Annotated in this window: 46 protein-coding genes and 1 pseudogene; 30 read left to right on the top strand and 17 right to left on the bottom strand. The window is 74.7% G+C overall.

Translation table 11 applies throughout. From position 1 onward, the window contains the following. Positions 1-89: 89 nt before the first annotated feature. A complete protein-coding gene (locus AMPC_RS13965) occupies positions 90-2,672 on the bottom strand; it encodes a DUF5916 domain-containing protein (protein ID WP_248341892.1) in 2,583 nt (860 codons plus the stop codon). A 110-nt stretch (positions 2,673-2,782) separates the two neighbouring features. On the opposite strand from AMPC_RS13965, the gene AMPC_RS13960 reads away from it, so the two are divergent. From AMPC_RS13960 to AMPC_RS13950, 3 genes are read left to right on the top strand one after another with little or no spacing between them, the layout of a single operon-like run. Further along, positions 2,783-4,222, top strand: a complete 1,440-nt coding sequence (locus AMPC_RS13960; protein ID WP_248341891.1) for a M16 family metallopeptidase — start codon at positions 2,783-2,785, stop codon at positions 4,220-4,222. Beyond that, positions 4,223-5,761, top strand: coding sequence for a M16 family metallopeptidase (locus AMPC_RS13955; protein ID WP_248341890.1), 1,539 nt, complete (start codon positions 4,223-4,225; stop codon positions 5,759-5,761). Between the two features lie 57 nt (positions 5,762-5,818). After that, positions 5,819-6,736: a PD-(D/E)XK nuclease family protein gene (locus tag AMPC_RS13950; protein WP_248341889.1), complete on the top strand. Its 918-nt coding sequence runs from the start codon at positions 5,819-5,821 to the stop codon at positions 6,734-6,736. 181 nt (positions 6,737-6,917) lie between these two features. Here the strand turns inward: AMPC_RS13950 and AMPC_RS13945 are convergent, their stop codons facing one another. Next, on the bottom strand, positions 6,918-8,141 hold the full coding sequence (locus AMPC_RS13945) for a metallopeptidase family protein (RefSeq protein WP_248341888.1): 1,224 nt from the start codon (positions 8,139-8,141) through the stop codon (positions 6,918-6,920). A 93-nt stretch (positions 8,142-8,234) separates the two neighbouring features. Beyond that, positions 8,235-8,624: a hypothetical protein gene (locus AMPC_RS13940; RefSeq protein ID WP_248341887.1), complete on the bottom strand. Its 390-nt coding sequence runs from the start codon at positions 8,622-8,624 to the stop codon at positions 8,235-8,237. Positions 8,625-8,708: 84 nt separating this feature from the next. On the opposite strand from AMPC_RS13940, the gene AMPC_RS13935 reads away from it, so the two are divergent. Next, a complete protein-coding gene (locus AMPC_RS13935) occupies positions 8,709-9,788 on the top strand; it encodes a TolB family protein (RefSeq protein ID WP_248341886.1) in 1,080 nt (359 codons plus the stop codon). Here the strand turns inward: AMPC_RS13935 and AMPC_RS13930 are convergent. The 3 genes from AMPC_RS13930 to AMPC_RS13920 all read right to left on the bottom strand — a co-directional run bounded on the left by AMPC_RS13930 (position 9,766) and on the right by AMPC_RS13920 (position 12,722). Continuing rightward, complete coding sequence (locus AMPC_RS13930) at positions 9,766-10,692, bottom strand: SIR2 family protein (RefSeq protein ID WP_248341885.1); 927 nt, start codon at positions 10,690-10,692, stop codon at positions 9,766-9,768. The two genes, AMPC_RS13935 and AMPC_RS13930, sit on opposite strands and share 23 nt — an antisense overlap. Before the next feature lie 221 nt (positions 10,693-10,913). Continuing rightward, complete coding sequence (thiO, locus tag AMPC_RS13925) at positions 10,914-12,023, bottom strand: glycine oxidase ThiO (protein ID WP_248341884.1); 1,110 nt, start codon at positions 12,021-12,023, stop codon at positions 10,914-10,916. Positions 12,024-12,095: 72 nt separating this feature from the next. Beyond that, positions 12,096-12,722 (bottom strand): TetR/AcrR family transcriptional regulator, encoded by a 627-nt coding sequence (locus AMPC_RS13920; RefSeq protein WP_248341883.1) that lies wholly within the window; start codon positions 12,720-12,722, stop codon positions 12,096-12,098. Positions 12,723-12,857: 135 nt separating this feature from the next. Between AMPC_RS13920 and AMPC_RS13915 the strand changes: the two genes are divergently transcribed. The 4 genes from AMPC_RS13915 to AMPC_RS13900 all read left to right on the top strand — a co-directional run bounded on the left by AMPC_RS13915 (position 12,858) and on the right by AMPC_RS13900 (position 16,383). Beyond that, complete coding sequence (locus AMPC_RS13915) at positions 12,858-14,042, top strand: DNA polymerase IV (RefSeq protein WP_248341882.1); 1,185 nt, start codon at positions 12,858-12,860, stop codon at positions 14,040-14,042. A 65-nt stretch (positions 14,043-14,107) separates the two neighbouring features. Next, the gene (locus AMPC_RS13910; protein WP_248341881.1) at positions 14,108-14,944 is read left to right on the top strand and encodes a nucleotidyltransferase family protein; all 837 of its coding nucleotides are present in this window, start codon (positions 14,108-14,110) and stop codon (positions 14,942-14,944) included. Then, positions 14,904-15,677 (top strand): metallophosphoesterase family protein, encoded by a 774-nt coding sequence (locus tag AMPC_RS13905; RefSeq protein ID WP_248341880.1) that lies wholly within the window; start codon positions 14,904-14,906, stop codon positions 15,675-15,677. The genes AMPC_RS13910 and AMPC_RS13905 overlap by 41 nt, the downstream gene beginning before the upstream one ends. Before the next feature lie 40 nt (positions 15,678-15,717). Continuing rightward, positions 15,718-16,383, top strand: a complete 666-nt coding sequence (locus tag AMPC_RS13900) for an NADPH-dependent F420 reductase (protein ID WP_248341879.1) — start codon at positions 15,718-15,720, stop codon at positions 16,381-16,383. A 142-nt stretch (positions 16,384-16,525) separates the two neighbouring features. Here the strand turns inward: AMPC_RS13900 and AMPC_RS13895 are convergent, their stop codons facing one another. Then, on the bottom strand, positions 16,526-16,906 hold the full coding sequence (locus tag AMPC_RS13895; protein WP_248341878.1) for a response regulator: 381 nt from the start codon (positions 16,904-16,906) through the stop codon (positions 16,526-16,528). After that, positions 16,903-17,877 (bottom strand): DHH family phosphoesterase, encoded by a 975-nt coding sequence (locus AMPC_RS13890; RefSeq protein ID WP_248341877.1) that lies wholly within the window; start codon positions 17,875-17,877, stop codon positions 16,903-16,905. The genes AMPC_RS13895 and AMPC_RS13890 overlap by 4 nt, the downstream gene beginning before the upstream one ends. 109 nt (positions 17,878-17,986) lie before the next feature. On the opposite strand from AMPC_RS13890, the gene hprK reads away from it, so the two are divergent. The 20 genes from hprK to ahcY all read left to right on the top strand — a co-directional run bounded on the left by hprK (position 17,987) and on the right by ahcY (position 41,701). Further along, positions 17,987-18,952, top strand: a complete 966-nt coding sequence (gene hprK, locus AMPC_RS13885) for an HPr(Ser) kinase/phosphatase (protein ID WP_248341876.1) — start codon at positions 17,987-17,989, stop codon at positions 18,950-18,952. Continuing rightward, the gene (rapZ, locus tag AMPC_RS13880) at positions 18,949-19,836 is read left to right on the top strand and encodes an RNase adapter RapZ (protein WP_248341875.1); all 888 of its coding nucleotides are present in this window, start codon (positions 18,949-18,951) and stop codon (positions 19,834-19,836) included. The genes hprK and rapZ overlap by 4 nt, the downstream gene beginning before the upstream one ends. 37 nt (positions 19,837-19,873) lie before the next feature. Continuing rightward, complete coding sequence (locus tag AMPC_RS13875) at positions 19,874-20,296, top strand: PTS sugar transporter subunit IIA (RefSeq protein WP_248341874.1); 423 nt, start codon at positions 19,874-19,876, stop codon at positions 20,294-20,296. Beyond that, positions 20,293-20,793, top strand: a complete 501-nt coding sequence (locus tag AMPC_RS13870) for a PTS sugar transporter subunit IIB (protein WP_248341873.1) — start codon at positions 20,293-20,295, stop codon at positions 20,791-20,793. Before AMPC_RS13875 ends, AMPC_RS13870 begins: the two co-directional genes overlap by 4 nt. Before the next feature lie 14 nt (positions 20,794-20,807). Next, complete coding sequence (locus AMPC_RS13865) at positions 20,808-21,506, top strand: PTS sugar transporter subunit IIC (RefSeq protein ID WP_248341872.1); 699 nt, start codon at positions 20,808-20,810, stop codon at positions 21,504-21,506. A gap of 8 nt (positions 21,507-21,514) precedes the next feature. After that, positions 21,515-22,270 (top strand): PTS system mannose/fructose/sorbose family transporter subunit IID, encoded by a 756-nt coding sequence (locus tag AMPC_RS13860; RefSeq protein ID WP_248341871.1) that lies wholly within the window; start codon positions 21,515-21,517, stop codon positions 22,268-22,270. 4 nt (positions 22,271-22,274) lie between these two features. Beyond that, positions 22,275-22,547 (top strand): HPr family phosphocarrier protein, encoded by a 273-nt coding sequence (locus AMPC_RS13855; RefSeq protein WP_248341870.1) that lies wholly within the window; start codon positions 22,275-22,277, stop codon positions 22,545-22,547. Then, positions 22,547-24,325: a phosphoenolpyruvate--protein phosphotransferase gene (gene ptsP / locus AMPC_RS13850; RefSeq protein WP_248341869.1), complete on the top strand. Its 1,779-nt coding sequence runs from the start codon at positions 22,547-22,549 to the stop codon at positions 24,323-24,325. The genes AMPC_RS13855 and ptsP overlap by 1 nt, the downstream gene beginning before the upstream one ends. Positions 24,326-24,499: 174 nt before the next feature. Then, positions 24,500-25,690, top strand: a complete 1,191-nt coding sequence (metK, locus tag AMPC_RS13845) for a methionine adenosyltransferase (RefSeq protein WP_248341868.1) — start codon at positions 24,500-24,502, stop codon at positions 25,688-25,690. A gap of 96 nt (positions 25,691-25,786) precedes the next feature. Further along, positions 25,787-26,665 carry an undecaprenyl-diphosphate phosphatase gene (locus tag AMPC_RS13840; RefSeq protein ID WP_248341867.1) on the top strand — a complete coding sequence of 293 codons (879 nt, stop codon included), beginning with the start codon at positions 25,787-25,789 and terminating at the stop codon, positions 26,663-26,665. Further along, positions 26,662-27,255, top strand: a complete 594-nt coding sequence (locus AMPC_RS13835) for an NUDIX hydrolase (RefSeq protein ID WP_248341866.1) — start codon at positions 26,662-26,664, stop codon at positions 27,253-27,255. Before AMPC_RS13840 ends, AMPC_RS13835 begins: the two co-directional genes overlap by 4 nt. Further along, complete coding sequence (locus AMPC_RS13830) at positions 27,252-28,334, top strand: mannose-1-phosphate guanylyltransferase (protein ID WP_248341865.1); 1,083 nt, start codon at positions 27,252-27,254, stop codon at positions 28,332-28,334. The genes AMPC_RS13835 and AMPC_RS13830 overlap by 4 nt, the downstream gene beginning before the upstream one ends. Before the next feature lie 28 nt (positions 28,335-28,362). Continuing rightward, positions 28,363-29,748 carry a phosphomannomutase/phosphoglucomutase gene (locus AMPC_RS13825; RefSeq protein ID WP_248341864.1) on the top strand — a complete coding sequence of 462 codons (1,386 nt, stop codon included), beginning with the start codon at positions 28,363-28,365 and terminating at the stop codon, positions 29,746-29,748. 19 nt (positions 29,749-29,767) lie between these two features. Further along, positions 29,768-30,730, top strand: a complete 963-nt coding sequence (locus AMPC_RS13820) for an ROK family protein (RefSeq protein ID WP_248341863.1) — start codon at positions 29,768-29,770, stop codon at positions 30,728-30,730. A 146-nt stretch (positions 30,731-30,876) separates the two neighbouring features. After that, complete coding sequence (locus tag AMPC_RS20440; protein WP_256466064.1) at positions 30,877-31,005, top strand: hypothetical protein; 129 nt, start codon at positions 30,877-30,879, stop codon at positions 31,003-31,005. Positions 31,006-31,077: 72 nt separating this feature from the next. Then, positions 31,078-32,562, top strand: a complete 1,485-nt coding sequence (locus AMPC_RS13815; RefSeq protein WP_248341862.1) for an NFACT RNA binding domain-containing protein — start codon at positions 31,078-31,080, stop codon at positions 32,560-32,562. Positions 32,563-32,634: 72 nt separating this feature from the next. Further along, entirely contained in the window at positions 32,635-33,384 is a 750-nt protein-coding gene (locus tag AMPC_RS13810; RefSeq protein WP_248341861.1) for a SprT-like domain-containing protein, read from the top strand. Between the two features lie 66 nt (positions 33,385-33,450). Continuing rightward, positions 33,451-35,496, top strand: coding sequence for a BamA/OMP85 family outer membrane protein (locus tag AMPC_RS13805; protein WP_248341860.1), 2,046 nt, complete (start codon positions 33,451-33,453; stop codon positions 35,494-35,496). A gap of 23 nt (positions 35,497-35,519) precedes the next feature. Beyond that, the gene (locus AMPC_RS13800) at positions 35,520-40,025 is read left to right on the top strand and encodes a translocation/assembly module TamB domain-containing protein (RefSeq protein ID WP_248341859.1); all 4,506 of its coding nucleotides are present in this window, start codon (positions 35,520-35,522) and stop codon (positions 40,023-40,025) included. 203 nt (positions 40,026-40,228) lie between these two features. After that, positions 40,229-41,701, top strand: a complete 1,473-nt coding sequence (ahcY, locus tag AMPC_RS13795) for an adenosylhomocysteinase (RefSeq protein WP_248341858.1) — start codon at positions 40,229-40,231, stop codon at positions 41,699-41,701. Between the two features lie 387 nt (positions 41,702-42,088). Here ahcY and AMPC_RS13790 read toward each other — a convergent pair whose 3' ends face one another. Genes AMPC_RS13790 through AMPC_RS13775 form a run of 4 tightly spaced genes read right to left on the bottom strand, consistent with a single transcriptional unit; the run spans position 42,089 to position 47,848 of the window. Further along, a complete protein-coding gene (locus AMPC_RS13790) occupies positions 42,089-42,739 on the bottom strand; it encodes a glutathione S-transferase family protein (RefSeq protein ID WP_248341857.1) in 651 nt (216 codons plus the stop codon). 29 nt (positions 42,740-42,768) lie between these two features. Further along, positions 42,769-44,415, bottom strand: coding sequence for a hypothetical protein (locus tag AMPC_RS13785; protein ID WP_248341856.1), 1,647 nt, complete (start codon positions 44,413-44,415; stop codon positions 42,769-42,771). Next, on the bottom strand, positions 44,412-46,685 hold the full coding sequence (locus AMPC_RS13780; RefSeq protein WP_248341855.1) for a YfhO family protein: 2,274 nt from the start codon (positions 46,683-46,685) through the stop codon (positions 44,412-44,414). Before AMPC_RS13780 ends, AMPC_RS13785 begins: the two co-directional genes overlap by 4 nt. Next, entirely contained in the window at positions 46,682-47,848 is a 1,167-nt protein-coding gene (locus AMPC_RS13775) for a glycosyltransferase 87 family protein (protein WP_248341854.1), read from the bottom strand. Before AMPC_RS13775 ends, AMPC_RS13780 begins: the two co-directional genes overlap by 4 nt. A gap of 120 nt (positions 47,849-47,968) precedes the next feature. On the opposite strand from AMPC_RS13775, the gene AMPC_RS13770 reads away from it, so the two are divergent. Beyond that, positions 47,969-48,124 carry a lmo0937 family membrane protein gene (locus tag AMPC_RS13770; RefSeq protein WP_248341853.1) on the top strand — a complete coding sequence of 52 codons (156 nt, stop codon included), beginning with the start codon at positions 47,969-47,971 and terminating at the stop codon, positions 48,122-48,124. 78 nt (positions 48,125-48,202) lie between these two features. Here AMPC_RS13770 and AMPC_RS13765 read toward each other — a convergent pair. The 4 genes and pseudogenes from AMPC_RS13765 to AMPC_RS13750 form a co-directional block, all read right to left on the bottom strand. Next, a pseudogene (locus AMPC_RS13765) lies at positions 48,203-48,526 on the bottom strand (universal stress protein); the annotation flags it as partial. 50 nt (positions 48,527-48,576) lie between these two features. Beyond that, a complete protein-coding gene (locus AMPC_RS13760) occupies positions 48,577-51,750 on the bottom strand; it encodes an efflux RND transporter permease subunit (RefSeq protein ID WP_248341852.1) in 3,174 nt (1,057 codons plus the stop codon). Between the two features lie 18 nt (positions 51,751-51,768). Further along, positions 51,769-53,010, bottom strand: coding sequence for an efflux RND transporter periplasmic adaptor subunit (locus AMPC_RS13755; protein WP_248341851.1), 1,242 nt, complete (start codon positions 53,008-53,010; stop codon positions 51,769-51,771). A 28-nt stretch (positions 53,011-53,038) separates the two neighbouring features. Beyond that, positions 53,039-54,325 carry a TolC family protein gene (locus AMPC_RS13750; protein WP_248341850.1) on the bottom strand — a complete coding sequence of 429 codons (1,287 nt, stop codon included), beginning with the start codon at positions 54,323-54,325 and terminating at the stop codon, positions 53,039-53,041. Between the two features lie 142 nt (positions 54,326-54,467). Here AMPC_RS13750 and AMPC_RS13745 point away from each other — a divergent pair, with 142 nt between their 5' ends. Further along, on the top strand, positions 54,468-55,091 hold the full coding sequence (locus AMPC_RS13745) for a TetR/AcrR family transcriptional regulator (RefSeq protein ID WP_248341849.1): 624 nt from the start codon (positions 54,468-54,470) through the stop codon (positions 55,089-55,091). Between the two features lie 3 nt (positions 55,092-55,094). On the opposite strand, the gene AMPC_RS13740 is transcribed toward AMPC_RS13745, so the two are convergent. Continuing rightward, on the bottom strand, positions 55,095-56,672 hold the full coding sequence (locus AMPC_RS13740) for a PAS domain-containing sensor histidine kinase (protein ID WP_248341848.1): 1,578 nt from the start codon (positions 56,670-56,672) through the stop codon (positions 55,095-55,097). Positions 56,673-56,835: the final 163 nt, after the last annotated feature.

Genomic DNA, 56,835 nt, shown 5'->3' with positions numbered 1-56,835 from the left:
CTGCCGCCTCGCCGGCGTGCTGGTCGCGGGCGGCGTGAAGCGATGCATCGCGGCGCCTCGCGGCCAGGTGGCGCTCGCGCCTCGCTGCCTCACTGCCGCCACCAGTACGCCAGCTTGAGCAGGAACACGTCGGTGGTGGGCCCGATGGCGAGGCCGCGGGGGCCGAGGGTGGTGCTCACCCGGACGCCGCCGGGGGTGGGCAGCTCGGTCTGGGAGCGGCTGTAGACGGCGTAGAAGGTGGATCCGAGCCGCCACTCCCAGCGGAGGACCAGGTTCACGTTGAGGGTGGTGTCGCGGTAGTCGGGGTCGGTCGCGAGCGCGCCGGCGGCGACCGGGCGGAGGTCCTCGGGGCGTATCGCGCCGTGGTCCGCCGAGCGGGCCTGGTAGAACGGCCCGTACCGCCCGTAGTCGGTGAAGACCTGCGCGTAGAGCTGCAGCGTGAGCCGCGGCGTGAGCACGAGCTGCTCCCGCAGGGTCACCGAGACGTCGGGCGAGTCGAGGTCGCCGAAGGTGTAGAGGCCGCCGACCGCGTCCTCCACGAAGCGGGCCCGGTAGCGGTTGCGCTCCGCGGTGACGCCGAGCCGCGTCTCGAGCCGCGAGGTGGGCCGCCAGGTGACGTTCACCGAGGCGCCGTAGTAGCTCGTGCTCGCGAGCGGTCCGGCCGGCAGCGTCAGGCCGGCCCCGCCGCCGCCGTCCACCGCGACGATCGCGGCCGGGTCGCTCGAGCCGCCGCACTGGAGCCAGAGCGACATGGGCCGCCGGTAGGGCACGCCCGCCTGCGCGATCTCCCGCACGTCCCAGCGCGGGTCGTCGAGCCCCGCGTCGCACCAGAGCCCGACGTAGCTGCGGAGCTGCACCGAGCCGCCCAGCGAGAGGCCGTTACCGCGGTCCAGGCGGCGGCCGTCGGTGGTGAAGGCCGCGCTCGCGGCGGCGTGCAGCTCCCAGCCGTGGAAGGCGCCCCCGCCGGTCGGGCGCACGTACGAGAGCGTCCCGCGCAGGAGCTGCTCGTTCTGGGTGCGCTGGTAGCCGGCGGCGTTGAGGTCGAGCCGCGGCGTGGCGTGGTCGTAGTGGAGCGAGAAGCGCCAGGGCTCGCCGCCGAGCTTCCCCGCCGTGACGTAGCCGCCGGCGCCCGCGTCGCCGGCCCGGAGCGCGGTGCCGTCGCGCAGCAGGAGCGCCGGCGGGCCGCCCTCCGACACCGACCCGTCGAGCTGCCCGAAGGCGGCCCACTCCGCGCTGGCGGAGCGGAGGTCGAAGTCGAGCGCGGCGGCGTGCCCGGCGCGCGCGTCGCAGCGGGCCGGGCGCCCGGGGAGGTCGAGCGCGGCCTCCGCGGCGGTGCAGGCCGGCGCGAGCGGGAGCACGGAGGTGGCCGTGGCCCCCACGCTCGCGAGCCGCGAGGCCTGCCAGCGCAGCGCGCCCACGAGGAAGTTCCGCGCCGCGGGGGCCACCAGCGGCCGGGCGTCGGCCGGCCCGAAGTGGAGCGGGCGCGAGGGGCTCCAGCCGAGGCCGCGGTCCGGGCGCGACTCGTCGTACCCCTCGGGCTGGCCCGGCCCGGTGACGAGCGCCTCGAGGAGCCCCACCCGCACCTCGCGCGAGAGCTGCCCGGTGACCTTGGCGGCGCCGAGGATGGGCGCGTCGATCCCGACGCGGCGCGAGTAGAAGAGCTGCTGCGGGATCCGGTCCGGCCCGCTCGTGCCGACCGGCTGGAACACGTCCGTCCCCTGCAGGAAGAAGGGGCGCTTCTCCGGGAAGAAGGTCTCGTAGTTGGAGAGGTTCAGCACCACCTGGTCCGCCTCCACCTGCCCGAAGTCGGGGTTGAGCGCGCCGTTCAGGACGAGCCCGCGCCCGAGCGTCGCCCGCAGGTCGAGCCCGACGTCGGCCTCGGGGTCGAGGAGCCGCGGCCGGGGGCGCGAGAGGTCGGCGTACTGCGGCCGGAGCGTCAGCCGGGTCGCGAGGTAGGGCGCGAGCTCGACGTCGGCGCGCGGGCGCAGGCCCTCGAGCCCGGTGAGCCGGCCCAGGCGCGACACGTAGCCGCGCGCGTTCCTGGCGATGAGGACCGAGCCGTCCACCTCGTGCGTCCGCGCGATCTCGCGCCGGACGCCGAAGCCCCAGGTCTGCGCCTGCGCCGCGTCGAACCGGAGCGCGCCGAGGGGGATGCGCAGCTCCGCGCTCCAGCCCTCCGCGTCCACCGACGCCGCCCCCTCCCAGACCGCGTCCCAGTCGCCGGTGAAGCTGTCGTCGTCGTAGAAGAGGCCGTCCGACTGGACCCCGGCCACCGTGATCGCGAACTGGTAGCCGGTGCGCCGGTCGCGGGCCGAGTCGATCGTGACCGCGACGCTGTCCGAGTACGGGGGCGCGTCGCGCCGGCCGAGCGGCCGCGCGAGCCGGGGCGCGTCCGGGTCGGAGCAGCGGATCCCCACCCAGAGGTCGTCGTCGTCGTAGAGCACCCGCACCTCCGTCCGGCGCGACGGCGGGCGGCCCTGATCGGGGAAGAGCTGGACGAAGCTCGCGTAGGGCACGGCCGCGCGCCAGGCCGCGTCGTCGAGCCGCCCGTCGAGCCGGATCGGCCCCTCCCGTCGCACCGCCTCGAGGCGCCCCGACGGCCGGAGCGCCGCCTCCTGCGCCATGGCGAGGTGCGGGAGGGTCACCCAGAGTGCGAGCGCGAGCGGGCGCATCGGGACCCGGCAGGTACGCGACGGGGGTGGGCGTTTCACCCTCGGGGGAGGTCCCCCCGCCGCCGTTCTCGATGACGCGGCCTCGCCCTTGACCTATAAGGACCGGCGTCATGACGAGCCCCCTGGTCCTGCTCCTCGGCGCCGCTCTCGCGGCGACCGCGCCGGCCGCCTCGCCGCCGGCCGCGCCCTCCGCGCCCACCCCCGAGATCCCCTTCACCACCTTCAAGCTCTCCAACGGGCTGAACGTGATCCTCTCCGAGGACCACACCGCGCCGGTGGTGGGGGTGGACGTGCTGTACGACGTCGGCTCCAAGGACGAGAGGCCCGGCCGCACCGGCTTCGCGCACCTCTTCGAGCACCTCATGTTCCAGGGCTCGGCCCACGTCGAGAAGGGCGAGGGCGACCGGCTCATCGAGGCCGCCGGCGGCTCCTCCAACGGCGGCACGCGCCAGGACTCGACGCAGTACTGGGAGCAGGTCCCGAAGAACGCGCTCGAGCAGATGCTCTACCTCGAGTCGGACCGGATGGGCTTCCTCCTGCCCACGCTCGACCAGGCCAAGCTCGACAACCAGCGCGACGTGGTCCGCAACGAGCGCCGGCAGAACTACGAGATGCGGCCCTACGGCCTCGCGATGAAGTCGCTGCTCGAGAACCTGTGGGACCCGCAGTTCCCGTACCACTGGGAGCCGATCGGCGAGCACGCCGACCTCGCCGCCGCCACGCTCGACGACGTGAAGGAGTTCTTCCAGCGCTACTACGGCCCGAACGACGCCACCCTCGCCATCGCCGGCGACTTCGACCCGCGCCTCGCGCGCGCGATGATCGAGAAGTGGTTCGGCGACATCCCCGCCGGCCCCAGGGTGGCGCGCACCTACCCCACGCCGAAGCCGCTCACCGGCGAGAAGCGGGTGACCCTCCAGGACAACGTGCAGCTCCCGAAGCTCTACATCGCCTGGCAGTCGCCCAGGCTCTTCGCGGAGGGGGACGCGGCGCTCGACCTGCTCGGCCAGGTGCTCGCCGACGGCAAGAGCGCGCGGCTCGTGAAGCGGATGGTGATGGACGAGCGGATCGCGCAGTCGGTGATGGCCGGGCAGCAGAGCCAGACCCTCGCCGGCACCTTCATGCTGGTGGCGACCCCCAAGCCGGGCCAGAGCCTGGAGCGGCTCGAGCAGGAGATCGACGAGGAGATCGCCAAGGTGGCGCGCGAGGCGCCCACCCAGGGCGAGCTCGACCGGGCCCGCAACAAGACCGAGTCGGAGGCGATCTTCGCGCTCGAGCCGGTGGGCGGCTTCTCCGGCCGCGCCGCCGTGCTCAACAGCTACTGGCTCCACACCGGCGACCCCGGCTACTTCGGGAAGGACCTCGCCCGGTACCGCAAGCTCACCCCCGAGGACCTGCGCGCCGCCGCGGCGACGTACCTGCGCAAGGACGCGCGGGTGGTGCTCACGGTGACGCCGAAGGCGAAGGCGCCCGAGGCGAAGCCGGCGCCGGCGAAGAAGCCCGGCCCGAAGGGCCAGACCCAGTCCCAGAAGAAGAAGGGGAGCAAGTAGATGCGCGCGCCGTCCCGTCACCTGTTCCTCCCCCTGGCCCTCGCCGCCGCCTGCGCCACCGCGCCGGCGCGCCCGCCCGAGAGCGCCGCCGGCCAGCCCGCCGCCGGCCAGCCGCTCGGCCTCTCCATCGCGCCGCCCGACCGGGCCGCCGTCCCGCCCAAGGGGCCGACGCCGGTCCTGAAGGTGCCGCCGCAGCAGCACTTCACGCTCTCCAACGGCCTCAAGGTGCGGCTGGTCGAGTACCACCGCCTGCCGATCGTCTCGCTCGACCTGGCGCTCGACGCCGGGGCGGTGCACGACCCGGCCGGGCAGCCGGGGCTCGCCAGCTTCACCGCCTCGATGCTGACCGAGGGCACCGCCACCCGCAGCGCCACCCAGATCTCCGACGACCTCGGCTTCATCGGGGCGAGCGTCTCGGCGGGCGCCGGCTTCGACCAGGCCTCGGTGTCGGGCAGCGCGCTCGTCCGCCACCTCGACAAGCTCCTCGAGATCTTCTCCGACGTGGCGCTCCACCCGGCCTTCCCGCAGGGCGACTTCGCCCGCGTGCAGGACGCGCGGCTCGTCTCGCTCCTGCAGCAGCGCGACCAGCCGGGCGTGGTGGCGGCGAAGGCCTTCGGCCGGCTCTTCTGGAACGGCCACCCGTACGGCCACTGGATCGCCGGGACCGAGGCCTCCACCCGCGCGGTGACGCGCGAGGCGCTGGCCCGCTTCCACGCCAGCCACTACGTCCCGAACGCGGCCGAGCTGGTGGTGGTGGGCGACGTCACGCGCGCCGAGCTCGAGCCCCGCCTCGAGAAGGCGTTCGGCGCCTGGAAGCCGGGCGCGGCGCCGCCGGCCCCCGAGGTCAAGGTCCCGCAGCGCCCGCTGCGCACGCTCCTCGTGGACAAGCCCGACGCGCCGCAGACGCTGGTGATGTTCGGCACGCCCGGCCTCGACCGGAAGAGCGACGACTACTACGCCGCCGAGGTGGCCTTCCAGATCCTCGGCGGCGGCTCGGCCTCGCGCCTCTTCCGCGAGCTGCGCGAGAAGCAGGGCTACACCTACGGCATCTACGCCCGCGAGGAGGCGCGCAAGTTCGGGGGCACGAGCTACGTCGCCGGCAACGTGAAGGCCGACGTGACCGGCGCGGCGCTCAAGGGGCTGCTCGAGGAGATCCGCCGGATGCGCGAGACCGCGGTGTCCGAGGCGGAGCTCAAGGACGCGCGCAACGCGCTCGCGCTCTCGCTGCCGGCCGACTTCGCCACCGCCGGCGGCATCGCCGGCAAGCTCGCCGAGGAGGTGGTGTACGGCCTCCCCGACGACTACTGGGATCGCTACGTCGAGCGGGTGAACCAGGTGTCGGCCGCCGACGTGCAGGCGGCGATGCGCAGGTACCTCGACCCGGAGCAGCTGACGCTGGTGCTGGTGGGCACCGCCGCCGAGGTGCGGCCGCAGCTCCAGGGGCTGCCGCTCGGCCCCGTCACCGTGGAGCCCATGGCCACCGCCGCGCAGGGCGGCGGCTCCGGGCCGGTGGTGGACGACGAGGACGACGACGGGTAGGTCTCCGCGCGCGAGCCGGTAGGCCCTGTCCCCCCCGCGCGGTAGACTGCCGGGCGGATGGCAGAGCTCACCAACGACTTCAGCTGGTCAAAGTCCCGGCACGAGAAGTTCCAGGAGTGCCGGCGCGCCTATTACTACGCCTACTACGGCGCCTGGGGCGGGTGGGAGGCGCCGGCCGGCTCGGAGGTGCGCGAGCTCTACGTGCTGAAGCAGCTCAGCTCGCGCTGGCAGTGGGCCGGCTCGCTCGTGCACGAGGCCCTGAAGCAGCTGCTCCGGCGCGCCCAGGTGACCGGCCAGTACCTGCCGGCCGACGACCTCGTGGCCCGCACGCGGCAGCGCGCCCGCGCCCTCTGGTCGGTGTCGCGCGAGAAGAGCTACTGGCGCGACCGGAAGCCGGTGGGCGCGCTCGTGGAGCACGAGTACGGCGACCCGGTCACCGGCGAGGAGTGGAAGCGGCTCTTCGAGGAGGTGGTGGAGGGGTCGCTCCGCGGCTTCTACGCCAGCCCCGCCTTCGCCGAGATCAAGGAGACGCCGCGGAGCCAGTGGCTCACGGTGGACGAGCTCGACAGCTTCCAGTTCGAGGGCACGAAGATCTGGGTGGCCATCGACTTCGGCTACCGCGGCAACGACGGCCTGGTGCACGTGCTCGACTGGAAGACCGGCCGCGAGCGCGGCGTCGATCAGACGCAGGTCGGCATCTACACCCTCTACGCCCAGGGCAAGTGGAAGCTCGCGCCGGGCGAGGTGGTGGGCGGCCTCGTCTACCTCGGGCAGGGCGGGGAGACCACCGACGTGCGGGCCGACCCGGAGGCGCTCGCCGGCTGCGAGCAGAAGATGCGCGACAGCATCGCCGGCATGCGGGCGCTCCTCGACGACGCCCCCCGCAACCGCGCCAGCCTCGGCCGCTTCCCCCAGGCCGAGGACCCCGCCGCCTGCCGCCGCTGCCCCTTCCGGCGGCCGTGCGGGAGGCTGTAGCGGCTCCGGTCGCACCCCTCCCTATCCCTCCCCCGCTCACGCGGGAGAGGGGATCTGCAGCGCGATTCCTCAGGGTCGCACGCCCTCCCCATCCTCCGCCGCCCACGCGGGAGAGGGGATCTGAAGCACTCCCTCCCCACTGCGTGGGGAGGGCTGGCGAGGGGCGGCCAGCGGTGCCGCGCTACTCCAGCCCGCGCGCCCGCAGGTCGTCGTCGTTCTCGCCGCGCAGGTGGCCGATCTCGTGGAGCAGGGTGACCTTCACCTGCTCGGCGAGCTCCTCCCGGGTGCGGGCGAAGCGGGCCAGGTTCTTGCGGTAGAGGACGATGCTGCGGCAGTTGGGCCCGTCGCTCTTCTGGCAGGGCTCCTGCTCCGCCGGCCCGCGGAAGAGCCCCAGGATCGAGGGCGAGAGCGGCGGCTCGACCGCGGTGAGGTCGTCGAGGGCCGGGAGGTCGGCCACCTCCACCGGCACGTTGCGGATGGCGCGCCGGTCCTCGTCCGGCAGGGCGGCCAGCGCGGAGGCCACCTCGCGCCGGAAGTCGGCCTCGCCCACCTCCACCGGGTTGCGGAAGTCGCTCGGCGAGAGGGTGCGCGCCTTGCGCTGGTACTCGTCGGCGTGCCCGCCGTCGCCGCTCCGCTCGGCGAGGAGGCCGAGGTAGTGGAGGGCCCACGGGTCGTCGGGGATCTTCTTCAGCATCCGGTCGAAGGCGCCGCGGGCGTCGTCGAACCGGCAGAGCTCGTAGAGCGCCACGCCGCGCTCGTAGAGCGCGTCGGCGTCGCCCGGCAGCACGCGCAAGGCCTCGTCGGCGTGGCCGAGCGCGGCCCGGCTCTCGCCCAGGTCGTTCTCGGCCATGGCCGCGAGCGAGGCGAGGCCGCCCACCAGGTCGCGATCGGGCTTCGCCGCCTTTCGCGCCGCGGCGAGCCCGCGGACCGCGTAGGCCCGCCCCAGCTCGAGCAGCTCGCGGTCGGAGCCGAGCCGCGAGACGTAGAGGTCGGCCGCCCCCTGGAGCACCTCGGCGTCGTCGGGCGCGGCGGCGAGCGCGCGGGCGTAGGCCACCTTCGCCTCGTCGAGCCGGCCGAGGGCCACCAGCGCCGCGGCGCGCGCGTGCAGCGCCGGGAGGTGGTCGGGCTCGAGCTGGAGCGCTTCCTCGCTGCAGGCGAGCGCCTTCTCGCCCTGGCTCCGGTCGAGGGCGTCGAGCGCCTTGTCGGTGAGCGCGTCGGGCGTGCCGCGGCCGCGGGCTCCCAGGCAGGGCGCGCGGGGCGGACGGACGTGCGCGAGCTGGCCGCCGTCCGTGCGGGCGGCCGCCTCCTGGGCCGGCGCCGGGCGGGCCGGGTGGTTCGCGGGGGCCCGGTTGCAGGCGGCGAGGAGGAAGGCGAGCAGGGTGGCGCAGCGCAGCCGGTCGATCATCGCGCGGCAGCTTGCCACAGGCCCGCCGGGGAGAAAAAGGGTCGGGGGGCCGCTCGCCGCGCCGCCCAGCGGGCGCCGGCGCCGCGAGGGGCCTCAGGGCGTCGGCAGCCGGAGGCTCAGGAACCAGCGGTTGTTCCGGACGTCCACGCGGATCCGGTCGGTCCCGAGCCAGATCGCCGCCTGCGTGAGGAGCGGGTCGCGCGTGAGGTGGCGGGTGAGGTCGGCGACCATCTGCTCCGGCCGGGGGTAGGCGTAGCCGCGCGGCCCCCAGCGCAGCGGCTCCGACCGGGGCGGACCGCAGGGGCGGAGCAGGCAGGTCGCGAGCGGGCTGTCCGGGTCGGGGCGGAGCCGCGGCGGCCCCGGCCGGAGCAGCCGGAGCAGCCGGACGCCGGGGTAGGCGACCCGCGCGTGGGCCGCGACCGGGGCGGCCGCCAGCGCGGCGCCCTGGACCGAACCGACCAGCGCGAGCACGAGGAAGGTCATCCCCGGACCGAAGATGGGGACCCGGCGCCCGGGGTGCAACCGGCGGCACGGCAGACGGCCCGTCGTCCCGCTACAGAACGGGCCATGCGCCCGTACCCGCTCGCCGTCCTCGCCGCAGCGCTCGCCTGCACGCACGCCACCTCGCCGGGGCCGGGCCCGAGCGCCGCGCCCGCCCCCGCCGCGTCCGCGTCGGCCCAGGGGCTCGAGCTGCCCGGCGAGCGCCACCTGCGCAACGTGCGCCAGCTCACCTTCGGCGGCGAGAACGCCGAGGCCTACTTCAGCTTCGACGGCAAGCAGCTCATCTTCCAGTCCACGCGCGAAGGGCGGGCCTGCGATCAGGAGTACGTGATGGACGCCGACGGGAGGAACGTCCGCCGCGTCTCCAACGGCGAGGGGCGCACCACCTGCGGCTACTTCTTCCCGGACGGCTCGCGCCTGCTCTACTCGAGCACGTTCGCGCAGGGCCCCGCCTGCCCGCCGCCGCCCGACCGCTCCAAGGGCTACGTCTGGCCGCTCGAGGAGCTCACCATCTACTCGGCGAAGCCCGACGGCTCCGACCTGCGCCCCCTCGCGCCGGCGCCCGGCTACAACGCCGAGGCCACCATCTCGAAGGACGGCTGGATCGTCTTCACCTCCACCCGCGACGGCGACCTCGAGCTCTACAAGATGCGGCTCGACGGCTCGGGGCTCACGCGGCTCACGCACGCGCCGGGCTACGACGGCGGCGCCTTCTTCTCGGCCGACGGCAAGCGGATCGTGTACCGCGCGAGCCGGCCGCGCACCCCGCAGGAGCTCGCCGACTACCGCGACCTCCTGGCGCGGCACCTGGTGCGCCCGACGGTGCTCGAGATCTGGGTGATGGACGCCGACGGCAACGACCAGCACCAGGTGACGAGCCTCGGCGCGGCGAGCTTCGCCCCCTTCTTCCACCCCGACGGCAGGCGGATCGTCTTCGCCTCCAACGTGGGCGATCCGCGCGGGCGGAACTTCGACCTCTACCTCGTGAACGACGACGGCACCGGCCTCGAGCGGATCACCACCTACGACGGGTTCGACGGCTTCCCCATGTTCTCGCCCGACGGCAAGCAGCTCGTCTTCGCCTCGAACCGGAACGGCTCGCGGCCCGGCGAGACCAACGTCTTCATCGCCGACTGGGTGGAGTGAGCGGGCGCTCGCGCAGGGCGGCCAGGAACTCGACCAGCTCGGCCGGGTGGGTCCGGTCCGTGGCGCGCAGGTCCAGGCGCCGGATCCGGTGCTCGAGGTGCCAGGCCACGTCGAGGTCCGACGACTCGCCGAGCTCGAGGAACCAGGCCTTGGGCTGCACCCCGAGGTCGCCGAGCCGGCTCCAGATCCAGCGCACGTTCGGGTCGGAGAAGCTGTAGCCCACGAAGAGGACGTCGCGGCCGATCACGTCGGAGGCGAAGCGCAGGTCGATGGGGTGGGCGGCGAGCGAGAGCCGGCGCTGGTAGTCGGCCTCGCCGAGGACGACGGTCTCGGGGCGGTCGAGCGTGCCGTGCAGCTTGTAGATCGGGAAGAGCGGCGTGAACGCCCCGCCCCGCTCCGCGAACTTCCAGTCGTCGAGGTCCCGCGCGTCCGCCACCACCTGCACCGGCTCCCCGGCCTCCCGGAAGGCCCGCTCCAGGAGGTCGTCGAAGTTGGTGGTGTAGAGGGCCGGGAGGGCGCGGGAGAGCCGGACCAGCTCGCGGTGGAGCGGCAGCGCCGCCGCGTCCACGCCGGCGGTGGCGAAGACCTCGGCGAGCTTCCGGCGCAGCCGGTCCTCGCCGCAGAGCCGCCGGTAGGTCTCGCCGATCCGGAGCCAGCTCTCGGTGGGCAGGGGATCGTCGGGACCGGGCGGACGGAAGCGGACCGCCGCGTCGGGCACCGCGGCCCGGAGCGCCGGCGCGAGCTCGGCCGCGAGCGCGCACGCGAGCTCCTTCCAGCCGGGCAGCCCGGCCCACCGCGACGCGCCGGCGCCGACCAGCAGCAGGAGCTGGCCGCGCGCCAGCCGGCCGCGCAGGTGGTCGAGCGCCGGCCGCAGGGAGGCGTCGAGGGAGGCGTCGAGGGACATCGCTCCCGAAAGGTGGGGCCGGCCGAGGGAGAGCGGGACGCGAGGCACCGCTGGCCGCCCCTCCCCAGCCCTCCCCGCCCGAGCGGGGAGGGAGCGGCCGCCCGCTGTGCTCCCAGCTGGCGGGAGATGCGCGCCGGGGTGGCGGGAGCGGCTCGCCGCGAGCCCCTCTTCCCCTCTCCCGCGGAGCGGGGGAGGGACAGGGAGGGGGTGAGTCCCGCGGCTCAGCGCGAGACGATGCGGGACGGCGAGAACGGCGCGAGGTCCACCGGCGGCGCCTTCCCGAGCACCAGCGCCGCCACGCTGTCGGCGGAGATGGGGGTGAGGAGGATGCCGTTGCGGGTGTGGCCGGCCGCGTAGAAGAGGCCGGGCACCGCGCCGGCGCCGAGGATGGGCGAGCCGTCCGGCGAGGCCGGCCGGAAGTTGCTCCAGCACTCGAGGAAGGGGGCGCGGGCGAGGTCCGGCGCGAGCTCCACGGCCATCTCGAGGATGTGGCGCATGCCGCCCGCCGTGACCGCCTTCTCGAACCCGGCGTCCTCCATGGTGGAGCCGCAGAGCACGCGGCCGTCGGCGCGGGGCACGAGGTAGCCCTTGTCGCTGAAGCAGACGCGCGAGAGGAGCGGGGGCCGGGTGTCGAGGAGCATCATCTGCCCGCGCACCGGGTGGACCGCGTTCGGCGGGAGCCCGTTCCCCTCCACCAGCATCGACCAGGCGCCGGCGGCGAGCACCACCGCGCCCGCGGAGATGCGGCCGGTCTCGTGGTCCACGCCCGCGGCGCGCCCGCCCTCCAGGGCGATGCGCCGCACGATGCCGGTCACGAAGCGCGCGCCGGCGCGGGCGGCGGCCACCGAGAGGGCCTTCGCGAGGAGCCGCGGGTCGAGCGACGCCTCGTCCACGAACCAGAGGGCGCCGCGGGTCTCGGCCGACACGCCCGGCTCGAGCCGCCGCACCTCGTCGCCGTCGATCACCTCGACGCGCGCGCCGATGCGGGCCAGCGCCGGGGCGCGCGCCGCGAGCACGCGGGCGTGGGCGTCGTCGAGCGCGACCTCGAGCGTGCCGCCGCCGCGGTAGCCGACCGACATCCCGGAGAGCCGCTCCACCTCCGCGGCGAACGCGGGGTAGCGCGCCAGCGAGGCGGCGCAGAGGTCGTAGAACGGGGAGGGCTCCTGCGCCTCGACGCCCGGCGAGAGGATCCCGCCGGCGGCGCTGGAGGCCTCGGCGCCGGGGATGCTGCGCTCGAGGACCGTGACCTTGAGGCCCGCCTGCGCGAGCCGGAGCGCCGCGGCGCACCCCTGCACGCCCGCGCCGACGACGACGACGTCCGTGGTCTGCATGGCGGGCGACCTTAGCGCCGCGCGGCCGCGGCGGGAAGCGGAGTTCCGCCTCGCCGCCGCGCGCCGGCCCGCCTAGCGGGCGCGGGGGGCGAGCATCCCGTGCAGCAGGATGTCGGTGAGGTGCTCCTTGCGCCGCTCGATGGGCGTGGGCGCCTCGAGGAACGGCTGCGCCGAGGTCTCCGACGCCGACACGAGCGAGGAGAGCCCGAAGATGGTGATGAGCGCCAGGCGCGGGTTGAGCTCGGCGCGGAGCCGCTGGTCCTCGGGCCCGACGGTGAGGGCCGCCGAGTAGCGCGCCAGCGTGTTCCCGAGCGCCGGGTCGTCCACGATGAGCTGCAGCAGGAAGGGGCCGCCGTCGAGGTACTCGCGGATGAGGATCTGCGCCCCCTCGCCGTCGGCGCTCATCGCCTCGAGGTAGGCGCGGACCATGCCCACCGCCCCCTCCCGGCGCTCCGCCGCCTGGTCGAGCAGGCGGTTCGTCGCGAGGCAGATCTCGCGGAGCACCTCGAGGTAGAGCCCCTTCTTGGACGCCCAGTGCCGGTACAGCAGGGCGACGTTGCAGCCGGCGCGCCGCGCGATCCCCTGCACGCGCGCCCCGTGGTAGCCGCGGAGCGCGAACTCGCCGCGGGCGGCGTTCCAGAGCCGGTCGGCGATGCTGCCGGGGGGACGGGTCGGGGCGGCGCTCGAGGGGGAGGGCACGTTGCGTAAATATCAAGACCGCACGGGGTAGGGAAGGCGGTGTGGGGCGGGGTGGGCCCTTGCCGCCCCGCGTCAAGGCCCCGCCCGGGGAATCGGTCTCCGGCGGCCGTCGCCCCGGTCTGGTAGACAGGGGCCGTGGAGCGCGCCCGGGCCATCCTGCACCTCGACCTCGACGCCTTCTACGCGTCGGTGGAGCAGCTCGACGACCCGGCCCTGCGCGGCCGCCCGGTCATCGTCGCCGGCGCCTCGAACCGGGGGGTGGTCTGCGCGGCCAGCTACGAGGCCCGGCGCTTCGGCGTCCGCTCGGCCATGCCCACCGTCCGGGCGCGCCAGCTCTGCCCCGCGGGCGTCTTCCTGCCGCCGCGCTTCGACCGGTACGGCGCGCTCTCGGACCAGGTCTTCGGCGTCTACCGGCGCGTCACCCCGCTCGTCGAGCCGCTCTCGCTCGACGAGGCCTTCCTCGACGTCACCGCGAGCCGGGCCCTCTTCGGCGAGGCCGAGGAGATCGCGCGGCGGCTCCGGCGCGAGGTGAAGGCGGAGACCGGCCTCACGGTGTCGGCCGGGGTGGCCGACGTGAAGTTCGCCGCCAAGATCGCGAGCGACCTCGGCAAGCCCGACGGGCTCACGGTGGTGCCGCCCGGCGGGACCGCGGCCTTCCTGGCGCCGCTGCCGGTGGGGCGGCTCTGGGGCGTGGGCCAGGTGACCGAGGCGGCGCTCACGCGCCTGCGGATCGCCACCATCGGCGACCTGGCGCGCGCCGGGGCGGCGCGGATCGAGCCGGCGGTCGGCGCGTCGAGCGCCGCCTGGCTGGTGGCGCTGGCGCGCGGCGAGGATCCGCGGGAGGTGGTGCCCGACGAGGCGGCGAAGAGCGTGGGGGCGGAGGAGACCTTCGAGGAGGACCTCCTCGGCGACGAGGCGCTGCTGCCCTGGCTGCGCGGCCAGGCGGAGCGGGTGGCGCGGCGGCTCCGGGCGGCCGGGCTCGCGGGACGGGTGGTGACGCTCAAGGTGAAGCACGCCGACTTCTCGCTCGTGACCCGCCGGGTGACGCTCCCCGCGCCGCAGGACGACGGCCACGCCATCTACGAGGCGGCGGCGGCCCAGCTCGCCCGCGTGGACCTCTCGCGCCGGGTGCGGCTCACCGGCATCTCGGTGAGCGGGTTCGAGGCCGAGGACGGCGCGCGCCAGCAGCTCGGGCTCTTCGCGCCCGCCGCCCCGCCCGGCCAGGAGAAGCGCAGCCGGCTCAACGCGGCCCTCGATCGGCTGGCCGACAAGTACGGCGACGGCGCGGTGGTGCCCGCCTCGACGCGTCGCGGGCGCTGATCCGCCCGGCTGCCGGGCGCCTCGCGGCGCTCCCCTCGGGGCCGCGGCGTCCCTAGGTTGCTCTCATGGTCCCCACCGACCGAGCCGGCGAGGAGCTCGCCACCAACGGCCGGAGCCGGGAAGAGCTGGACGCCCGGGCGCTCGCCCTGCGCGCGCTCCGCGACGCCGGCGTGCCGTTCGTGGTGGCGGGGGCCTACGCGTTCTTCGAGTACACCGGCCAGTTCCGCGACACCAAGGACCTCGACGTCTTCCTCGACCGCGGGGCGCTCGAGCAGGCGTTCGAGGTGCTGGAGCGCGCCGGGTTCCGCACCGAGCTCACCGACCCGGGCTGGATCGGCAAGGCCTGGGCCGGCGACTACTTCGTGGACCTCATCTTCTCCTCCGGGAACGGCGTGGCCGAGGTGGACGACCTCTGGTTCACCCACGCGCGCGAGGGGGTGGTGATGGGCGTGCCGGTGCTCCTCGCGCCGCCCGAGGAGATCATCTGGTCGAAGGCCTTCGTCTGCGAGCGCGAGCGCTTCGACGGCGCCGACGTCGCCAACCTCCTGCGCGCCGTGGGGGACGAGCTCGACTGGCGCCGGCTCCTGGCCCGCTTCGACCGGCACTGGCAGGTGCTCTTCGCGCACGTCACGAGCTTCATGTACGCCTACCCGAGCGACCGCTCGAAGGTGCCGGGGTGGGTCGTGACCGAGCTGTGCCGGCGCACGCTCGACGAGCACCGCGCCGGCGACTGGGACCGGCCGGTCTGCCGCGGCAACCTCCTCAGCCGCGTGCAGTACCAGCACGCGCTCGAGCAGCTCGGGTACGAGGACGGCCGCCGCTTCGAGGAGCGGCTCAGGCGGGCAGAGGGCGAGGGACGGCATGGCGAGACCGCAGAGCTTCCGGCTGGCGGCGGCCGCTGACCTGCACTGCCGCGAGGACCAGCACGGCCGGTTCCGCGACTTCGTCCGGGCGGTGAACGGCGAGGCGGAGGGGCTCGTCCTCTGCGGCGACCTCACCGACCGCGGCCTGCCCGAGGAGGCGCAGACGCTCGCCGAGGCGCTCTCCGGCCTGCGGGTGCCCTGCGCCGCGGTGCTCGGCAACCACGACTTCGACGCCGGCAAGGTGAAGGAGCTCTGCGCCATCCTCCACGACGCGGGCGTTCAGCTCCTCGACGGCGACCACGCGATCCTCGACCGGCGGCTCGGGGTGGCGGGCGTGAAGGGGTTCGGCGGCGGCTTCGAGGGCTCGACGCTGCAGGCCTTCGGGGAGCCGGCGGTGAAGGCCTTCGTGCAGGAGGGGGTCTCGGAGTCGCTGAAGCTCGAGGCGGCGCTGGCGCAGCTCGACACGCCGCTGCGGGTGGTCATCCTCCACTACGCGCCGGTGGCGGCCACCTGCGAGGGCGAGGCCTCCGGCCTCTACCCGTTCCTCGGCACGAGCCGGCTCGTGGCGCCCGTGGACGCCTTCGGCGCGCAGGCGGTGTTCCACGGCCACGCCCACCACGGCCGGCTCGAGGCGCGGACCCCCAAGGGCGTGCCGGTCTACAACGTGGCCGTCCCGGTGCTGAAGAGCGCGCTCGACCGGAAGTTCCGGGTGGTGGACCTCTCGGCCGACGCCGCGCCCGCGTTCGCCGAGGAGGCGCCCTCGGTGCACTGATCGAAAGGAGCCCCGGCGGTGGTTGCGCCGCGGCCGGCCGGTGGGTACCCATCGCGCCATGAAGACCATCGGCCTCATCGGGGCAGGACACATCGGCAGCCAGCTCGCGCGGCTGGCGGTGGCGAACGGCTACGACGTGGTGCTGAGCAACTCGCGCGGTCCCCAGACGCTCGCCCCCCTGGTGAAGGAGCTCGGTCCGCGGGCCCGCGCCGCCACGCCCGAGGAGGCGGCCCAGGCCGGCGACCTCGTGGTGGTCACCGTTCCCCTCAAGGCCTACCGGGCGGTGCCGGTCGAGCCGCTGGCCGGCAAGGTGGTGATCGACACCGACAACTACTACCCCGAGCGCGACGGCCACCTCCGGGAGCTCGACGAGGAGACCACCACCACCTCCGAGCTGCTCCAGGCCCACCTCCCCCGGTCGAAGGTGGTGAAGGCCTTCAACCACATCTACGCGGCGGAGCTCACCACCCACGGCCAGCCGAAGGGCACCCCGAACCGCCGGGCGCTGGTGATCGCCGGCGACGACGACGCGGCCAAGGCCGTGGTGGGCCGGCTCATCGATCAGTTCGGGTTCGACGTGGTGGACGCCGGGCCCTTGCGGGAAGGGTGGCGCATCCAGCGGGACACCCCCGGCTACGGACCGCGCCGGAACGCGGAGGAGCTCCGGCGCGACCTGGCGGCCGCCAAGCGCTACGCCGAGACGTAGCCGCGGGGTCTTCCCCTCTCTCGCGGAGCGGGGGAGGGACAGGGAGGGGGTGAGACGCGAGGCACCGCTGGCCGCCCCTCCCCAACCCTCCCCGCCCGAGCGGGGAGGGAGTGCAGCGGGGGTACTCTGGGTGAGGTGCAGCTCAGTGGCGCATCGGCGGCGGCCCCGCCGCCTTGCGCACCCGCTCCAGGATCTCGTCCATCCCGACGCTCTTCGGGATGTAGCCCTGCGCGCCGAGCAGCTCCGCCTCCCACTCGAACCCGTAGGCCGAGAGGATGAGGATGGGCACCGCCGCGCTGCGGGCGTCGCCGCGCATCCGCTCCATCACGCCCCAGCCGTCGAGCACCGGCATCTTGAGGTCGAGGAGCACCATGCCCGGCGCCTCCTCCTTGACCCGCTTGAGCGCGACCTCGCCGTTCTCGGCCTGCTGCACCGGGTACCCGGCCACGCTCAGGACCTCGCCGAGCGCCTCACGGAAGTCGTCGTCGTCGTCCACCACGAGGATGTACTGGCCTGGGGTCATGGGCGCGGCTCCGAGCCGTCCTGCAGCTCACGGGTGATCTCCGCGGCGACGCGGCGGGCCTCGTCGAGCCGGTCGGGCGGCAGCGAGACCGCGCCGACCACCGGGTGCCCGCCGCCGCCGTACCGCTCGCAGATCTTCGAGATGTCGTGCGTCCTCGGCACCTGGGACCAGGGGTTCGAGCCCACCGAGACCTTCGTCCGCTTGGGATCGCGCGACACCACCACAGTGTAACGGGCTTCCGGGAAGAGATCGTAGGCGATGAACTTGTTGGCCGCCTCCAGCCCCGTTTCGGACAGGTCGGCGAACACCACCCCCCGCTCCATCCGGGCCTGACGGCGCACCGTGTCGATGGAGCGGACGTGACGCTCGAGGATCGGGGCGAGCGGGCCGGCCACCCAGGGCTCCGCGACGATCGCGGCGAGCGGCTGCCGCTGCATCGCCTCGATGATCCGGGGCTGCAGGGCCGGGTCCTTGCTCGCTTCGAGCAGCGTCATGACCCGGAGCGCCGGCTCCTCGAGGCGGACCGCCATCGCGGCCGAGGGGAAGCGCGCGGCGTCGATCACGTCGGCCCAGCGCACCAGCTCGTCGAGCTCCGGCGCCCGCCAGCCGAAGCGGCCGGAGAGGGTGCGGGCGATGAAGCCGGTGCAGGAGGGGGCCTTCGGGTCCCAGAACTTCTGCCCGCTCCGGTCGGCCTCGAACGCGGCGCGGTCGGCGGGGGTTGGGAAGCCGCTCGCGTGGTGGTCGAACCACCAGTCGAGGCGGGGCGAGGGCGAGAAGCGGAAGTCCACCACCGCGTTCACGTCGGCGCGGAAGGCGTCGACGGGGAAGACCTCGCCGTGGCCGTGCTGCACCGGCCGGTAGGTCACCCCCTCGAGCCTGTCGTTTTCGCGCTCCGTGAACCAGCGGCCGAACAGGGCCGCCGAGGCGCATCCGTCGAAGCAGTTGGCGTGGTGGAGGATCTCGAGGCGCATCGGCGGCGCAATCTAGTGATCGGGGGTGGGGCGGTCAACGAATGCGCGCGGACCCGGCCGGGACCCGTTTGGTCGACGCCCGCTCACCGCAAGGTTAGACTCCGCCCCGATGGACGCCATCCGGGTCGGCGCACTGCTCGACGACAAGAAGTTCGACCTCCGCCTCTCGCTCATCGCCGGGCGGCAGGGGCTGTCGCGCCGCATCAGCTCCTCGCGCATCCAGAAGCCGGGCCTCGTGCTCGCGGGCTTCATGGAGTACCTGCACCAGGAGCGGCTCCAGGTGTTCGGCAACACCGAGGTGAGCTACCTGCGGACCATGCCGCGCGAGCGCGCGGTGGAGGTGCTGCGGGCCTTCTTCGCGCAGGGGATCGCCTGCCTGGTGGTCACGAAGGGGCTCGAGCCCACGCCCGAGCTGGTGGCGGCCGCCGAGGAGGCGGGCGTCCCGCTGCTCCGGACCACCCACCTCTCCAGCACCTTCATCGAGAGCGTCCAGAACTGCCTCGAGGAGATCCTCACCGCCTCCACCTCCATGCACGGCGTGCTGCTCGACGTCTTCGGCGTCGGCATCCTGCTCCTCGGCAAGAGCGGCATCGGCAAGAGCGAGATCGCGCTCGACCTCATCATGCGCGGCCACCGGCTCGTGGCCGACGACATCGTGGACGTGAAGCGGCGCACGCCCGACTCGGTCTACGGCTCCGGCAGCGAGATCATCAAGCACCACATGGAGATCCGCGGCCTCGGCATCATCAACATCAAGGACCTCTTCGGCGTCGCCTCCATCCGCGAGCGGAAGAAGATCGAGATCGTGCTCGAGCTCGTGGAGTGGGACCCGTCGGTCGAGTACGACCGGCTCGGCCTCGAGGAGAAGAAGTTCCGCATCCTCGACGTCGAGGTCCCGCTGCTCATGGTCCCGGTCCGGCCGGGCCGCAACATGACCACCATCGTCGAGGTGGCCGCCCGCAACCACCTGCTCAAGCTCCAGGGCCACCACTCGGCGAAGGAGTTCCAGGAGCGGCTCAACCGCGCCATCGCCCTCGCCCCGGGCGGCAGCGCCGGCGGGATGGACGTCGAATGAGCGCCTCCCGCCTGCCCCACCACGCCGCCCACGTGGTGATCCTCACCGGCGTGGCCGGGTCGGGGAAGAGCACCGCCCTGCGGGCGCTCGAGGACGCCGGCTTCTACTGCATCGACAACCTGCCCATCGTCTTCCTCGAGAAGCTGCTCGAGCTCTCGGCGCACACGGCCGGCGAGGTCTCGCGCATCGCCCTCGTGGTGGACGCGCGCGAGGGGCGCTTCCTGCCCGACGCGCCGCGCGTCATCGAGGAGGTGCGCCGCACCGGCGCCCGGGTGGACGTCATCTACCTCGACGCCGGCGACGAGGCCCTCTTTCGCCGCTTCTCCGAGACCCGCCGCCGCCACCCGCTCGCCGGCGAGAGCCGCACGGTGCCGGAGGCGGTGGCGGCCGAGCGGACCACCCTCGCCTCGCTCAAGGCCCTGGCGGGCGAGGTGGTGGACACCTCGCAGCTCAACGTCCACCAGCTGAAGCAGCTCATCCACCACCGCTTCGTGGAGGGGGCCGCCTCGGGCATGGGCGCGACGGTGGTGTCGTTCGGCTTCCGCTACGGCCTCCCCACCCACGCCGACCTGGTGCTCGACGTCCGGTTCCTGCCCAACCCCTACTTCGTGCCCGAGCTGAAGCACCTGCCGGGCACCGACCGCCGGGTCTCCGACTTCGTCCTGTCGCAGCCGGACGCGCGCGCCTTCCTCGACAAGACGGCCGATCTCTGCGCCTTCCTGCTGCCCCGCTTCCGCGCCGAGGGGAAGAGCTACCTCACCCTCGCGGTGGGCTGCACCGGCGGGCGCCACCGCTCGGTGGCCATCTCCGAGGAGCTGGCGCGGCGGCTCGAGCAGGGCGGCAACGAGGTGCGCGTCTGGCACCGCGACGTGGAGAAGGATTAGGGCTGCCCGCCGCCGGCGAAGGGGCTATGTTCGCGCCATGGTCGGTCTGGTCGTCGCGACGCACGGGGGACTGGCGGACGAGCTCGTCCGCACCGCCGAGGGCATCGTCGGCAAGCTCGAGGCGTGCCGCACCGTGTCGATCGGCTCCGGCACCGACATGGCCGTGGCGCGCGAGCAGCTCTCGGGCGCGATCCAGGCGGTGAACGGCGGCGATGGCGTGCTGGTCCTCACCGACATGTTCGGCGGCTCGCCCGCGAACCTCGCCCTCACCTTCCTCGACGAGGGCATCGAGGTCCTCACCGGCGTGAACCTGCCGATGCTGCTCAAGCTCTCCACCTGCCGCACCGAGAAGCTGACGCTCCCGGCGACGGCGCAGCTGCTCACCGCGTACGGGCAGAAGAACATCACCCTCGCGAGCGAGCTCCTGCGCACGCGGAGCCGGGGCGAGCGCAAGGCGTGATCCCGCTCGTCCGCATCGACAACCGGCTGCTGCACGGGCAGATCCTCGAGACCTGGGCCCCGCGGCTCGGCGCGCGCGCGGTGGTGGTCGCCGACGACGAGGCCGCGGGGAGCCCCCTCGCCCAGGCCGCCATGACCCTCGCGCTCCCTCCCGACCTGCCGGCCACCATCTCGCCGGTGGCCGCGGTGGACTGGGCCGCGCTCGCGGCGCGCCCCGACCCGGTGCTGGTGCTCCTCCGCGAGGTGGCGGCGCTCGACCAGGCTCGCCGGGCCGGGCTCACGCCGGCGCTGGCGCCGCGCGTCAACCTGGGCAACGTCCACTACGCGCCGGGCCGGCGGCCGGTGACGCCGTCGGTCTTCCTCTCGGGGGCGGAGCTCGCGTCGGTGCTCGACGCCGCCCGCGCCGGCTTCGAGGTCGAGGCGCGGGCCGTCCCCTCCGACCCCCCGGCCGGGCCCGGCGAGCTGGAGGCGCGGTACAACGCCTCCGGGCGCGGTTAGACTCCAGGGGACGCGTGAGCTACCTCCTCCTCGCCATCCTCGCCGGGCTGGCCGCCATCGAGCGCAAGGGCTTCCTCCAGGCCATGCTGGCGCGCCCCATCGCGCTCGCCACCCTCACCGGGCTCGCCCTCGGCGACGTGCGCGGCGGCGTGCTGGTGGGGGCGCCGCTCGAGCTCTTCTGGCTCGGGGCGGTGAACCTGGGGGCGGCGCTGCCGGTGCACGAGGCGCTCGGGACCGCGGCGGTGGCCGGCGGCGCCGTGCTGGCCGGCCGCGCCCTCGGCGGCGTGACGCCCGACGTGGCGGTGCTCGCGCTGCTCGTGGGGGCGCCGCTCGCCGTCCTCGGCCGGCGGGCTGAACGATTCACCGAGGTCGCGAACGAGCGGCTGGCGGCGCGGGCCGAGGCGGCGCTCCTGCGCGGCGACGCCGCCGCCGCGGTGAACGTCAACCTGCTCGGCCTGGGCGCGCCCTTCCTCATCTCGGCGGTGCTCGCCCCGCTCGGCGCGGCGGCGGCCGAGGCGCTCGTGCCCTGGCTCCTGCTCGGGCCGCTCTCGCGGCTGCCGGTGGCGGCCGGGTGGTTCGCCTTCTGCGGCCTCGCCTGCGCCTCGGGCGCGAAGGCCATGCGCGCGCCCCGGGCCCGGGTCGTCTACTACGCCGCGCTCGCCGCCGGCGCCGCCGCCGTGCTCACGGTGATGTGGCGGGGGGCGCGGGCGTGAGCGCGCGCGTGCCCCGGCGCACCCTCCTGCGGGTGTTCTGGCGGAGCCTGTTCCTGCAGGCCGCCTGGAACCGGCGCGGCATGCAGAACCTCGGCTTCGCCTACGCCATCGCCCCGGCGCTCGCGGCCCTCTACCCCGAGCCGGAGCGGCGGCGCGAGGCGGTGGGGCGCCACCTCGGCTTCTTCAACTGCCACCCGTACACCGCCGCGGCCATCCTCGGCGGGGCGATCCACCACGAGGAGCGGGTGGCGGCCGGCGCCGAGCCGCCGGGCGGGCCCACGCTCTACAAGTCCACGCTGCAGGGGCCGCTGGCCGCCATCGGCGACGGCTTCTTCTGGACTGCGCTCCGGCCCTTCTTCGGCGCGCTGGCGGCGCTCGGGGCGCTCGCGGTGGGCTGGCCGGCGGTGGTGTTCGCGCTCGCGCTCTACAACGTGGTCCACCTCGCGCTGCGGTTCGGGCTGTTCCGCGCCGGCTACCGGAAGGGCGACGGCATCGTCGCCGAGGTGGCGCGCCTCTCCCTGCCCACGCTGGCCGAGCGGCTCCGGCTCGGCGGGGCCTTCCTCTGCGGCCTCACCGCGGCGCTGCTCCTCTGGCGCGGCGCCGTGCAGGCCGGGTTCCTCTCCGGGGCGGTCGCGCTGGCGGCGGCCGCCTTCGGCTACCTCGCACTCGTGGGCGGCGCGCGCCTGTTGCCGGCCGCCTACGCCATCGTCGTCGCCGGGATCGGCGCGGCCCTCGTGGCCGCCCGCTGGCACGGGAGCTCATAGTCGGATGCCCAGGCAAGAACGCACCTTCCTCATCATCAACGTGCTCGGCCTCCACGCCCGGGCCGCGGCCCAGCTCGTCCAGGCCGCCAACCGCTACAAGAGCGAGATCCACGTCGAGAAGGATGGACTCAGCGTCAACGGAAAGAGCATCATGGGGGTGCTCACCCTCGCCGCCGCCAAGGGGACGGAGATCACCGTCTCCTGCGAGGGGGACGACGCCGAGAGCGCCATGATGGCGCTCGCGACCGTCATCGAGGCCGGCTTCGGAGAGAAGTAGTGCCCGTCGGGACCACCTTCATCGGCCTCGCCGCCTCCCCCGGGATCGCCGTGGGGAAGGCCTGGCCGATCGATCGGCGCAAGCTCAAGACCCCCCGGGCCCGGCTCGAGCCCGAGCAGGTGCCGGCGGAGGTGGCCCGCTTCAAGGCGGCCATCGAGGCCGCCGACGCGCAGCTCGCCGAGGTGCGCGAGAAGGTGGCCAGGCTCGAGGGCTCGGAGCACCTCGCCATCATCGACATGCACCGGCTGATGCTGAAGGACGAGATGCTGGTGGCCGAGGCCCAGCGGCTCATCCAGTCGGATCGCGTGAACGCCGAGTGGGCGGTCCGCCGGGCCATCCGCAAGATCAAGGCCTCCTTCAGCGAGCTCGCCGACGAGTACTTCAAGGAGCGGCGCGCCGACATCGACTACGTCGGCGAGCGCATCGTGAAGAACCTCATGGGCGAGGGCACCGAGGTGGAGGAGCCCCCGCCCGACGGCGCCATCGTCATCTCGCACGACCTCTCCCCGGCCGACACCGCGCTGCTCCTGCACGAGCGCAAGGTGGGGGCCTTCGTCACCGACGCCGGCACGGCCACCAGCCACACCGCCATCGTGGCCCGGGCGCTGGAGGTGCCGGCGGTGGTCGGCACCGGCCGGCTCGCCTCGATCGTGGCGCGCGGCGACTGGGTGGTGGTGGACGGCTCCCGCGGCATGGTGCTGCTCCACCCGAGCGCCGCCGAGCGGGCCGACTACGAGGAGGCGCGGCAGCGCCTGGCGGAGCGGGAGAAGGAGCTGCTCGCCACCCGCGACCTGCCGGCGGAGACCCACGACGGGGTCCGGCTGCAGCTCGTCGGCAACATCGAGTTCGCCGAGGAGATCCCGAACCTGCTCGCCCACGGCGGCGAGGGGGTGGGGCTCTACCGCACCGAGTTCCTCTTCCTGGCGCGCCAGGACCTGCCCGACGAGGAGGAGCACTACCAGACCTACCGGCGCGTGCTCGAGGCGATGGCGCCGCGGCCGGTCACCATCCGCACCTTCGACCTCGGCGGCGACAAGCTGCCGGTGGGCACGCGCGTCGAGGCGGAGAACCCGGCCATGGGGCTGCGGGGCCTGCGCTACTGCCTGCGCCACCTCGACATCTTCAAGCCGCAGCTGCGCGGGCTCCTGCGCGCCAGCGTCCACGGCCACCTCAAGATCATGTTCCCGATGGTGAGCGGCGCCGCCGAGGTGCGCGCCGCCAAGCGGCTCGTCGCCGAGCTGCGCGACGAGCTGCGCCGCGAGGGGATCGAGACCCGGCTCCCGCCCATGGGGATCATGATCGAGGTCCCCGCCGCGGCGCAGGTGGCCGACCGGCTCGCCCGCGAGTGCGACTTCTTCTCCATCGGGACCAACGACCTCATCCAGTACACGATGGCCATCGACCGGCAGAACAAGGACGTGGCCTACCTGTACCGGCCGCTCCACCTGTCGGTGCTCCGCACGCTCCGCTTCGTCTGCGACGCGGCGCGCGCGGCCGGGATCCCGGTCTCGATGTGCGGCGAGATGGCCGGCGACCCGCTCTACGTCCTCGTGCTCCTGGGGCTCGGCATCCACGAGCTCTCGATGAACGGCCCGGCCATCCCGCTCGTGAAGCGGGTGGTGCGCGCCGCCAGCGCGGGCGACGGGCAGGCGCTCGTGGCCCAGATCCTCGAGCTCACCACCGCCGGCGAGATCGAGGACGTGGTGAAGCTCGAGATGGCGCGCCGCTTCCACGGGCTGCTCGAGGGCGACGCCGCCATCGGGCCGGCGGGCGGGTAGGGGCGCGGGGGGAGCATCCGGCCGGGCGACCGGCCGCCCGCCCGCGAGCCCAATCCCGCGCGCTTGCGCGGCTGCTGCGGCAAGCGGACATTTCCGTTATGACGGACGGGTCGCTACCTTGACAGACCTCTCCGGGGCCGTCTACCTTTGCCACCCTTTTCCCAGGGATCCCTCATGCCCCACACCGACTACCTCTTCACCTCCGAGTCCGTCACCGAGGGCCATCCGGACAAGATGGCCGACCAGATCTCCGACGCCGTCCTCGACGCGGTGCTGGCGGAGGATCCGACGGGGCGGGTGGCCTGCGAGACCCTGCTCAAGACCGGCTACGTCATGATCGCCGGCGAGATCACCACCAAGGCCCGGCTCGACTTCCCCAAGATCGCCCGGCGGGTGGTGAAGAAGATCGGCTACACCGACGCGGCCATGGGCTTCGACGCCGGCACCTGCGCGGTGCTGGTGGCGGTGGACGAGCAGAGCCCCGACATCGCCATGGGCGTGGACACCGGCAAGAAGGGCAAGAAGGAGCAGGGCGCCGGCGACCAGGGGATGATGTTCGGCTACGCCTGCGACGAGACGCCGGAGCTGATGCCGGCGCCGATCCACTACGCGCACGCGGTGACCCGCCAGCTCGCCAAGGTCCGCAAGGCCGGCCGCGACTTCCTCCGGCCCGACGGCAAGAGCCAGGTGACGGTGCAGTACGCCGGCGGCAAGGTGGCCCGCATCGACACGGTGGTGGTCTCCACGCAGCACTCGGCCGAGATCTCGCCGAAGGCGCTGCACGAGGCGGTCCTCGAGGAGGTCATCAAGAAGGCCCTCCCGAAGAAGCTCATGGACGCGAAGACCAAGGTCTTCATCAACCCGACCGGCCGGTTCGTGGTCGGCGGCCCCATGGGCGACACCGGCCTCACCGGCCGCAAGATCATCGTGGACACCTACGGCGGCATGGGCCGCCACGGCGGCGGCGCCTTCAGCGGCAAGGACCCCTCCAAGGTGGACCGCTCCGCGGCGTACATGGGGCGCTACATCGCCAAGAACGTGGTCGCCGCCGGGCTCGCCAGCCGCTGCGAGGTGCAGGTGGCCTACGCCATCGGCGTCGCCGAGCCGGTCTCGGTGATGGTGGAGACCTTCGGCACCGGGCTCGTGGACGAGAAGAAGATCGCCCGCGCCATCCGCGCCGTCTTCGGGCTCAAGCCGGCCGAGATCACCCGCGACCTCGACCTGCTGCGGCCCATCTACGAGAAGACCGCCGCGTACGGCCACTTCGGGCGCTCCGAGAAGGAGTTCACCTGGGAGCGGGCCGACAAGAAGGCCGAGCTGCGCGAGGCCGCCGGCCTCGGCGCGCTCCAGGTCGTCGGCGCGTAGCTCCTTCGGGCAGCTCTCGCGGGGGCCGGGCCATGCGTCCGGCCCCCGCCATTTTTTCGCGCCGCCCCTGTGCGCGGCGCTTATTCTCCCGGCCCCATGTCCCTCCTCACCGCGGCGTTCCTGGGGCTCGTCCAGGCCGCCACCGAGTTCCTCCCGGTCAGCTCGACCGCGCACCTCCTCGTCTTCGGCGAGCTCTTCGGCCAGAGCCTGGGGGACCCCGGCTTCCGCGCCTTCACCACCATCATCCAGATGGGCACCACCCTCGCGGTGATCGGCTACTTCCGCGCGGAGCTGTACGGGCTCACCGCGGCCGGCCTGCGCTCGCTCGCGCACGGCGCGCCCTTCGAGACCCCGGAGTCGCGCCTCGCGTGGCTCATCGTGCTCGGCACCATCCCGGCGGCGGTGCTCGGCAAGCTCTTCGAGAAGCGGATCGAGGCGCTCGGCAACGGCGTCATCGCCGGCTCGCTGGTGGTGCTCGGGCTGGTGCTCCTCGGCGCCGAGCTGAAGGCGCGCCACGTCCGGACGGTCGGCGACGTGGGCGTGCTCGACGCGCTCCTCATCGGCTGCGGCCAGGCGGTGGCGCTCGTCCCCGGCAGCTCCCGCTCCGGCTGCACCATCACCACCGGCATGCTCCTCGGCCTGAAGCGCGAGGACGCGGCGCGCTTCAGCTTCCTGCTCTCGGTCCCCATCATCCTGGGCGCCGGCCTCTACAAGCTGAAGAAGGAGCTGCCCGTCCTCTCCGCCCACCCGGAGTGGCGCAGCGCGACCCTGCTCGGCACGGTCGTCTCGGCGGTCTTCGGCTACCTCGTCATCGGCTGGCTGCTCCGGTACCTGCGCACCCGCTCCACCTTCCTCTTCGTGGCCTGGCGGATCGCGGCCGGGCTCCTCATCGCGCTGCTCATCTGGAAGGGCGTGCTCCCGTCCGGCGCGGAGGAGCGGCCGCCGGTGCCGGCCCCGTCGAGCGAGGCGCGATGAGCTTCGAGCGGCTCGCCGAGCTCCTGTCCCACCGGGAGCCGCGCCCGCTCTCGCTGGAGGGGATCTCCCCGGAGCTCATCCCCGGCGGCGCGCTCGCCGAGGCCGCGGTGCTGGTCCCGCTCTTCCTGAAGGACGGCGAGCCGCACGTCCTCCTCACCAAGCGCCCCGCCACCCTGTCGCGGCACGCCGGACAGGTGAGCTTCCCCGGGGGGCGCGTCGAGCCCGCCGACGAGGGCACGCTGCGGGCGGCGCTGCGCGAGGCCGAGGAGGAGGTGGGGCTCGATCCCGCGCGGGTCGAGGTGCTCGGGCGGCTCTCCGAGGTGCTGGTGCTGGTCTCGGCGTTCCGCTTGACGCCGTGGGTGGCAAGTGTGCCATACCCCTACCCGTACCGGCCCAGTCCGGGAGAGGTGGAGGCGATCCTGCACGTGCCACTGTCCGCGCTGTCGCGACCCGGGGCGTGGCGCGTCGAGGAGCGCGAGGCCTACGGGCTCCGGCACGAGGTGCACCACCTCGACTTCGGCGGCGAGACGATCTGGGGCGCCACCGCGCGCGTCCTGCGCGAGCTCGTCGCCGTCTGGAGCGAACCTTGAAGATCTTCCCCGTGGTGATGGCCGGCGGGTCGGGCACCCGCTTCTGGCCGCTCTCGCGCAAGGCCTGGCCCAAGCAGTTCCTGGCCCTCGCCGGCGAGCGGCCGCTCCTCGCCGAGACGGTGGCCCGCCTCTCGCCGCTGGCGCGGCCGGAGGACACGCTCGTGGTCCTCGGCCCGGCGCACGAGAAGGCGGCGCGCCGGATGCTGCCGCAGGTGCCGCGCCGGAACGTGCTCGTCGAGCCGTGCGCGCGCAACACCGCCCCCTGCGTCGGCCTCGCGGCGCTGCACGTGCGCCGCCGCGATCCGGAGGGCGTGCTCCTCATGCTCCCCGCCGACCACCACGTGGCCCGGCCGGCGAAGCTCCGGGCCGCCTTCGCCGCGGCGGCGCGGCTCGCCGCGCGGGGGCGCATCGCCACCATCGGCGTCCGCCCCTCCCGCCCCGAGACCGGCTACGGCTACCTCGAGGTCGGCGCGCCGCTCCCGCCCGCGAAGGGCCGGGCGCGCGCCGAGGGGTTCGCGGTGAGGCGCTTCGTCGAGAAGCCCGACCTCGCCACCGCGGAGCGCTACCTCGCCGGGGGCGGCTACCTCTGGAACAGCGGCGTCTTCGCCTTCCGGGCCGACGTCATCCTCGACGAGATCGCCCGGCGCATGCCGGAGCTCTCGGCGCTCCTCGCCGGCATCGACCGCGACCTCGGCACCCGCAAGGAGAAGGCGACCCTGGCGCGCCTCTTCCCGAGGTGCCCCGCCACCTCCATCGACTACGGCGTGATGGAGCGGAGCGACCGGATCGCGGTGGTGCCCGCCGACTTCGGCTGGAGCGACGTGGGCAGCTTCGCCGCCCTGCCGGAGGTGCGTCCGGCCGACCGGGCCGGCAACGTGACCGAGGGCGACGCGCTGGTGCTCGGCAGGGGGAACGTGGTGGTGGCGCGCGGCGGCCGGACGGTGGCGGTGGTCGGCGTGGACGACCTCGTGGTGGTGGACGCGGGCGACGCCGTGCTGGTCTGCCCGCGGGCCAGGGCCCAGGACGTCCGGCAGGCGGTGGACGAGCTGAAGCGCCGCGGCCGCGAGGACCTGATCTAACTTCAATCGGAACGAGGCACGGAACCCCATGTCCAACGCGGTCTCCCCCACCATCTTTCGCGAGTACGACATCCGCGGCATCGTCGACCGGGACCTGACCGAGGAGGCGGTCGAGCTGGTGGGCAAGGCGCTCGGCTCGCAGCTCGCCATCGGCCGGCCGGACGACGAGCCCCGCGCGGTGGCCGTGGGGCGGGACTGCCGCCTCTCCGGCCCGCGCTTCTTCGACCGGATGGTGGCCGGCCTGACCTCCACCGGCTGCGACGTGGTGGACCTGGGCGTGGTCCCGACGCCGCTCACCTACTTCGCGGCCGCCACCCTGCCGGTGCAGGGGCTCTGCATGATCACCGGCTCCCACAACCCGCCGGAGTACAACGGGCTCAAGGTCGGGATCGGCAAGAGCACGCTGCACGGCGGCGAGATCCAGGCGCTGCGGCAGCGGATCGAGGCGGGGCGCTTCGTCCGCGGGCGGGGCCGGGTGACGTCGCACGACATCGTCGCCCCCTACCGCGCCTACGTCCGCGAGAACCTCCAGCCCGGGCCGAAGAAGCTCAAGGTGGTGGTGGACGCCGGGAACGGGACCGGCGGCGTGGTGGCGGTGCCGCTCTTCGAGGCGCTCGGCTTCGAGGTGGTGCCGCTCTTCCTCGAGATGGACGGGCGCTTCCCCAACCACCACCCCGATCCGACCGTCGAGGCCAACCTGGCGCACCTCAAGGCCAAGGTCCTGGAGGTGAAGGCCGACCTCGGCATCGCCTACGACGGCGACGCCGACCGGGTGGGGGCGGTGGACGAGCAGGGCAACGTGCTCTGGGGCGACCAGCTCATGATCCTCTTCGCCCGGGCGCTGCTCGAGGAGGAGCCGGGGGCCGGCATCGTCGGGGAGGTGAAGTGCTCCATGAACCTCTACGACGACATCGCCCGCAGGGGCGGGCGGCCCATCATGTGGCGGGCCGGGCACAGCCTCATCAAGGCCAAGATGAAGGAGGAGGGGGCGCTCCTCGCCGGCGAGATGAGCGGCCACATCTTCTTCGGCCACCGCTGGTTCGGCTTCGACGACGGCATCTACTCCTCGGGGCGGCTGCTCGAGCTCGTGTCGCGGGCCGACCGGCCGCTCTCGCAGCTCCTCGCCGACGTGCCGAAGACCTTCTTCTCGCCCGAGATCCGGGTGGACTGCCCGGAGGAGAAGAAGTTCGAGGTGGTGAAGCGGGCGCAGGCCTGGTTCTCCGAGCGGTACGAGACGGTCACGGTGGACGGCGTGCGCGTCACCTTCCCCGACGGGTGGGGGCTGGTGCGCGCCTCCAACACGCAGCCCCTGCTGGTGCTGCGGTTCGAGGCGACCTCGCGGGCTCGGCTCGAGGAGATCCAGGCGCTCGTGGAGGCGAAGGTCGAGGAGCTCAAGCGCGAGGTCGGCGCGTAGGCCGACGGAAGGAGCGGGGATGGCGTCGCTGGCGCTGGGCGTGGACCTGGGCGGCACCAACGCCCGGGCGGCGGTGGTGGACCGCGACTCGGGCGAGATCCTCGCCGCCCACAAGGAGCCGCTGCGCACCCGCGAGCCCGAGGCGGTGGTGGACACGGTCGCGCACGCCATCCAGGAGGCGGCCGACGCGCAGGGGGTCTCGGCGGCGAGCTTCGGGCGGCTCGGCGTGGGCGTCGCCGGCCAGTGCCTCGGCTCCTCCGGGGTGGTGCTCAACGCCCCGAACCTCGGCTGGCGCGACGTGCGGTTCGGGGAGCTCCTCGAGCGCAAGCTGGGCACGCCGGTGCGGGTGGCGAACGACCTCTCGGCCGCCGCCTGGGGCGAGAAGGCCTTCGGCGCGGCCCGGGGGATCTCCGACGTGGCGCTGGTCTTCGTGGGCTCGGGGGTCGGATCCGGGCTCATCCTCGGCGGGAAGCTGCACGAGGGGGCCTACGGCGTGGCCGGCGAGCTCGGGCACATGAAGGTCCGGCCGTCGCGCCCCGGCACGGCGGTGCGGCGCTGCGGCTGCGGCATGGAGGGGTGCCTCGAGGCCTACACGAGCGGCATGAACATCTCCGCCCGGGTGCGCGAGGAGCTCGCGGGCGGCGCCGCCTCGCGGGTCGGCGCGCTCGTGGGCGGCGACGTCGGGCGCGTCACCGCCTCCGTGGTGGACCAGGCCTTCGCCGAGGGCGACGACTACGCGCGCGCCCTCTGGGAGGAGGTCGCGGAGCTCCTCGGCGGCGCCATCGCCAACGTGGTCACGCTGCTCAACCCGGCGCGGGTCATCCTCGGCGGCGGCGTGGTGCTCGGCTGCCCGCAGCTGGCGGCGCTGACGCTGGCGCAGTTCGAGCGCCAGGTGTCGGCCTCGGCGCGGCGCGGGCTCAGCGTCGAGCGCGCCTTCCTCGGCGACGACGCCGGCGTCATCGGCGCCGCGCTGCTCGAGTGAGGCGGCGCGCCGGCGATCGATCGCGCGAAGCGGAGTCCAGAAAATTCGACCTCCGAGGCTCTCGCTTAGTTGACGATCGAGATCGCGCCGCGCTAACGTGCCGTTGTCTTATCCATTCCACTGGATTTGACCTCAGGAGGGAACACATGGCCGTTGCCAAGAAGAAGGTCGCTGCGAAGAAGCCCGCCGCCAAGAAGCCGGCGAAGAAGGTTGCCGCCAAGAAGCCGGCCGCCAAGAAGGTCGCGAAGAAGGTCGCTACCAAGAAGGCCAGCTAGTCGCTTCGCAGTCCGCGCTCCGATGCGCGAACGGCCGCCTCCGGGCGGCCGTTGTTGTTTCTGGGGGTCCGGATGTCGCTCGACGCCGCCGAGATCGCCGCCGTGGTCCACGAGCTCGCCCCGCTGGCGGGCGCGCGCGTGGACGCGGCCCGGGTCCACGCCGAGCGGACGATCACGCTGGAGCTCTTCTCCCGCAGCGATGCGGCGACGATCCTGCTCTCCGCCGAGCCCGACCTCACCCGGCTCCACGCCGTCTCGCGCCGCCCGCCCGCGCCGGCCGCGCCGTACGGCTTCCAGGCGGTGCTGCGGCGCGAGCTGGAGGGCGCGCAGCTCGCCGCGATCGAGGCCGCCGGCGCCGACCGGGTGGTGACGCTCCGCTTCCTCCGCGCCGCCGGCCCCATCGCGCTCGTGGCGGAGCTGACCGGCCGCCACGGCAACCTCTTCCTGGTCCGGGACGACGGCACCCTCCTCGCGAGCGCGGGGCGGAACCTCTCGCAGCGCCGCGAGCTCGTCCCGGGGAAGCCGTACCTGCCGCCCGCGCCGCGCGACGGGGCGGAGGGCCAGGGAGGAAGCGCTCCGGCGCGACCGCCGCGCTTCACGCCCGTGGCCGGCGCGCCCTTCCCGCTCTCCGCGGCCATCGAGGCGGCCTACGCCGAGCGGGAGCGCGAGCGGCTCCTCGCCGAGGCGCGCCGGCGGCTCCGCGAGCCCTTGCGGGCGGCCCTGGCCCGCTCGCGCCGGGCCCTCGAGAAGCTCGCCGAGGAGGCGGCGCGGGTGCCGGCGGCCGAGGTGGACCGGCGGGCCGCCGACCTCATCAAGCAGAACTTCCAGGCCGTGCGGCGCGGCGCCCGCGAGGCGCGGGTCACCGAGTACACCGAGGAGGGGCCGCGCGAGGTGACCCTCGCGCTCGACCCGGCGCTCGGGCCGCGCGAGAACATGGAGCGCTACTACCGGCGCTACCGGCGCATCGTGGAGAGCGCCGCGCGGGTGGCGGCGCGCGAGGCGGAGGTGCGCGGGCGGGTGGCGGCGCTGGCGGCCCTCCTCGCCGAGGTGGACGGCGCCCGCGAGGGCGACCTCGCCCGGCTGGAGCGCGAGGCCCGCAAGCTCTCCGCCGGTCCGCGCCCGCAGCAGGCGCCCCGCCGGCGCAAGGACGACGAGCCCGCGCCGCCGTACCGGCTCTTCCGCTCGCTCGCGGGGCTCGAGCTCCTCGTCGGGCGCGGCGCCGCCGACAACGACCGGCTCACGCTGCGCTTCGCCAAGGGCAACGACCTCTGGCTCCACGCCCGCGGGCAGAAGGGGGCGCACGTGGTGGTGCGCCTCCCGAAGAAGGGCGCGGGCCCGGACCAGGAGACGCTCCTCGACGCCGCGCACCTCGCCGCCTGGTTCAGCGACGCGCGCGGCGAGCCGTCGGTCGAGGTCACCTACACTCGGGCGAAGTACGTGCGGAAGGCCAAGGGCTCCGCGCCCGGGGCGGTCACCTACAGCCAGGACAGGACGCTCCACCTCCGCGTGGAGCCGCCGCGGATCGAGCGGCTGCTCGCGGAGGAGCAGCAGGCGTAGCCGCGCTCGCTCGCCCGCGCGCCCCCCGCCCCCTTGAAGGCCGGGCGCCCCATCCGTAGGATCGGGCCCGCCTTGAGCAGCAAGCCCCTCGACCGCCAGCTGAGCCTGCTCGACCCGCGCGCCTGGGGGCGCGAGGAGCGGGTCGCCCGCGCGCGCCTCCTCGCCGACGTCATCGCCGCCGAGCTGCGCGAGCCGGTGCGGCTCACCGTGCACGACAACCGCTCCACCATGGTCTCCTTCCGGCGCGAGCCGGGGGCGGTCCGGTACCGGATCCACCACATGTTCCTCGACGCCCCCGAGGAGGTGCAGCGCGCGCTGGCCGCCTTCGCCGACGCGGGGCGCGGCGCCGCCGCCCGCCGGCGCCAGGCCGGGGTGGCCATCGACGACTACGTGAAGGTCCACCGGGCCCGCATCGGCGCGCCGCGGCTGGAGCGGCTGCAGCCGCGCGGCCGCTGCCACGACCTGCAGGAGATCTTCGACCGGCTCAACGCGGCGCACTTCGAGGGGCGCATCGAGGCCACCATCGGCTGGGGCGCCTTCCGCCGCGGCCGCCGCCACCGGAGCATCAAGACCGGCGTCTACGTGGCCGACGCGAAGCTCATCCGGATCCACCCGGCCCTCGATCGCCCGGAGGTGCCGGAGTACTACGTCGCCGCGGTGGTCTTCCACGAGATGCTCCACCAGGCGGTCCCGGCGGTGGAGCGGAACGGCCGGCGCGTGGTCCACGGCCAGGAGTTCCGGCGGCGCGAGCGGGCCTGGCCCGACCACGAGCGGGCCCGCCGCTGGGAGCAGGAGAACATCCGGCTCCTGCTCCGCGGGTGACCGTCCGCGGCCGACCGCGTTCCCCCGAGCGCCCGCCGCCCCGGTGGTTCATAATTGGCGGGCCGCATGCGCGCGCCCGCCCAGCCGACGGCCCTCCTCGTCGCCCTCGCCCTCGCGGGCTGCCTCAACCCGCGCGGCACGGCCGAGCGGCCCGCGGTGAAGAAGGTCGAGCTCGAGGGGGTCCACCAGGTCTCGTCCTCCGAGCTGGAGGGGCGCATCGCCACCGAGGCGTCGGGCCGCTGGTTCTGGCAGGACGAGCACGATCTCGACCCCGACGCGATCGCCGCCGACCGGAAGCGGATCGAGCGCTTCTACCGGGCGCAGGGGTTCTACGACGCGCACGTCGAGGGGGTGGAGACCCCCCGGGCCGGCGACGGCCAGGTGAAGGTCGTCTTCCGGATCCGCGAGGGCGAGCCGGTGAAGGTGGCCGAGGTCGCCACGCCCGGGCTCGAGGCCGCGCCGGAGGCGGCGGCGAAGCTCGGCAAGCTGCCGCTCCGCCCGGGCGACGTCTTCACCGAGGCCCGCTTCGACGCCGCGCGGGCGGCCATCCAGAAGGCGCTCCACGACACCGGCTGGGCCAGGGGCGAGGTGTCGCAGCGGGCCGAGGTGGATCCGCTCGCCCGCACCGCCCGGGTCACCTACACGGTGAAGGCCGGCCCCCGCTACCGGTTCGGCAACGTCCTCGTCGCCGGCACCGCGGTGGTGCCGCGGGCCCGCGTCCGCGAGGAGGCCGAGATCTCGGTGAAGCCGGGCGCCACCTGGAACGAGTCGCAGCTCGGCAAGGCGCAGGGGCGCATCTTCGACCTGGGCGTCTTCGGCGGCGTGCGCGTCGGGCCCGGCAAGGAGGACCCGGTCAAGCAGACCATCCCGGTGGTGGTCTCGGTGCGCGAGGCCCCGTTCCGGACCATCCGCGCCGGGCCCGGCTTCGGCATCCAGGGCTCGACCCGCCTCGACGCGCACGGCGTGGCGAGCTGGGCCAACCGCAACTGGCTCGGCGGGCTGCGCAAGCTGCAGCTCGAGGGGCGGGTGGGCTACGCCTGGCTCCCCTCCGCCGGGAAGCAGGGGCCCGTCGGGCTCGCCAGCGCCGACTTCACCCAGCCCGCCGCCTTCACCCGGCTCACCGACTTCAACCTGCACGTCGAGGTGGAGCGCGGCCTCGAGCCGGCCTACGACTTCTTCGCCGAGCGGTTCCGGGTGGCCGTGCCGATCAAGGTCGCGCGCGAGCTCACCCTCGTGCCCTCCTACAACCTCGAGGACTACCAGGTGCAGTCGCCGCCGGGCGCGCTCCCGGGACCGGGCTCGACCGCGCCCCAGCTCTTCCAGAACTGCCCGAACAGCACCTCCTGCAACGTGCTGCTCTCGTACTTCGAGCAGCGGATCGCCTGGGACCTGCGCGACGACGCCGTCAACACCACCCGGGGCCTGTACCTCGCGCTCTCGCTCCAGGAGGGGTTCAAGCTCTTCGGGACCGGCTTCGACTACCTGCGCTTCGCGCCCGAGGCGCGCGGCTTCGTCCCCTTCGGCCGGGGGGTGGTGCTGGCGAGCCGCGTGCGGCTGGGCGTCCTCAAGCCGATCGGGAACACCAGCGGCTTCGACGAGACCCAGCTCACGCCCATCGTGGCCCGCTTCACCTCCGGCGGGCCGAACGGGATGCGCGGCTACTACACGCGCAACCTCTCGCCGGTCATCTACGTGAACGTCGATCCCAACTGCAAGGGCGCCACCTGCGCCAAGCAGTACCTGCCCTGGGGCGGCGACGGCCTGCTCGACGGCTCGCTCGAGCTGCGCTTCCCCATCTCCGGCAACCTGGGGGGCGCGACCTTCCTCGACTTCGGCAACGTCACCCTGTTCTCGGTGGACGCCCTCGACCTCTCCGGCCTGCAGTACGCCGGCGGGTTCGGGCTGCGCTACAAGACGCCCTTCGGCCCGGTACGGCTCGACGTCGCCGGGCGCCTGCCCTCCTGGCGGGACGGCTCCCTGCGGCAGCCAGGCGTCCAGGTCGTGGAGCAGACGCCCGGGAGCGCCGCCGCCGCCCCGCGGGTGGTCGCCGCCGGCGGGGTCCACGTGAACCCGATCGTCTCGGTCCACCTCTCCGTTGGCGAGGCGTTCTAGGCGCGCCCATGATGGAAGCGACCATGTCCGCCGTCCGAAAGCTCGCCGCCGCGCTGGGCCTCGCGCTCGCGGCGGCGGCGGCGCTGGCCGGCCTGGCGCTCGGCGCGGTCTACCTCGCCCTCGACACCGAGCCGGGCCGGGCGCTGGTGCTGCCCCGCGCCGTGCGCGCGGTGGACGACGCCATCGCCGGGAGCGTGGCGGTGGGCCGGATGCGGCTCCTGCCCGGCGCCGGCGCGGAGCTCGAGGGGGTGCGGATCGTCGATCCGGACGGCGACGAGGTGCTCCGGGTCGAGCGGCTGCGGCTCACGCTCGACGTCTCGAAGCTCCTCTCCCGCACCGTGGGGGTCCGGGTCGAGCTCGAGCGGCCGGAGGTGCTCCTCAAGCGCGAGCCCGACGGCGGCCTCTCCCTCGCCCGCGCCTTCGCGCCCACCCACCCCTCGCCGCCGAAGGCCGGCGGCGGGCGGCCGGCGCTCACGGTCCGGCTGGAGCGGCTCATCCTGCGCGGCGGGATCGTCCGGTACCAGGACGCCGCGGGCGCGGTCGCCTTCGCGGCGCAGGACGTCTCCCTCGACGCGCGCGGCGCCTGGCAGCCGCGCGGCGAGTGGGGCGAGGTCCGCCTCCGCGGCGAGCTCACCGCGCCGGTGCGGGCCGCGGCCGCGCTCGACCTCTCGGCCGCCGTGCGCGGCGACCAGCTCCTCCTGCCGCTCCTGCGCGCCCAGGTGGGCGGGACGGCCCTCGACCTCGTCGCCGAGGGCGACCTGCGCGCCCAGCGCGGCCGGGCCGGGCTCCTCGCCTGGAGGGTGGACGCGCGGGAGCTCCGGGCGCTGGCGCCCCGCTCGCCGCTCCCGTCGGACCTCTCGGGCTGGCTCTACGCCGAGTCGAACGGGAGCGACGCCACCGCGGCGCTCGAGGTGACGCCCGCCTCCGGCGCCGGCCGGGCCCGGGGCGCGGCCGCGGTCCACCTGCCGCCCGGGACGCTCGCCGGCGGCTTCGACCTGGCGGTCGAGGCGCTCGATCCCTCGCGGCTCTTCGCCCCCGCGCCCCCCGGCGCGCTCACGCTCTCGGCGGAGGGGCGGGCCACCGGCACCACCTTCGAGACGCTGCGCGGCGCCCTCGCGCTGCACCTCGCCCCCTCGCGGCTGCGCGACGGCCGCCTCGGACCGGGGGAGGTGCGGGCCACCGCGCGCGACGGGCTCGTGGAGGTGAGCCGGCTCGACCTCGCCGCGCCCGGCCTCTCGCTCCACGCCACCGGCCGCTACGACGCGAAGGGGGCCGTCGCCGGCCGCGGCGCGCTCGCCTCGCCCGACCTCGCCCTCGCCTCGCGGAACGGGGCCGCCCTCGCCGGCGTCCCGCCGCCCCCGCTCCGGGGCAGCGCCGCGGTGGAGGCGGCGGTCTCCGGCACCGCGGCCGCGCCGCGCCTCACGCTGGCGGTCACCTCGCCCGAGCTCGCCCACGGCGCCGTCTCCGCCGGCGGGCTCACGCTCTCGGCCGCCGTGGCCGGACCGCTCGCGAAGCCGACCGGGAGCGTGCAGGGGAAGGCCGAGCGCCTCACCGCCGGGCGGCTCGACGCCCGCGCGCTCTCGCTCTCCGGCACCTTCGACGGGCGCGACCTCGACCTCTCCCTCGGGGCGAGGGTCCCCGACCTCGGGCCCGACCCGCTCGACTTCCGCGTCGCCGGCGCGCTGCAGCCCGGCGGCGCGCAGTTCGTGCTCCGCGACCTGCACCTCGCGTTCCCCGGCACCCGCTACGCGCTCACCCGGCCCGCCACGGTGGACCTGACCCGGCCGGCGGTGGACCGGCTGGAGCTCGCCTCCGGCGGCGCGCGGATCGCGCTCGAGGGTGGCCTCGCCGCGGCGCCGCCCGCCACCCCCGAGAAGGCGCTCGACGCTCGCCTCGCCGTCTCCGGCTTCGACCTCTCCACCCTCCCGGCCCGGCTCCTCCCTCCCGGCCTCGACCTCGGCGGACGGCTCTCCGCCAGCGCCACCGCGCGCGGCCCGCTCGACGCGCCCCTCGCGGTGGCCCACGTCTCGCTCGAGGACGGCCGCTTCCGCAAGGTGGGCGGCGTGCGGGCCAGCGCCGACCTGCGCTACGAGGGGGCGGCGCGGCGGGCCGAGCTCGCCCTCGACCTCTCGGAGGCGAGCGGCACCACCCTCTCCCTCACCGCGGGGCTCCCGACCGACCTCGCCCGGGCCCGCGACGACGCGCGGCTCGCGGCGCGCGTGCGGCTCGCGAAACTCTCCCTCGCGACCGCCCAGGCGCTCGCCGGCCGCGAGCCGGTCGCGACCGGCGTGGCGAGCCTCGACCTCGACCTCGCCGGCACCGTCGGCGCACCGGCGCTCACCGGCCGGCTCCGGCTCGACCGGGTCCAGGCCGGCGAGTGGGGGCCGGCCTCGGCGCGGCTCGACGCCGACGGGCGCGGCGGGAAGCTGGCGCTCACGCTCGCCGCCGACCTGTTCGGCGCGCACCTGCTCGACGCGCGCGGGTCGGTGCCGGTCCGGCTGGCGTCGATCCTGCGGGCGCCCGGCCCGGAGCTGCGGCGGGTCCGCGCCGGCGGGTTCCAGCTCGACGCGACCGTGCCCGGCTACGAGCTCGCGCTCCTGGGCGGCAAGGGGAGCGTGCCGGCCTCGCTCGGCGGGACCCTCTCCGGCAAGGCGGCGCTGGCCGGCACCTTCGCGGCGCCGCGGGGCGCGGTGGAGCTCTCGGTCCGCGACGGCCGCCTCGAGGGCTACCGCGAGCTCGACCTCGCCGCCCGGCTCGCGACCACGGCGCGGCCCGACGGCGCCGAGGCCACCGCGCGCCTCGCGCTCGCGGGGGGCGAGGTGGCCCGCCTGGCGGCGCGGCTCGGGCTCCCGCCGGAGCGGCTCTCCGACGCGGCGGCGCTCGGCCGGGCCCCGCTGCGGGTGGAGCTGACGGTGCCGCGCAACGACCTCGCGCGCGCGGGGGCGATCGTGCCGGTCGCGGGAGAGGTGGAGGGGCGCGCGCTCCTCGAGGGCAGCCTCGACGCGCCGCGGGCCGAGCTCGCGCTGGCGGGCCGCCGGCTCGCGGTGAAGGGGAACGGGCTCGGCGACCTCCGGCTGGCGGGCCGCTACGCGGCGGGCAAGGCGCAGGCCTCCGCCGACCTCGCCGCGGCGCAGGGGGGCACGCTCTCGGCGCGGCTCTCCGCCGACGCCGACCTGTCGCTCCCGTCGCTGCGGCGCAAGGCCTGGCGCGAGGCCCCGGCGGAGGCCTCGGTGGTGGCCGACCGGCTCGACCTCGGCTTCCTCCCGGCGGTGGTGCCGGACCTGGTCCGCTCGGCCGGCGGGAAGCTCGGGGCCGACGTGGTCGCCCGCGGCCCCCTCGGCAAGCTGCGCCCGCTCGGCACGGCGCGGGTGGTGGACGGGCGGGTCGCCGTCGCCGAGCTGGGCGAGTGGACCCGGATCGAGGCCGACGCCTCGCTCTCGGAGGACCTCTTCAAGCTCTCGCGGCTCGAGGCGCGGCGCGGCGCGGGCCGGCTCGAGCTCACGGCCGAGGCGGTCGGGCTCTCCCGCCCGGCGGCCCCGGCCGACGTGACGCTCCGGCTCGGCATGCGCGACCTCACCCTGTCGCGCGCCGGCCAGGACCTCGCCACGGTGGACCTCGACGCCCGCGGCACGGGGAGCTGGCGCGCCGGCGAGCTCAAGGCCGACGTCACCGTCCCGCAGGGCACGGTCCGGCTGCCGAAGCGGAGCCCGCGCAAGCTGCAGCCGCTCGAGGAGCGGGCCGACATCGTGGTGGGCCATCCGCGGAAGGGGCAGGCCGGCGCGGCGGCGGAGGGCGAGGCCCCGCCGCTCCACGCCCTCGTCCACCTGCTCGTCCCGAACCGCTTCTTCGTGAAGAGCGACAACCCCAAGCTCGACATCGAGCTCAAGGCCGACGCGCAGTTCGAGTACCAGGACGAGGAGCTGACCGCGACGGGCGGCGTCGAGACGGTGCGCGGCTTCGTGGAGCCGATCGGCGGCAAGGTGTTCAACCTGCAGCGCGGCAAGGTCACCTTCACCGGCGCGAGCCCGCAGGAGGCGGCGCTCGACGTGGCGGCGACCTGGCAGAACCCGACGGCGAAGGTGAACGTGCACGTGAGCGGGACGCCGGAGGAGCCGAAGATCGCCCTCACCAGCGAGCCGCCGCTCGACGAGTCGCAGATCGCGATCCTCATCGCCACCGGGCGCACCGAGCTCAAGCCGGGCGCGGGCGGCGTGGGCACCCTCACCGGCGACGAGGCGGGCCGGGCGGCCCTGGGCGCGGCGGCCACGCTCGCGTTCAAGGAGGTGCTGGCCGACAAGCTGCCCATCGACTCGGTCTCGCTCGACAGCTCGCAGCTGCGCGCCGGCAAGTACGTCACCGACAAGATCTACGTCGGCTACACGCGGCGGTTCACGGTCTCGCTCGACCAGGCCGAGAACACCAACGAGGTCCGGGTGGAGTACCAGATCACCCCGCGCTGGACGTTCGAGTCCTCGTACGGCGACGCCAACGCGGGCGCGGCGAGCCTCATCTGGTCGAAGGATTACTAGCGCCTACGTCAGGGGGGGATCAGGGAGGGGGGCCCCGGCGCAGCCGGGGGAGGGCGGAGCCTCCCCCGCCGGAAGGCGCGCGGGCCCGAGTGGAGCGAGGGCGCGGCGCGCCCGGCTCCGGCGCGGCAGGGGCGCAGCCCCCGTGAGTTGACGCGCCGGGTGGGCCGGGTTAATCGGTCGAGCCCTTACAAGGAGAAGCAGCCATGGCCGTGAGCACCGCCCGTTCGCGCAAGAGCGCCCCCCGCATCGAGTTCAAGGTGAAGGACCTCTCCCTGGCCGACTGGGGCCGCAAGGAGATCGAGCTCGCCGAGAAGGAGATGCCCGGGCTCATGGCGATCCGGGCCGAGTACGCGGCCAGGCAGCCGCTCGCCGGCCAGCGCATCACCGGCTCGCTCCACATGACCATCCAGACGGCGGTCCTCATCGAGACGCTGGTGGACCTGGGCGCGACGGTGCGCTGGTGCTCCTGCAACATCTTCTCGACCCAGGACCACGCGGCGGCGGCCATCGCCGTCGGCCGCGGCGGCACGGCGGACGACCCGCGCGGCGTCCCGGTCTTCGCCTGGAAGGGCGAGACGCTCGACGAGTACTGGGACTGCACCGAGCGCGCCCTCGACTTCGGCGACGGCCGCGGCCCGACCCAGATCGTGGACGACGGCGGCGACGCCACCCTGCTCCTGCACAAGGGGCTCGAGTACGAGCGCGCCGGCAAGGTGCCGGACCCGAAGACCGCCGACTCCGAGGAGCTCGCGGTGGTGCTGAAGCTCCTCGGCCGCCTCCTCAAGGCCGACCCGAAGCGCTGGCAGCGGGTCGCGGCCGAGTGCAAGGGGGTCACCGAGGAGACGACCACCGGCGTGCACCGGCTCTACGAGATGCAGAAGGCGGGGACGCTCCTCTTCCCCGCCATCAACGTGAACGACTCGGTCACCAAGTCGAAGTTCGACAACCTCTACGGCTGCCGCCACTCGCTCGTGGACGGCATCATGCGCGCCACCGACGTCATGCTGGCCGGCAAGACGGCGGTGGTCTGCGGCTACGGCGACGTGGGCAAGGGCTGCGCCCAGTCGCTCCGCGGCCAGGGCTGCCGGGTGCTGGTCACCGAGGTGGACCCGATCTGCGCGCTCCAGGCGGCGATGGAGGGCTACCAGGTGGTCCGGCTCGAGGACGTGGTCCGGGACGCGGACCTCTTCGTCACGGCCACCGGCAACGTGGACATCATCACGGTGGACCACATGAAGAAGATGAAGGACTGCGCCATCGTCGGGAACATCGGCCACTTCGACAACGAGATCGACATGGCGGGGCTGAAGAAGGTCCCGGGCCTGAAGCGGGTCAACATCAAGCCGCAGTACGACGCCTTCGTCTTCCCGGACGGCCACCGCGTCCTCATCCTCGCCGAGGGGCGCCTCCTCAACCTGGGCTGCGCGACGGGCCACCCGAGCTTCGTGATGTCGAACAGCTTCACGAACCAGACGCTGGCCCAGATCGAGCTCGCGCAGCACCGGGACCGCTACGAGAAGAAGGTCTACGTGCTCCCGAAGCACCTCGACGAGAAGGTGGCGCGGCTGCACCTCGACCAGATCGGGGCCCGCCTCTCCAAGCTCACGAAGAAGCAGGCCGAGTACATCGGCGTCTCGCCGAAGGGGCCGTTCAAGCCGGACCACTACCGGTACTAGGGGAGCTTCCGCTCCACGCTCTCGGCCCGCGCCGCGGGGCCGCCGGGAGCCCACCGCTGCGGTGCTCGCTCCGGCGGCTCCGCCCGGTCGCCGATGGGCGAGCGGCGCGGTGGGCGCAGAGCGCTCGGGCCCGCTGCGGTGCCGATCCGGCTACGGCATGCGGCTCCGGCTGTGGCGTTGCACGGGGGAGCGGCGCTTCCATCGTGTCACGCGGTCCGACGCCGGTGGGCGGCCCGCCTGCGCTGCGCGCCTCGGGAGGGCTCCCGTCGGCCGTTGGATGCGGCGCTCGGGACGCGAGCTGCTGCGCGGTCACAGCTGCCGGCCTCGAGCTCCTCTTCCCCTCTCCCGCGGAGCGGGGGAGGGACGGGGAGGGGGTGCGACGCGCGGCTACGCCTTCTGCTCGTACCTCTTCATCCGCCACGTCTCCTTCCGCGCCTCCTCGAGCCAGGCCTGCAGCTCGGGCAGCGCCCAGACGGCCTCGGCGTACGCGGCGGCCTCACCCTGGGGCTTCACGCCGTAGGTCCGGAAGCGGCTCACGACGGGCGCGTACATGGCGTCGGCGATCGAGAACGGGCCGAACAGGAAGGGCCCGCCCTTGCCGAAGCGGCGGCGGCAGTCGTTCCAGAGGGCGACGATCCGGTCCACGTCGGCCTGCACCTCGGGGAGGAGCGGCGCGGGGTCGAACGTCTCCTTGATCTTGAAGGGGAGGTGGTTGCGGAGCGCGGTGAAGCCGGAGTGCATCTCGGCGCTCACCGACCGGGCCACGGCGCGCGCGGCGGGGTCGGCGGGCCAGAGCGGCTTCCCGGTGAACTTGTCGGCGAGGTACTCGCAGATGGCGAGCGAGTCCCAGACGGTGAGCTCGCCGTCGAGGAGCGCCGGTACGCGGCCGGAGGGCGACGCGCGACGGAGGTCGGCCTCGCTGGTGGGCTGGTCGAGCGGGATCACCTGCTCCTCGCACGCGATCCCGAAGTGGCGCAGCACGAGCCACGGGCGGAGCGACCAGGACGAGTAGGCCTTGTTGCCGAGGACGATCTTCACGTGTGCCTCCGGGTGGACGGGCGGCGATCCTAGCGCGGCGACGGCGGCCACGCCCACCAGGCGTCGTCGTCGTAGGGATCGTCCCGGCACCAGGGGGAGGGGCCGTTCAGCGCCTCCTCCAGCCGGCAGCGCGACCGCGGGGCGCCGCCCGCGAGCACGAGACGCCAGCCGGCGTCGGGGAGCCGGCCGCGGAACAGCCAGAGCGGCGGGGCGGCGCCGACGAGCTCGCCGGCGAGCGGCGGGGGGACGGGGCAGGTGTCGTCCTCGGCCTGCAGGAGCACGTGGTCGGCGAGGGCGGGCGGCGGGAGCGCGCGGCCGCTCGCGAGGCGCACGGGCTGGTGCGGCATCTCGAGGAACCCGCCGTTGGTCGAGCCGCCGGCGGCGGCGACGTGATAGGCGCCGAAGTGGCGGTAGACCGACTGGGGCAGGTGGCGGCTCGTGAGCCGGAACACGACCTGCAGGTCGGTCCCGGGCGGCAGCGAGGCGGCCAGGAGCCGGCCGGGGGTGGCCTCGCGCGAGAAGGCGGCGAGCTGGGCGTGGACGCCGGCGAGGTCGGCGGCGGAGACGGCGGCGAGCGCGGCGAGCGCCAGGGCGCGGCGGCCGGGCCTTCGCGGCAGCCGGGAGAGGCCGAGGGCGAAGGCGGCGGCGAGCGGCGGGAGCCGGCCGGGGAGCCCCCAGGCGTCCATGGCCTGCTGGGGCACGGCGAACATCGCCAGGAACAGGGCGAGCGCCGCGATCGCGCAGGCCCGCCGGCCGCGCGGGCTCGCCTCGTACCGGCTCGCGAGCGCCGCGCCGGCGAGGACCAGCGCGGCGGCGCCGGCGAAGAGCTTCGGCCGGAGCTCCTCGGGGCCGAGGCCGTTCAGGTAGGCGCAGAGCCACTCGAAGCGCGACGAGACGGTCCACCAGAAGAGCGGCAGGGGCTCGGGGTGGAGCCCGCGCGGGCGGGTGACGAGCCACGCGAGCGCGGCGGCCAGGGTGGGCGCGAGCGCCAGCCCGGCGGCGACGGCGCGGCGCGGGCGCCCGGCCGCGAGCGGGAGGACCGCCGCCAGGAGCGCGGCGAGCGGGAGCGCGAACGGGTGGAACGCGAAGGCGAGGAGGGCGAGGGCGGCGAGGGGCAAGAGGTGGGTCCAGCGCACCGCGGGGCGGAGCGCGACCCGCCAGGCCTCGGCGCCGCAGAGGAGCACGACCGGCAGGCAGAGCAGGAAGGGCACGAACCCCATCCAGGCGCACCAGCTCCACCCGAGCGGCACGGCGAGGAGCGCCAGCCCGCGGTCGCGGCCGAGCGCGCCGAGGAGGTGGCGCGCCGCGAGCGCGAAGCCGGCGATCCCGGCGAAGACGAGGAGGCGGAGCGCGGCGTCCTCGCCGAACGCGGCCGCGAGCGGCCGCCCGAGCAGCACCATCCCGCCGTAGGGCGAGGCGAGGTGGGCGCGGTAGAGCGCGCCGCCGCCGAAGGCCGGCTCGCCGAGGTGGCCCGCGAGCGTGAGCTGGAGCAGGTGCTCGGGGTAGTCGAGCAGCCCGACGGTGGGCAGGAGCAGCGGGGCGGCGGCGAGCGCGAGGAGGAGCGCGAAGAGGCCGCGCTCCAGGAGCTCGACGCCGGTCGCGGAGCCGGCGGCGCGCGCTCGAGCCGCGCGGCCGGCCTCGGGAGCCCGCGACGGGCTCGGGTGGGAGGCGCTCACGCGGCGGCGACCTTGGGGCCGCTCCCGGCCGCGCCCTGCTTCACCGGGTGGCGGTGGCGCCAGCCGAGCGCGGCGGCGAGGCCGAGGAGCGCGGCGGCCGAGAGCGCCACGCCGGGCCAGAGGAGGCGCGGGCGGTACTCGAGCCGGAGCGCGTGGCGCCCCGCCTTCACCGGCACCGCCATGAAGGCGTAGTTGGCGCGGACCAGCGCGGCGGGCCTGCCGTCCACGGTGGCGCGCCAGCCGGGGAACCACGGGTCCACCACCACCGCGAGCCCGTCGCGCGGGGCGTCGAGCTCCGCCTCGAGCTCCGGCCCGTCCACCGCCACGGCCGAGGCTGCGATCGGGCCGGCGGGCGCGCCCGAGGGCGGCAGCGCCGGGTCGGCGGCGGCCACCACCGCCTCGGCGCCGCCGGCGGCGCGCAGGAGCGGCGCGGCGACCGCGGCGTCGGAGGCCACGGTGTAGGCGCCGGTCCAGTAGACCCGCGGCAGGGCCGGCGCGCGGTAGGGCTGCAGGCGGCGCCCCTCGGCCGGCACCGGCGCCCCGGCCGGCGGGAGCGCCGGCTGCTCGTCCGAGAGCACGAGGGGGCAGGCGAGCAGCGGCCAGTAGGGCGAGGTCGGGTCGGGGTGCGGCCAGAGCGTGTCCTGGCGCACGCGCGGGACGCCGCCGAGGTGGCCGTCGCGGGTGGCCCCGAGGAGCGCCCGCACCCGGCCGATCATGGTCGGTCCCCAGCCGTTCACGCCCTCCCAGTCGTGGCGGATGACGTCGTTGGCGAGCCCGAAGCCGTCCCAGGTGAGCACGGCCACCCGCCGCGGCGCGGGCGGCGCCGGCAGGAGGGGCTGCGCCGCCAGGAGCTTCGGCCCCTGCTCGGAGACGGGGCCGACGGGGTTCGCGTCGCGGAAGTTGAGGCCGAAGTCGAGCAGCGCGATGGCGGCCGCCGCGAGCCCCACCGCCAGGCCGCGTCGCGACAGCCAGAGGAAGGCGAAGCCGGCGGCCGCGACGGCGCCGGTGATGGCGGCCGACTGCGCGATCCCCTCGGGCGGGAAGCCCGGCACGAGGAACAGGAACGCGAGCGCGGCCGCCTCGCAGAGCCCGAGGACCAGCGCGGCGCGGAGCGTGCGCCGCGGCGCGGTCCGGATCGCGGCGAGCCCCTCGGCCGCCAGCACGGCCACACAGAGCGCGCTGACCAGCGCGAGCCGGGTGGGGTTCCGGAAGTTCCCGAAGCCGGGGAGGAACCGGTAGAGCAGCCAGTGGAGGTGGAGCGGCGCGCGCTCGCCGAAGCCCACCGCGATGCCGAGCACCGCCACCGCCGCGAGGGTGGCGTTCCCGCGCTGCCGCAGCGGCGCCGCGCAGGCGAGCGCCAGCGCGAAGACCCCGACGTAGCCGGTCATCTCCCAGCCGTTGAGCGGGCCGCGATAGCCCCAGCCCATGCCGTACGCGCGCGGGACGACGAGCACGAAGAGGTCGCGCCAGCTCGTCCAGTTCCACGAGGTCGCGAAGGCGTAGTCCACCCCGGCGCCGCGCGGACCGAGCGCCGCCAGCTCCGAGACCGGCAGCACCGAGGGGGCCGCCACCACGAACCCGAGCGGCGCCGCGGCCAGGGCGAGGAGCGCGTCCATGGGGCGGCGGCGCCAGAGCACCGGCGCGTGGACGAGCGCGTAGAGCCCGGTGACCACCGTCCCGAAGTAGCCCATCTGCGGCGCGCCGCCGAACCAGGAGAGGCAGCCCGCCACCGCCGTGACCGCGAGGTGGCGGCCGCGCCCCCGCCGCACGAACCCCTCGATCCCGCCCAGCATGAAGGGCCACCAGCAGAGCGAGGCCGGGAAGTTCCAGTGCAGGAGGTGGGCGGTGACCTTGCCGCCGAGCGCGAAGATCACCGCGGCGAGGAGCCCCTCCGACGGGCCCAGCCCGCGCTGCCGCACCCAGTAGAGCGTGCCCCAGCCGGCGAGGACGAGGTGCAGGAGGGTGCCCACGGTGAGCGCGCGCGCCGGCGCGAGCCCGAGGGTGAGCCAGGCGGTCGGCTCGAAGGCGGCGACCTGCGGATCGGCGAAGAAGGGGAAGCCGAGGAAGATGCCGCGCTGCCAGGTGGGGAGGTCGCCGTGGCGGAGCGACTGCTGGAGCGCGTCCCGCATCTGGATGAAGAAGGCGGGGAGGTCGAAGTTGATGAACGCCTGCCCGGGCAGGACCACCCGCCAGTGCACCAGCGCGACCAGCGCCGGGACGAGCAGGAAGGCGGCGGGCCAGGAGAGGAGGCGGCGGGGCCGCTGGCTCATGAGAGCTCCGGGGCGGGCGCGCGCGCGGCGCGCCAGAGCGCGCGGGCGAGCCAGAGGGCGAAGGCGAGGTGGAGGGCGGTGCGGAGCCACTCGCCCGGGTGGACGGCGAGGTCGCGGAAGGCGGGGTCCATGCCCCGGGCGCGGTACGCGAAGGCGGTCCAGTAGTCGAGGAGGGCCATCGCCGAGAGCGCGCCCATCATCCAGCGCGGCGCCGCGGCGAGGGCCCCGGCGAGCAGCGCGTAGAGCGCGTACTGCGGGCTCCAGACCTTGTTCACGGTGATCCAGGTGACGAGGACGAGGCCGGTGCCGAGGCGGAGGGCCGCGGCCCCGCTCGCGTCGCCGCGCGACCCCGCGCGCCAGGCGGCGAGCGCCGCGGCCGCGGCGGCGAGGAGCAGCGGGACGGCCGTGATCCGGTTGAGCGCCGCCGGCGAGAGCGCGAACGGCAGGGCCTCCCAGATCGAGTTCTCCGCCCCGCGCTGCCCGTTGAAGCGGAAGAACCAGCTCCAGCTCTCCGGGGCCGCGAGCGCCACCGGCAGGTTTACGGCGAGGAGCACCGCGCCGAGCGCGCCGCCGAAGCGGGCGAGGTCGCGCGGCCGTCGCCAGAGGAGCGCGGCCGCCCCGGGCACGAGCGCCACCGGGTAGAGCTTGGCCGCGACGCCGAGGGCGCAGAGCGCGCCGGCGAGCCCGCTCCGCCCGCGCGAGAGCGCCACCAGCGCCCCGACGGTGAGGGCGATGGGGAGCAGGTCCCAGTTCAGCCCGGCGTAGACCACGAGGGCGGGGGTGGCGGCGAGCCACCAGGGGTCGGACCCCGGGAGCCGCCGCAGCAGCCAGACGGCGAGGAGCCCGCAGGCGGCGAGCGCAAGGTAGCCGGCCGTGAAGTAGCCGAGCGGGCCGCCGGGCGCGAAGGAGGGGAGCCAGAGGGCGAGCCCCAGCAGCACCGGGTACTCGATCCGGTCCTCGAGGTAGGGCAGCGGCCGGCCGCCGTTGAAGTAGCGGTCGCCGCCCATGGCGAGGAGGTCGGAGTAGCTCTGGTGCGCGAAGGCCCAGGGGCGGTAGGGCACGCCGGGGTGGGCCGCGCCGCGGGCGAGGTTCGCCCAGCCGGCGGCGAGGAGCAGCGCGGCCAGCGCGTAGGGGGCGAGCCTGGACGGGACGGACGGCCGCATGTGCGCCCGTCATTCCAGAGGCGGCGCGAAGATGCAAGGGCGCGCCTTGGGCGGCGCCGGGCGAGTCCCTAGCTTGTTGGAGGGACCGCGCGTGGTGCGGCCCTTCGAGGAGGGGAATCCATGCTCTGGCTACTCGCGGCGTTGGCGCTCGCCATCTGGATCGTCGGGCTCGCCTTCAAGGTCACGACCGGCATCATCCACATCGCGCTGGTCGCGGCGGTGATCCTGTTCATCGCCGGCTTCTTCCGCGGCCGGAGGTCGGCCAGCACGGTCTGACGCGGCGGGCCCGGCGGGGCGGACGACCAGCACCGGGCACGGCGCGGTCGCCACCACCCGGGCCGCCACGCTGCCGAGGAGGAGCCGGGCCGGGCCGCGCCGGCCGTGGGTACCGACCACGAGGAGGTCGGCGTCCTGCGCCCGCGCGGCCTCGACCAGCGCCTCGTCCGGGAAGCCGGGGAGGAGCAGCGCGTCCGCCTCGAGCCCCGCCTCCCATGCCCGCCGGACCAGCGGCGCGAGCCGCTTCCGCGCGTCCTCGCGGAAGCCGCGGTCCCACTCGTCCCAGGTCTCGGTGCAGGCGAACCCGGCCTGCGGGAGGTGGTGGTCCTGGTAGGCGTGCGCCACGAGCAGGCGGGCGCCGTAGCGCGTCGCGAGCTCCAGGGCCCGCTCGAACGCGGTCACGCTCGCGGGCGAGAGGTCGGTCGCGACCAGGATCCGCTGGAGCGGGGGGGTCACGACGCCGCCTTCTCGGTCCGCTCCTCGAGCGCCGGCGGCTCGTTGCCGGCCGCGGGCGGCGCGTGGCGACCCTTCCCCGCCAGCCGCTCCACGAAGACGAACAGCGACGGGATGAAGAAGACGCCGAAGAGGGTGGCGGCGAGCATCCCCGCGACCACCACCGTGCCCATCACCTGCCGGGCGGCGGCGCCGGCCCCCTCGGCGATCCAGAGCGGGATGCAGCCGAAGATGAAGGCGAAGGAGGTCATGAGGATCGGCCGGAGCCGGAGCCGCGCCCCCTCGAGCGCCGCCTGGACGAGCGGCCGGCCCTTCTCGAGCTCCGCCTTGGCGAACTCCACGATGAGGATGGCGTTCTTGGCGGTGAGCCCGACCAGCATCACCAGGCCGATCTGCGCGTAGACGTTGTTGTCGAACCTGCGCGAGAGGATGCCGAGGTAGGCGCCGAGCACCGCGATCGGGGTGCTGAGGAGCACGCTGAAGGGGAGCGACCAGCTCTCGTAGAGCGCCGCCAGGATGAGGAACACGAAGACCAGCGAGAGGCCGAGCACCTTGGCGGTGCCGCCCTGCGCCGTCTTCTCCTGGTAGGAGAGCGAGTTCCAGGCGTAGCCCATGCCGGGCGAGAGCGTCTTCCCGGCCACGTCCTCGAGCGCGGCCAGCGCCTGCCCCGAGCTGTAGCCCGGCGCCGGGGCGCCGATGATCTCGGCGGCGCGGTACAGGTTGAACCGCACCGTGTACTCGGGGCCGGCGGCGTTGCGCACCGTCACGAACGACGAGAGCGGCACCATCTGGCCGTTGCCGGCCTTCACGTAGAACGACTTGAGGTCGTCGGGGCTGCGGCGGAACTCCGGCTCGGCCTGCACGTACACCTTCCACTGCCGGCCGAAGCGGGTGAAGTCGTTCACGTAGCTGCCGCCCAGGAACGACTGGAGCGCGGCGTAGACGTCGCCGATGGCGACGCCCTGCTTCATGGCCTTCTCCTTGTCCACCTCGGCGAACACCTGCGGCACCGCGGGGGAGAAGTTGGGCACCACGTTCTGGAGCTCGGGGCGCTTGCGGGCCTCGGCCAGGAACTTCTGGACGTTCTCGGCGAGGAACTCCACCGGCCCGCCGCTCCGGTCCTGCAGCATCATGCTGAAGCCGCCGGCGGCGCTGATGCCGGGGATGGCGGGCGGGGTGATGGCGAAGACGCGCGCCCCCTGGATCTTCGAGAACGCCCCGTTGAGCCGCTTCACGATCTCGCCCGCCTCCATGTCCTTCGAGGCGCGCTGGTCCCAGGGCTGGAACATGATGAAGGCGGTGCCGAGGTAGCTCGCGCTCGCGCCGGAGAGCGAGCTGTAGCCGGAGATGGTGTTGAAGAAGCGCACCCCCGGGGTCTTCGCGAGCACGTCCTCCACCTGCCGGAAGACCTCCTGCGTCCGCTGCAGCGAGGCGGCGTCGGGGAGCTGCACCACCGTGACCGCGTAGCCGTTGTCCTCGGTGGGGAGGAAGCCCGAGGGGAGCTTCCCGCCCACCGCCGCCGCGAGCCCGGCCACGCCGGCCAGGAGCACGAGCGGGATGGCGAGCTTGCGGATGAGCCGGCGGTTGATGCTCACGTAGCTGTGGGTGACCCCCTCGAACCAGCGGTTGAAGCCGGCGCCGGCCTTGCCGAGCCAGCCCTTCGGGGCGTGGCTGCGCGGCCGGAGGAGGATCGCCGACAGGGCCGGGCTGAGCGTCAGGGCGTTGAAGGCCGAGATGAGCACCGACACCGCGATGGTGAGCGCGAACTGCTGGTAGAGCCGGCCGGTGATGCCGCTCAGGAAGGCCACCGGCACGAAGACCGCGGCCAGGATGAGGGCGATGCCGATCACCGGCCCGGAGACCTCGCTCATGGCCTTCTTCGTCGCCTCGCGCGGCGGGAGGCCGCGCTCGATGTGGTGCTCCACCGCCTCGACGACCACGATGGCGTCGTCCACCACCAGGCCGATGGCGAGCACGAGCCCGAAGAGCGACAGGGTGTTGATGGAGAAGCCGAGCAGCGGGAAGACGGCGAAGGCGCCGACGAGCGACACCGGCACGGTGAGCAGCGGGATGAGCGTGGCGCGCCAGCTCTGCAGGAAGACGAAGACCACCAGCACCACGAGGAGGATGGCCTCGAAGAGCGTGAGCAGGATCTCCTGGATGCCCGCCTTCACCGGCGCGGTGGTGTCGAGCGAGACCTCGTAGCTCATGCCCGGCGGGAACTGCGCCTTGAGCTGCTCCATCGTCTGCCGGACGCTCGCCGCCACGTCGAGGGCGTTCGAGCCCGGGGCCTGGAAGACGGCCACGATGGCGGCCGGCTTGCCGTTGAAGCGGCCGGACATCGAGTAGGTGGCGGTGCCGAGCTCCACCCGGGCCACGTCGCGCACCCGCACCGCCGAGCCGTCGGGGTTCTGGCGGACGAGGATGTTGCCGAACTCCTCCGGCGTGACGAGCCGCCCCTGGGCGCGGACGGTGTACGAGAACTGCTGGCCCTCCGGCGCCGGCTCGCCGCCCACCTGGCCGGCCGGGTTCACCACGTTCTGGGCCCGGATGGCGTTCTGGACGTCGCCCACGGTGAGGCCCAGGCGCGCCAGCACGTCGGGCTTCACCCAGATGCGCATGGCGTAGTCGCCGCCGCCCAGGTTGCGGATGTCGCCCACGCCCTTGAGCCGGAGGAGCGCGTCGTTGAGGTTGATGACGGCGTAGTTGCCGAGGAACTTGGCGTCGTAGCGCCCGTCGGGCGAGTAGAGCGACACCACGATGAGCGGGAAGTTGAGCGACTTCTTGATGGTGACGCCGACGTTCTTCACGTCGTTCGGCAGGAACGGCTGCGCCTGCGAGAAGCGGTTCTGGACGAGGACGTTGTCGATGTCGATGTTGGTGCCGACGTCGAACGTGACCTGCTGCTGCATCGTCCCGTCGTTGGCGTTCGTGGACTTGATGTAGAGCGACTGGTCCACGCCGTTCATCTGCTGCTCGATCGGCGTCGCCACCGACTGCTCCACCGTGAGCGCGTCGGCGCCGGTGTAGACGGCGGAGAGGTTGATCTGCGGCGGCAGGATCTGCGGGAACTGCGAGATGGGCAGCCCGAGGAGCGAGATCGCCCCCACCAGCACGGTGGCGATGGCGATCACGATGGCCACGATGGGCCGGCGGATGAAGAAGTTCGACATGGGGTCGCGCTCCTCGGGTCAGGGCCGGCCGGTCGCGGGCGCGGCCGGGGCCGGCAGGTTCGCGGCGGTGGCGGTCAGGTCCTTCGGCGCCACGGTGGCGCCGTCGCGCGCCGCCTGCAGCCCGTCCACCACCACCCGCTCGCCCTCGGAGACGCCCGCCTCGACGATCCGGAGCGCGCCGACGTTCGGGCCGACCTTCACCTGGCGCAGCTGCACCTTGGCGTCCGGCCCCACCACCGCGAGCGAGTAGGTGCCCTGCAGCTGCACCAGCGACTTCTCCGGGACCACGAGCACGTTGCCGCCCGCCCCCTCCTGCCGCAGCCGCACGCGGCCGTACTGGCCCGGGCGGAGCGCGTGGTCGGGGTTGGGGAAGAGCGCCTGGAGCTGGATGGTGCCGCTGGTGGGATCCACCTGCCGGTTGGCGGCCACGATCACGCCCCGGTGCGCGTAGGGCTTGCCGTCGGAGAGGAGGAGCTCCACCCCCGGGTCGCCGCCGTCGCCGGGCTGGCCCTGGTCGAGGCGGGGGAACTGCCGCCGCGCCCAGGCGAGGTCGCGGCCGGCGAGCTTCTTCAGCCGGTCCGGGGCGCGGACGTAGTCCACCTCGGAGAGCGGGAAGGTGACGCGGACCGGATCCACCTGGGACACGGTGGTGAGCAGGGTGGGCCCGTCCTGGCCGACGAGGTTGCCGGCGCGCACCTGCGCCAGGCCGGCCACGCCGCCGATCGGGGCGCGGATGGCGGTGTAGGAGAGGTTGAGCTCCGCCTGGCGGACCTGCGCGCGGGCCGCCTCCACCTGGCCGTCGGCGTCGCGGGCCTGCGCCTGGGCGTCCTCGAGCTCCTGCTGGCTCAGGCCGTCCACCTTGGCGAGGGCGGTGCGCCGCTCGAGCTGCGTCCTGCCGTGGGCTTGCGCGGCGAGGGCGCGGGAGAGCGCGGCGCGGGCGCTCGCCAGGGCCGCCTCGTACTCGCTCCGCTCGACGGTGAAGAGGAGCTGCCCCTCCTTCACGGTGGCGCCGTCGTCGTAGTGCTGCCGCTCGAGGAAGCCGCGCACCCGCGCCCGGATGTCCACGTTGGCGTAGCCGTCCACGGTGGCGACCGCCTCGACGTTCACCGGGACGTCCTGGCGGACCACCGGCGTGACCGTGACCGCCGCGGGCGGCGGCGCCTTGGGCGGGGCGGCCCTGGAGCAGCCGGAGGCCAGGACGGCGATGCCGGCGAGGGCCGCGAGGAGGGTGGTGGGGCTGAAGCAGAAGCGGAGGGTCATGGCGTTCTCGTCGTGCGGCGTCGGTTCGTCAGTCGTGGGAGAGGAGGGAGCGGCCGGCGGCCACCCGGAGCTGCGCGCGGGCGTTCACCAGATCGGCGTCGGCCTGGATCCGGTTCACGTCGGCGGCGAAGGCGTCGCGCTGGGCCTGGAGCAGGTCGAGCTGGGCGGCGGCGCCCAGGCGGTAGCGGTCGCGGGCGAGGTCGGCGGCGCGCTGGCTCACCTCGGCCTGCGCGCGGGCCGAACGGCTGCGGGCGATGTCGCTCTTCACGGTGTTCCAGGTCCGGTGGATGGCGTCGTGGGTGGCGAGCCGGGCCCGCACCTCGCGCGCGGCCGTGGCGTCGAGCCGGGCGTCCTCGGCGCGGATGGACGCGAGGCTCGTGCCGTCGAAGCTCCAGCGCAGCCCCACCACCGCCTGGTACGCCGTGTCGTGGGCGCCGGGCGCGGTGGTGGCGCGCTCCGAGAGCGTGCCGGCGAGCGAGGGGAGCAGCGAGAGCCGCTGCGCCCTGGCCGTCTCCTCCTGCGCGCGCCGCGTCTCGACGGCGGCGGCGAGGCCGGGCAGGGCCTGGTCGGCGGGCACGAAGGACTCGAGCGGCGGCTCCTCGCGCAGGTCGTCGGCGAGCGCCACCGGGCCGGTCAGCTCCGGCGCGACGCCGGTGAGCGAGGCGAGGGCGCGGGCGTCGAGCTCGAGCCGGAGCTGCGCGGCGGCGAGCTGCTGGACCTGCCGCTCCACCTCGGCCTGGGCGCGGTCCACGTCGAGGCCGGCCACGGCGCCGGCGGCGCGCTGCTGCTGCGTGAGGGTGAGGGTGGCCCGCGCCACGTCGAGCGCGCGCTGAGAGGACTCGACGAGGCCGCGGTCGGCGAGCACCTGGAAGTAGTCCTGCGCCGCCAGCGCCTCGTCCTGCAAGGCGACGTCCTCCTCGGAGAGCCGCGCGGCGCGCTCCGCGGTCCGGGCGGCGCCGGCGCGCGCGAAGTTGCCGAGGTCGGCGAGCGGCACGGAGAGGACGGCCGAGGCGTCCCAGGACTCCTCCGGCGTGAGCACCGCGAGCTGGCCGTTGCCGAGCGGGAGCGCCGACTCGTACTGGTTGCGGGTGTAGGTGCCCGCGACCGACACGCCCGGCAGGAGCCGGCTCAGCGCCGCGGCCGACTGGGCGCCGGAGAGGGCGGTGTTGGCGCGGGCCTCGCGAGCGTCGGGCGAGGCGGTGCGGGCGCCGCGGACGAAGACCTCCAGCGGCTGGAGGGCGTGCGCCGGGGCGGCGAGCCCGAGGGCAGCGGCGGCGGGGAGGGCGCGGAGAAGAAAAAGAGTCCGGATCTTCACGGTTTTTCTGGTCCTGGGAGGAGTCGGGCCGAGGTGAGGTGTTCCCGGCGAACGAAACTGGACGGTTCAGTTTGTAGTGCGTTCCGGCTTGACGGTCAATACTGAACCGTCCAGTATAGTCATCTCCCAAGGGGGTCGATGGATGTCCGAGACGATGGCTCGCGCCGCGCTCTCACAAGCGAAGCAGCAGCAGATCCTGGCCGGCGCCCGGGCCGTCTTCCTCGAGGTCGGCTTCGAGCGCGCCAGCGTGGACGTCATGGCCGCGCGCGCCGGGGTCTCGAAGGCGACGGTCTACAGCCACTTCCAGGACAAGAAGGCGCTCTTCGTGGCGTGCTCGATCGAGCAGTCGGCGGGCATGCGGCAAGGCGTCCTCCAGCTCCTCGAGGCCTCGAGCGGCGATCTGGAGAACGACCTGCTCCGCCTCGGCGAGACGGTGATGCGCTACGTGCTCTCGCGCGACGCCATCGCCCTGCGCCGCGTGGTCGTCGCCGAGGCGTCGCGCTTCCCGGAGCTGGGGCGCGCGCTCTGGGAGGACGGCGCCTGCTGCATGCGCACCCGGTTCTCGGAGTTCCTGCAGAAGTGGGTGGACGCGGGGGTGCTGCGCATCGCCGATCTCTCGGCCGCCTCGGGCCAGTTCCTCGCGCTCTGCCGCGGCGAGCTCTACCTCCTCACCGAGCTCGGGGTCGTCGACGTCCCCGCCGACGAGCAGATCCGCGAGACCGTCCGCGGCGCCGTCCAGGTGTTCCTGCGGGCGTACCGGGCCTGAGGCCTACGGCTCGAGCAGCCGCGGCAGCCGGATCCGGAAGGTGGTGCCCCGCCCCGGCTCGCTCGCGACCTGCAGGTCCCCGGCGCACTGCTTCACGATCCCGTACACGGTGGCGAGGCCGAGCCCGGTGCCGCTCCCGCGCGGCTTGGTGGTGAAGAACGGCTCGTAGAGGTGCTTCAGCGCCTCCGGGCTCATGCCCACCCCGGTGTCGCGCACCGTGAGCTCGACGAAGTCCGAGGGCTCCGGCCGCCCCGCCCCGGCGCCGGGCCCCGGCAGGTTGGCGACGCGGATCGAGAGCCGGCCGCCGTCCGGCATGGCGTCGCGCGCGTTCACGGCGAGGTTCATGAGGACCTGCTCCACCTGGCTCGGATCGGCGCGCACCGGCCAGAGCCCCGGCTCGACCTCGACCTCGAGCGCTCGCCCCTCCAGCGCCCGCCGCAGGAGCTTCTCGGCGCCCAGCACGGCCGCCCCGAGGTCGAGTCGGACCGGCGCGACGTCCTGCTTCCGCGCGAACGCGAGCAGCCGCCGCGTGAGATCGCGCGCCCGCTCCCCGGCCTCCCGGATCTGCTGCACGTCCTCCGGGTCCACCGGGCGCCTCGCGTCGAGCGCCCCCGAGAGCCCCTCGGCGCAGGTCAGGATCACCGTGAGCAGGTTGTTGAAGTCGTGGGCCACGCTCCCGGCGAGCCGGCCGATGCTCTCGAGCTTCTGGGCCTGGTGGAACTGCTCCTCGAGCTGCCGCTGCTCGGTGACGTCGAGGAAGGCGCCCACCGCGCCGGCGGGCCGGCCGGCGGCGTCGCGCAGCGGCGCGGCGTTGCCGACGAGGTGGCGGACCGTCCCGTCCTCGAAGCTCAGGTCGTAGGCGCAGCCGCGGACGTCCCGCCCGGTGCGCGCCGCCCGCTGGACCGGGAGCTCCTCCGCCGGGATCTCCACGCCGTCGCGCGTGAGCCGGAAGCCGAGGGCCGGGTTGGGCTCGGGCGCGCTGCGGGAGACGTTCTCCCCCGGCCGGACCCGCAGCGTCTCGGAGCCGAAGCGGTTGCCCTCCATGTGGCGGGCCTGGGGGTCGCGGGTGATGAACACCACCGCCGGCACCGCGTCGAGGAGCGCCTGCACCTCGTCGGCGCGCCGGCGGGCCCGCTCGCGCTCGGCCCGGAGCTCCTCCTGCTCGCGCTTGCGGTCGGTGATCACCTCGCTGAAGAGGACCAGCCCGCCCACCTCCCCCGAGGCCTCGCGCCAGGGCCGGAGCTCCCAGCGGAGGTAGTCCACGCTGCCGTCGGCGCGCAGGAACTCGTCGTTCTCCGCGAGCTCGACCGCCCCGGCGAGGCAGCGGCGGTGGATCTCCTTCCAGCGCTCCGGCAGCTCGGGGAAGACCTCGTAGTGGCTCCGCCCGATGAGCGACGGGCCCACGCGGTAGTCGGCGAGGTAGCGCCGGCTCACCGCGAGGTAGCGCATCTCGCGGTCGAAGAGGGCGATGGCGGCCGGCGCGTGCTCGATGCAGAGCCGCAGCTGCTCCTCCTGCACGCGGAGCTCCTGCTCGCGCGGGTGCGGCGCCTCGGGGAGGGCCTGGCTGTCCTCGTGACTCATGCTCGTTCGGGGCCCCCGGCGCGGATGCCGGCGAGTGTAACCGCGGCGCGGTGGGGCTCGCAAAGGGGCGCGCGAAAACCTTTCTGGGGCGGAAGCCGCCCGGGCGGCGGGGGGCCCCCCGGGCCGGTGCGCGGATCGGGTAGGCTGGACCCCGGGTGAAGGG

Origin of the sequence: Anaeromyxobacter paludicola (assembly GCF_023169965.1) — a bacterium.
In the GTDB taxonomy this organism is placed as follows: domain Bacteria; phylum Myxococcota; class Myxococcia; order Myxococcales; family Anaeromyxobacteraceae; genus Anaeromyxobacter_B; species Anaeromyxobacter_B paludicola.
This window is presented reverse-complemented; position numbering and strand designations above follow the sequence as displayed.

Coding starts and splice junctions, on each gene's coding strand:
- AMPC_RS13965 (WP_248341892.1), bottom strand. CDS start 2,672: ATGCGCCCGCTCGCGCTCGCACTCTGGGTGACCCTCCCGCACCTCGCC.
- AMPC_RS13960 (WP_248341891.1), top strand. CDS start 2,783: ATGACGAGCCCCCTGGTCCTGCTCCTCGGCGCCGCTCTCGCGGCGACC.
- AMPC_RS13955 (WP_248341890.1), top strand. CDS start 4,223: ATGCGCGCGCCGTCCCGTCACCTGTTCCTCCCCCTGGCCCTCGCCGCC.
- AMPC_RS13950 (WP_248341889.1), top strand. CDS start 5,819: ATGGCAGAGCTCACCAACGACTTCAGCTGGTCAAAGTCCCGGCACGAG.
- AMPC_RS13945 (WP_248341888.1), bottom strand. CDS start 8,141: ATGATCGACCGGCTGCGCTGCGCCACCCTGCTCGCCTTCCTCCTCGCC.
- AMPC_RS13940 (WP_248341887.1), bottom strand. CDS start 8,624: ATGACCTTCCTCGTGCTCGCGCTGGTCGGTTCGGTCCAGGGCGCCGCG.
- AMPC_RS13935 (WP_248341886.1), top strand. CDS start 8,709: ATGCGCCCGTACCCGCTCGCCGTCCTCGCCGCAGCGCTCGCCTGCACG.
- AMPC_RS13930 (WP_248341885.1), bottom strand. CDS start 10,692: ATGTCCCTCGACGCCTCCCTCGACGCCTCCCTGCGGCCGGCGCTCGAC.
- thiO (WP_248341884.1), bottom strand. CDS start 12,023: ATGCAGACCACGGACGTCGTCGTCGTCGGCGCGGGCGTGCAGGGGTGC.
- AMPC_RS13910 (WP_248341881.1), top strand. CDS start 14,108: ATGGTCCCCACCGACCGAGCCGGCGAGGAGCTCGCCACCAACGGCCGG.
- AMPC_RS13905 (WP_248341880.1), top strand. CDS start 14,904: ATGGCGAGACCGCAGAGCTTCCGGCTGGCGGCGGCCGCTGACCTGCAC.
- AMPC_RS13895 (WP_248341878.1), bottom strand. CDS start 16,906: ATGACCCCAGGCCAGTACATCCTCGTGGTGGACGACGACGACGACTTC.
- AMPC_RS13890 (WP_248341877.1), bottom strand. CDS start 17,877: ATGCGCCTCGAGATCCTCCACCACGCCAACTGCTTCGACGGATGCGCC.
- hprK (WP_248341876.1), top strand. CDS start 17,987: ATGGACGCCATCCGGGTCGGCGCACTGCTCGACGACAAGAAGTTCGAC.
- rapZ (WP_248341875.1), top strand. CDS start 18,949: ATGAGCGCCTCCCGCCTGCCCCACCACGCCGCCCACGTGGTGATCCTC.
- AMPC_RS13875 (WP_248341874.1), top strand. CDS start 19,874: ATGGTCGGTCTGGTCGTCGCGACGCACGGGGGACTGGCGGACGAGCTC.
- AMPC_RS13855 (WP_248341870.1), top strand. CDS start 22,275: ATGCCCAGGCAAGAACGCACCTTCCTCATCATCAACGTGCTCGGCCTC.
- metK (WP_248341868.1), top strand. CDS start 24,500: ATGCCCCACACCGACTACCTCTTCACCTCCGAGTCCGTCACCGAGGGC.
- AMPC_RS13840 (WP_248341867.1), top strand. CDS start 25,787: ATGTCCCTCCTCACCGCGGCGTTCCTGGGGCTCGTCCAGGCCGCCACC.
- AMPC_RS13835 (WP_248341866.1), top strand. CDS start 26,662: ATGAGCTTCGAGCGGCTCGCCGAGCTCCTGTCCCACCGGGAGCCGCGC.
- AMPC_RS13825 (WP_248341864.1), top strand. CDS start 28,363: ATGTCCAACGCGGTCTCCCCCACCATCTTTCGCGAGTACGACATCCGC.
- AMPC_RS13820 (WP_248341863.1), top strand. CDS start 29,768: ATGGCGTCGCTGGCGCTGGGCGTGGACCTGGGCGGCACCAACGCCCGG.
- AMPC_RS20440 (WP_256466064.1), top strand. CDS start 30,877: ATGGCCGTTGCCAAGAAGAAGGTCGCTGCGAAGAAGCCCGCCGCCAAG.
- AMPC_RS13815 (WP_248341862.1), top strand. CDS start 31,078: ATGTCGCTCGACGCCGCCGAGATCGCCGCCGTGGTCCACGAGCTCGCC.
- AMPC_RS13805 (WP_248341860.1), top strand. CDS start 33,451: ATGCGCGCGCCCGCCCAGCCGACGGCCCTCCTCGTCGCCCTCGCCCTC.
- AMPC_RS13800 (WP_248341859.1), top strand. CDS start 35,520: ATGTCCGCCGTCCGAAAGCTCGCCGCCGCGCTGGGCCTCGCGCTCGCG.
- ahcY (WP_248341858.1), top strand. CDS start 40,229: ATGGCCGTGAGCACCGCCCGTTCGCGCAAGAGCGCCCCCCGCATCGAG.
- AMPC_RS13780 (WP_248341855.1), bottom strand. CDS start 46,685: ATGAGCCAGCGGCCCCGCCGCCTCCTCTCCTGGCCCGCCGCCTTCCTG.
- AMPC_RS13775 (WP_248341854.1), bottom strand. CDS start 47,848: ATGCGGCCGTCCGTCCCGTCCAGGCTCGCCCCCTACGCGCTGGCCGCG.
- AMPC_RS13770 (WP_248341853.1), top strand. CDS start 47,969: ATGCTCTGGCTACTCGCGGCGTTGGCGCTCGCCATCTGGATCGTCGGG.
- AMPC_RS13760 (WP_248341852.1), bottom strand. CDS start 51,750: ATGTCGAACTTCTTCATCCGCCGGCCCATCGTGGCCATCGTGATCGCC.
- AMPC_RS13755 (WP_248341851.1), bottom strand. CDS start 53,010: ATGACCCTCCGCTTCTGCTTCAGCCCCACCACCCTCCTCGCGGCCCTC.
- AMPC_RS13745 (WP_248341849.1), top strand. CDS start 54,468: ATGTCCGAGACGATGGCTCGCGCCGCGCTCTCACAAGCGAAGCAGCAG.
- AMPC_RS13740 (WP_248341848.1), bottom strand. CDS start 56,672: ATGAGTCACGAGGACAGCCAGGCCCTCCCCGAGGCGCCGCACCCGCGC.